Below are 57,671 nucleotides of genomic sequence, written 5' to 3' on the forward strand. Positions count from 1 at the left end.
TAAAGGCGCTGGAACACATCGCGCGGGCGCTCGGCGCCCTCTACCAGGACGTCGCCTCGGCGCATCGCGGCCCCGCCGCCTGCCCATGCGGATGGGTGCCTGCGGGAGACGATCTCGTCCGACTTGCGGAAGCGCTTCGCTCGGGCTCGCACCGCACGGCAGCGGTGGGGAGAGACCTTCGCGCGATGACGCCAGCGGGCCGCGCGTGACGATCCACCGGTTCTGATCGGAAACCGCGTTCCGCGGGATGGCTTTCCGGCAGCAAGCCCTTCCTTGTCTCGCTCCGCGCCGCACCTTACCGTCCTGCGAAACGAATCCGGTCGCCAGGACATCATGCCTCGATATAACTCCGTCATCGACGCCATCGGCAATACGCCGCTGATCCGCCTCGCCAAGGCTTCGGAGCTGACGGGCTGCGAGATCTACGGCAAGGCCGAGTTCATGAACCCGGGCCAGTCGGTGAAGGACCGCGCGGCGCTCTTCATCATCCGCGACGCCGAAGCCAAGGGCCTGCTGCAGCCGGGCGGAACGATCGTCGAGGGCACCGCAGGCAACACCGGCATCGGGCTGGCGATGGTGGCCGATGCGCTCGGCTACAAGACAGTGATCGTGATTCCGGAAACCCAAAGCCAGGAGAAGAAGGACGCGCTGCGCCTCTGGGGCGCCGAGCTGATCGAGGTTCCGGCGGTCCCCTACAAGAACCCGAACAACTACGTGAAGCTGTCCGGGCGACTTGCCGAACAGCTGGCATCGAGCGTTCCCGGCGGCGCGATTTGGGCCAACCAGTTCGACAACACGGCCAACCGCGACGGGCACGTCGTCACCACCGCCGAAGAGATCTGGCACCAGACCGACGGCCAAGTCGACGGCTTCATCTGCGCAGTCGGTACGGGCGGAACGCTGGCCGGTACGGCGATGGGCCTGAAGCGCCGATCCGGCCACATCAAGATCGGTATCGCGGACCCAATGGGCGCGGCGCTGCACAGCTACTACACATCCGGCACCTTCGCTTCCGAGGGAAGCTCCATCACCGAGGGCATCGGCCAGGGCCGCATCACCGCGAACCTCGAGGGCTTCACGCCGGACTTCGCCTACCAGATTCCCGACGAGGAAGCCCTGCCGATCGTCTTCGACCTGATCGGCGACGAAGGTCTCTGCCTCGGGGGATCGTCCGGCGTGAACATCGCCGGCGCCATTCGCATGGCGCGGGAGATGGGGCCTGGCCATACGATCGTGACCATCCTCTGCGACTACGGCAATCGCTACCAGTCCAAGCTCTTCAACCCGGACTTCCTGCGCGAGAAGAGCCTCCCCGTGCCGGCATGGCTGGAGCGCAAGCCTACCATCTCCGTTCCCTACGAGGCGGTCTGATCATGGCCCGCACCGAGGCTGCCTATCTCGACGACGCCTATCTCTCGACGCTGGAGGCCACGGTCGTCGCGCACGAACGCGATCGCGGCATCGTCGTCGACCGCTGCAACTTCTATCCGGCGGGCGGCGGTCAGCCCGGCGATACCGGTTCGATCGAGCTGGCCGACGGGCGACAGGTCCCGGTCGTCGACACGCGATACGGCGAGGATCGCTCGCAGATCGTCCTGCATCTCGGCGACAGCGACAGGCCGTCCGTCGGGGACAGGCTGGTCCTGCATGTCGACTGGGCGCGTCGCTACAAGATGATGCGCATGCACACCGCGCTCCATCTCCTGACCGTCGTCTGCCCTTTCCCCGTCACGGGCGCTGCCGTCGGCGAGGACGAGGGCCGGCTCGACTTCGACATGCCGGAGGCCGACACCGACAAGGACGAGGTGTCGAAGGCGCTCGCCAAGCTCGTGGCCGAGAACCACAAGGTGTTCACGCGCTGGATCACCGACGAGGAGCTCGACGCCAATCCGGGGCTCGTGAAGTCGGCCAACGTCCGGCCGCCGCGCGGAACGGGGCGCGTCCGTGTCGTGGTCATCGGCGAGGACGGCTCGATCGACTCTCAGCCCTGCGGCGGCACCCATGTCGGCGAAACGCAGGAGATTGGCGAGATCTACGTCGCCAAAATCGAGAAGAAGGGGCGCACGAATCGCCGCTTCCGCCTGCGCTTCGGTCATCCGGCCGTCTGACCCCCTACGATCGCCGAGGTCCTGTCATGACCAGCAATCCGTTCCTGATCTCCACCGAACACCTCGCCCGCGAGATCGGCCACCCCGGCCTGTCGATCGTCGACGCCTCCTGGTATCTGCCGGCACAGAAGCGCTTCGCGCATCCGGAGTTTCTCGCCGGGCACGTTCCCGGCGCGGTCTTCTTCGATCAGGACGCGGTGGTCGCGCCGTCGTCCGACCTTCCTCACACCCTTCCCTCGGCGGAGAGTTTCGCGAAGGCTGCCGGGGCGCTCGGCATCCGTCACGCCGATACGATCGTCGTCTATGACGGCCTCGGCCTCTTCAGTGCGCCGCGCGTCTGGTGGATGTTCCGCACATTCGGCGCAAAGGACGTGCGCATCCTCGACGGCGGCTTTCCCGCATGGATCGCGGAGAGCCGCCCGGTCGAGACCGGGGAGCCAGTGATCGAGCCGGCCACCTTCGAAGCGACGTTCGACGCATCGGCGGTGGCGACGTTCGACGAGATGCGCGCGGTCGTCGAGCATGGCTCCAGGCAGATCGCGGATGCCCGGCCCGCCGCCCGCTTCACGGCCGAAGCGCCGGAGCCGAGGCCCGGCGTACGGGGCGGACACATGCCCGGCGCGCGTTCCCTGCCCGCCTCCGACCTGTCCGTTGACGGCCGCCTGAAGTCGCCGGAGGAACTCTCGCGCCTGTTTGCCGAGGCTGGCGTCGACGTCGATGCGCCGATCGTGACCTCGTGCGGATCGGGCGTAACGGCCGCGACGATCAATTTCGCGCTCGCCTCGCTCCACAAGAGCGACGTGAAGCTCTATGACGGCTCCTGGACCGAATGGGGCTCGCGCCCCGACACGCCTGTGGAAGGCGGACCAGCCAGCCCAAGGACTTGAACCGACCTACATGCGCATTCTGAGGACCACTGTCACTCAGCTCGTGATGCACCAGCCTCCCGAGCACCCGACGCCTGCGCCGCGCAACGGCCGGGCTTACGAGGTCCTGAAGGTTCGCCAGATCCCGCTGGCCTACTACCGCTTCCTCTATGCGGCGGTCGGTCGCGGGCATCATTGGACGTCGCGCAATCTCGGCGACGAGGCCTTGGCGCGCGAGATCCATGCACCGAACGTGCGTATGCGCATCCTCTACTGCGACGGCGCGCCGGCGGGCTGGTTCGAGCTCGACGCAGGCCGCGCGCCCCGCGAGACGCGCCTCGTGCATTTCGGCATCATGCCAGAGTTTCGCGGCCAGGGCCTCGCGCGTCACCTTCTCGGCCAGGCGATCGTCGCGGGCTTCGAGGAAATGCCGAGCGCGCTGACCGTGGAGACCAACACGCTCGATCACCCCGCCGCCCTGCCGCTCTACCGGAAGCTCGGCTTCCGACCGGTCTCCACGCGCGAAGTCACGACGGCCGCCCATGACGACGACTGACCCGGCTCCCCCGTCATCGCAACCGGCACCTGCGGCTCGCGGCGGCGGCCTTCTCGGACGCGTCGTTCTGGTGCTCGTCGGTCTCGTTCTCGTAGGTCTCGCGCTTGCCTTCGTCTTCGGACCGCGCGAACCCGTCCGACTGACGACGTCGTTCGATCCGGCCGCGATCGGCAGCGATCCCGCCCGATACCTTGCGGGCGAAGAGGCGAACGTGCCGAACCTTCGCCCGCAGGCGGAGAAGGAGATCGTCTGGGCATACCCGGCCTCACGCGCCAAGACCCCTCTCGCGATCGTCTACACCCACGGCTTCTCGGCTTCGAAGGGCGAGACGCGCCCGCTGGCAGACGCTGTCGCCAAGGAACTGGGCGCCAATCTCTTCTACACGCGCCTTGCGGGACACGGACGCGATGCCGCCGCTATGGAGCAGGCCGAGGTCGGCGACTGGATCGACGACTTCGCCGAGGCCATGGCGATCGGCCGGGCGATCGGCGAGCAGGTGGTGGTGATCGGCACGTCCAACGGCGGAACACTTGCGACGATCGGCGCCAGCCGGCCTGATCTATCGCATGGTCTTGGGTCGCTCGTCGAAATCTCGCCGAACTTCGCCCTTCGCGAATGGCGCTCCTTCATCCTGACGCTTCCCTTCGCGCGCGACCTCCTGCCCTATCTCGGCCCCGCGACCTACGGCTCGGGCGACGGATCGAACGGCGTCTGGACCACGAACTATCCCTCGGCGGCTCTCTTGCCGATGGCTCGGCTCGTGGAGGTGGCGCGTCGGATCGATCCGGCGACGATCAAGACACCAGCGCTGTTCCTGTTCTCGCCGAACGACGCCACGGTTGACCCGCAGGGAACCCGCGAGATCGCCGCGCGCTGGGGTGGGCCGCACGAGGTGATCGAGGTGACCGACAGCACCGATCCGACGCAGCACGTGATCGCGGGCGACATTCGCTCGCCCGCCACCACTGCGCCGCTCGCCCGGCAGATCAGCGACTGGATCCGCCGGACGCTCGGCAGCTGACAATCAGATCAGGAGATCCGACATGATCTGGTTGTCGGTGATGTCCTGATAGCGGATGCCAGCTTCGGCAAAACGCTGCAGCAGCGTGTCGAAGTTGCCGGCATGCCGGGTCTCGATGCCGAGGAGGATCGAGCCGAAGTCGCGGGCCGACTTCTTGAGGTACTCGAAGCGCGCCACGTCGTCCTCGGGCCCGAGGAGGTCGAGAAAGTCGCGCAGGGCGCCGGGGCGCTGGGCAAGGCGCAGGATGAAGTACTTCTTCAGCCCCTCGAAGCGCAGCGCCCGCTCCTTCACGTCAGGCAGGCGCTCGAAGTCGAAGTTGCCGCCCGACACCACGAGGACGACGGTCTTCCCGCGCACTTCGCTTCCGAGCGCGCGCAAGGCATCGATGGCAAGCGCGCCAGCCGGCTCCAGCACGATGCCCTCGACGTTCAGCATCTCGATCATCGTCTGACAGAGCCGCCCTTCCGGGCACAGCAGCACGTGCTCGGGCGTGAAGCGGCTGAGGATCTCGAACGGCAACGCGCCGATCTCGGCGACCGCCGCGCCGTCGACGAATCCGTCGACCTGCTCAAGCCGAACCCTCCGACGCTCGATCAGGCTAGTGCGAAGGCTCGGCGCGCCGAGCGGCTCGACGAGGCGGATGTCGGGGCTCGACGGCCCCTCGAAGACGCGCGTCATGCCCGACGCGAGACCGCCGCCGCCGACCGGCAGGATCAGCATCTCGGGATGTTCATGGCCCAGTTGCTGCATCACCTCGAGCCCGACCGTCGCCTGTCCCTCGACGATATCCGGGTGGTCGAAGGGCGGCACCATGGCGGCCCCCGTCTCCTCGGCGTAGCGGCGGGCGGCGGCATAGCTTTCGTCGAAAATGTCGCCGACGAGTTCGATCTCGATCGCGTCGCCGCCGAACATGCGCGTCTTGGCGATCTTCTGCTGGGGCGTGGTGACGGGCATGAAGACCCGGCCCTTCAGCCCGAAGTGCTTGCAGGCGAAGGCGAAGCCTTGCGCGTGATTGCCGGCGGAGGCGCAGGTGAAGCTCGCGGCGGTCTCGCCCGCTTCGATGCGCTTGCGCATGAAGTTGAAGGCGCCGCGGATCTTGTAGGAGCGAACGGGCGTCAGATCTTCCCGCTTGAGGAAGACGCGCGCGCCGTAGCGGTTCGACAAGTGCTCGTTGAGCTGGAGCGGCGTCTCGGGAAACAGGTCGCGCAGCGCGCCGAGGGCGGCCTCGACGCCGGTACGAAAATCGACGTTGGTCATGGATGATCCAGGATACTTCAGAAAAAGCGCGACACGGGACCGGTGCGCCGAAAGGGTGCGGGGCGATGTCCCCGGCGGTCGGATCGGGACGATGCGCCGGATCGGCGCCGGATCGTCTCCGCCGGACGTGCCCTCGTTGACCGTGCTTATCGGGCGGCGGTCAGCGAAAGGACGCCGGCGCCGATAATGAGGAGAAAGGCTCCGCCGATCGAAGCAACAAATGGCATCGCGCGCTCCCTTTTCCCTTGCGTTTCCTGTGCGCGTTCCATGGGCCAACATCGCCGACTTGTAAAGCCGCAAGCCCCTTCCGCTGACGCGTTGGCCGCATTAGAAGCGACCGGGGCCCGAGGCAGGCGTGGCGAAATGGTATACGCGACGGACTTAAAATCCGTTGTCCGAGTGGCATGCGGGTTCGAGTCCCGCCGCCTGCACCCCGTAACACGATGGGTCATCACGATGTCGGCCGGATCAAATGTTCAGCTTGCACCGTGTCTTCGACGTAATCATCAGACTAAATGAACGTCGGCGGAACACGGACTGTCGAACGATTGTCGGACAGAAGATAAGCCGGCGAACGACTGCTGAAGTGTCGCAGCGACTTATCGAAGATTTGTTTGTCTTCCCCGCGGGGACGTGTTCTTCTCGGGCGGTTAACGGAGGAACGGCAGCAGCTCGAGAAGGGATCGATCTATGCCCGACATCAAGCGCATCCCATTGTCCGCCTCGATACCGTCCGATCCCTGGCTGGATTCGGAGGACGAAACCGCGTCCGACCTTCTTCAGCACCTCCAGAGCGACAATCTGGCGCTCTCTCGGCTGCGCGACGCTCTGGTCGCCGACGGCGAACAGGTCGGATCGGCGAACGCCTTTTCTTGACCTGCCGTCATTGGCCGACAGTCCGGCCCCTCTCGTGTGAGAGAAGCCGGAGACCTTGGCGTCAGGCCGTGAGCTTGGCGGCGATCTGAGCGATGTGACGGCCCTGGAAGCGGGCGCCGTCGAGCTCGATCGCGCTCGGCTGGCGCGAACCGTCGCCGTTGGCGATCGTGGTCGCGCCGTAGGGCGAGCCACCGACGATCTGGTCGGAGGCCATCTGGCCCTGGAAGGAATACGGCAGGCCGACGATCACCAGGCCATGGTGCAGCAGCGTCTTATGCACCGAAAGGATCGTCGCCTCGTTGCCGCCGTGCTGGGTGGCCGAGGACGAAAACACGCCACCGACCTTGCCGATCAGCTTGCCCTGCGCCCAAAGGCCGCCGGTGCGGTCCCAGAAGGAGGCCATCTGCGAGGCCATGTTGCCGTAGCGCGTGGGAACGCCGACGATGATCGCATCGTACTGGGCAAGCTCGTCCGGCTGGGCTTCGGGGAAGTCGTGGTTCGTCTTGAAATGCGCGGCGGCGACCACCTCGGCCGGCGCGGTTTCGGGCACACGCTTGATGTCCACCTCGGCGCCGCCGTCGCGTGCGCCCTCGGCCACGGCTTTCGCCATGGTCTCGATGTGGCCGTAGCTCGAATAATAGAGAACCAGTACCTTCGCCATCGCATCCTCGTCCATTGCCGGAAACTCCGTGCGGCGTCCGGGCCTCGCCGTGTGTCGCACTTAGAGCGTTCGCGTTACAAGAATACGAGGCCTCGGCGACGTGACGCACCGTTTACCGATCGGCCGCGTCGGGCGCCCCCTTTCCTTCCGCCGTGTTCCGCCCCAAACCATCGGCTTTGGCGGAGAGAGCGGATGACGGACGCGCAGAAGGTTCACACGGCGGCGATGCTGGCGATCGGAGACGAGCTCCTGTCCGGCCGCACCAAGGACCGCAACATCGCCCATCTCGCCAGCGTGCTGACGCTGGCCGGGCTCGACCTTCGCGAAGTGCGCATCGTTCCGGACGTCGAGGAGGAGATCGTGGCCGCGCTCGACGCGCTGCGCACGCGCTACGACTTCGTCTTCACTTCCGGCGGCATCGGACCGACGCATGACGACATCACGGCCGACGCGATCGGGCGCGCCTTCGGTCTGCCGGTCGAGCCTCATCCCGAGGCCACGCAACTGCTCGCCGCCTATTACGAAAGCCGGTCCCTGCCCTTCACCGATGCGCGCCGTCGGATGACCCGCACGCCGCGCGGCGCGTCGCTGATCGACAACCCAGTGTCGAAGGCGCCGGGCTTCCGCGTCGGCAACGTCTTCGTCATGGCGGGCGTGCCCGGCATCTTCACCGCGATGCTCGACAAAATCCTGCCGACCCTGCCGACGGGCCCGGTGATGTTGAGCACGGCGATCGCCTGCCCGTTCGGCGAAGGCGACATCGGCGGCCCGCTTTCCGAAATCCAGAAGCGCCACCCGGAGACGGCGATCGGCTCCTATCCGAAGTTCGACGGGCAGCGGTACTCGACCGAACTCGTGGTGCGCTCGCGCAGCGAGGCGGCACGTGATGCCGCAGCGGCGGAAATCCAAGCAATGATCGAAGGCCTTGCCAAGCCCTGACGGGACGACGCCCGAGGTCCGCGGCATCTTTCCTATGAGCCGTCGAGGACGAGGATGCGCGCATCGCCGTCCGTCCGGTACGGACTGCCCTCGCCGTTCCGCCCGTCCTGCACCGGTCCGATCCCGGTGACGGTGCGGACTGCGGTGACCATACCCGTGGCGTCGAGGTCTGCGACGAGACCGTTGCGAGCGGCATCGACGTCGGGCGCGATCAGGTGGGTCACGGCGCCCGTGTAATGGCTGAAGCCGACCCCGGCATCGAATGTCACCGATCCGGGGAACGACACCCCGTCGCCGAAGGTTGGCTGCGCCCAGAACCTGACATGCTGGCGACGGTCGGCACTTTGTCCGACGGGCTTCTCGAAGGCGACCGTCTCGACATGGCCGTCGTAGAGGAGCGGACTGACGGGCGCCTGCGGATACGGCCTGTCGAACAGGACGCTCGCCGCAATGCGCAGGCTCGACACGATCGTGACGGGATCGGCGGGATGCCAGCCGGCATCCGCCATCGCGCGATCGAGGGCCGCACGATCGCCGACGATCCCGACATTGATCGGGTCGCCGGGTCGCCCCTGGAGCGTCACCGTCACCATCGGCCGCAGCAGGCCGGCACTGCGCTCGTCGTAGCGGGTCCAGATGCGGGGCAGAACGAGATAGGCCGCAAGGCCGTAGGTTGTGAGAGCTAGGACGACCGCGAGGAGGCCGTGGGCGAGGATCCGTCGCATGATGCTTCCCGTCCGGCCGTCTTGCGCCGGCCACGACGACAAGCTATCGCGCCCGTCAGCCTTGAGGAGATCCGCCGATGTCGACGCCCGAAAAGTCCTTCCCCGTCTCCTGGGAACAGTTCCACCGCGATGCGCGCGCGCTTGCCTGGCGGCTGGCGGGACAGCGGTCGGAGTGGAAGGCGATCGTCTGCATCACGCGCGGCGGGCTCGTGCCGGCGGCGATCATCGCCCGCGAACTCGGCACCCGCATGATCGAGACGGTCTGCATCGCCTCGTATCACGAGTACGACACGCAAGGGGAACTGCAGGTTCTGAAAGACATCGCCCCCGCCCTGCGCGAGGACGATGGCGACGGCATCCTGATCGTCGACGACCTCACCGATACCGGTAAGACGGCCGCCCTCGTGCGCGCCATGCTGCCGAAGGCTCACTTCGCGACGGTCTACGCCAAGCCGAAGGGCCGCCCGCTGGTCGACACCTTCATCACGGAAGTCAGCCAGGACACGTGGATCTTCTTCCCGTGGGATCTCGGCCTGTCGTTCCAGGCACCGATCGCCAAGGGCTCGGCGGGCTGAGCCCGCCGCTGGGGCGCAACCCCGCCGGGGCAATTCGCAAGTCAGCCTTATCCCCAGCTTCCACACCCGTCCCACGCCCTTTTTCGGGGCGTCTGGCGCCGTCATCCACGCGTCATTAACGTCATCTGCAGAACCGAACCGTCGGGGCGCTCCCACCAACCTGTGGATAAGCATTTCGCTCGGGAACCGATGGTTCCATCGAGGTTTGAATCGCGAGACACGGACGGTCGAAATTCGTTCGAATTTTAACCATCCTCCAAGATGTGGATATCCGACCCCTAGAATTGGTAGTCGATCGAAACGTCGACACCATATATGGTAGGGTCTACCAATTGAGAATCATCTGCCACCGGTACGACCGGGTCGGGCATCGGCTGAGGAGTCGATGAAGGCCGCGTCGTGTCCGTATGTGGCGAGAGGCATCGGAGCTGGACCATGGGCATGAAGATCGACCGCCGCTACACGCGGGCAGACCAGGGCGCCTATGACTCGATCGAGTTCCGCAAGGCGACGAGCGAGATCCGCAATCCGGACGGCTCGGTCGTGTTCCGGCTCGCCGATATCGACGTGCCCGCCCAGTTCAGCCAAGTGGCGTCCGACATCCTTGCCCAGAAGTACTTCCGCAAGGCGGGCGTACCCAAGGCCCTTCGCAAGGTCGAGGAGAACGACGTTCCGTCCTGGCTCTGGCGTTCGGTCGCCGACGAGGAGGCGCTGAACCAGCTGCCCGAGGGCGAGCGCTACGGGTCCGAAATGGACGCCCGGCAGGTGTTCGATCGCCTGTCCGGAACCTGGACCTACTGGGGCTGGAAGGGCGGCTACTTCCAGTCCGAGGAGGATGCGCGCGCCTTCCGCGACGAACTCGCCTACATGCTCGCGACCCAGAAGGTCGCTCCCAACTCGCCGCAGTGGTTCAACACCGGCCTCCATTGGGCCTATGGCATCGACGGCCCGGGCCAAGGCCACTTCTACGTCGACTACCGCACGGGCGAGCTGACGCGCTCGGCCTCGTCCTACGAGCACCCGCAGCCGCACGCCTGCTTCATCCAGTCCGTCGCCGACGACCTCGTCAACGAGGGCGGCATCATGGACCTGTGGGTGCGCGAGGCGCGCCTCTTCAAGTACGGCTCAGGCACCGGCTCGAACTTCTCGGCCCTGCGCGGCGAGGGCGAGAAGCTCGCCGGCGGCGGCAAGTCCTCGGGGCTGATGAGCTTCCTCAAGATCGGCGACCGGGCGGCGGGCGCCATCAAGTCGGGCGGCACGACGCGCCGCGCGGCCAAGATGGTCGTGGTCGACATCGACCATCCGGACATCGAAAACTACGTGATGTGGAAGGTGCGCGAGGAGGAGAAGGTCGCGGCGCTTGTGACCGGCTCCAAGACCGTCTCCAAGCACCTGAAGGCGATCCTGTCGGCCTGCGTCAACTGCGAGGGCGGCACGGGCGAGGAGTGCTTCGACCCGAACGTGAACCCTGCCCTCAAGCGCGCCGTGAAGGACGCCAAGAAGGCGCAGGTTCCCGAGAACTACGTCAAGCGCGTCATCCAGTTCGCGCGGCAGGGCTACACGGACATCGATTTCCCCGTCTACAACACGGACTGGGACTCCGAGGCCTATCTGACCGTCGCCGGGCAGAACTCCAACAACTCCGTTCGCGTCACCGACGACTTCCTCCAGGCGGTCGAGCAGGACGGCGAGCACAAGCTGATCGGCCGGACCACCGGCAAGGTCACCAAGACCCTCAAGGCTCGCGAACTCTGGGACCAGATCGGTTATGCCGCTTGGGCCTCGGCCGATCCCGGCATCCAGTTCCACACCACGATCAACGACTGGCACACCTGCGCGGCGGCCGGCGCGATCAACGCGTCGAACCCCTGCTCGGAATACATGTTCCTGGACGACACGGCCTGTAACCTGGCATCCATGAACCTCCTGCAGTTCCGCGAGACGAACGGCCGGTTCGACATCGACGCCTACGAGCATGCGACGCGTCTCTGGACGATCGTGCTCGAGATCTCGGTGCTGATGGCGCAGTTCCCATCGAAGGAGATCGCGCAGCGCTCCTACGACTACCGCACGCTCGGCCTCGGCTTCGCCAATATCGGCGGCCTTCTGATGACCGCCGGCATTCCCTACTCCTCGGCCGAGGGCCGTGCGATCTGCGGTGCGCTGTCGGCGATCATGACCGGCATCTCCTATGCGACCTCGGCCGAGATGGCGCGTGAGCTTGGTCCCTTCCCGGACTACGAGCGCAACGCCGCCGGCATGCTGCGCGTCATCCGCAACCATTCGCGCGCCGCTCAGGGGCTTGCCAACGGCTACGAGGGCCTCGCCGTCGATCCGGTGCCGCTCGACCATGCCTCGCTGAAGGACAAGCGCCTCTCCGCCCGCGCCAAGCAGGCCTGGGTGCTCGCGCAGGAACTCGGCGAGAAGCACGGCTATCGCAACGCGCAGGTCTCTGTCATCGCGCCCACCGGCACGATCGGCCTCGTCATGGACTGCGACACGACGGGCATCGAGCCGGACTTCGCGCTGGTCAAGTTCAAGAAGCTCGCCGGTGGCGGCTACTTCAAGATCATCAACCGCGCGGTGCCCGAGGCGCTGCGCACGCTCGGCTACTCCGAGGCGCAGATCGCCGAGATCGAGGCCTATGCCGTCGGCCACGGCAACCTCAACCAGGCGCCGGCCATCAATCCCGGCTCGCTCCGCGCCAAGGGCTTCGGTGACGACCAGATCGCAGCCGTCAACGACGGTCTGAAGAGCGCCTTCGACATAAAGTTCGCCTTCAACAAGTGGACGCTCGGCGAAGCCTTCTGCAAAGAGACGCTCGGCATCACCGACGAGCAGCTGAACGACTTCTCGTTCGAACTGCTGCCCTTCCTCGGCTTCAGCCGAAAGGACATCGAGGCGGCGAACATCCACGTCTGCGGTGCGATGACGCTGGAAGGCGCGCCGTTCCTGAAGGCCGAGCATCTACCGGTGTTCGACTGCGCCTCGCCTTGCGGCCGGATCGGCAAGCGTTCGCTCTCGGTGGAATCGCACATCCGCATGATGGCGGCTTCGCAGCCGTTCATCTCGGGTGCGATCTCCAAGACCATCAACATGCCGAACGATGCGACGGTCGAGGATTGCAACAGCGCCTACATGCTGTCGTGGAAGCTCGCCCTCAAGGCGAACGCCCTCTATCGCGACGGCTCCAAGCTTTCGCAGCCCCTCAACGCCTCGCTGATCTCCGACGAGGATGACGAGGACGATCTGGTCGAGGAGACCGCGGCGGCCATCGCCGCGGCTCCGGCCGCGGTACAGGCGACCGAGATCGCCGAGCGTATCGTGGAGCGCGTCATCGAACGCGTCACCCGCGAGCGCGAGAAGCTGCCGAACCGGCGCAAGGGCTACACGCAGAAGGCCATCGTCGGCGGCCACAAGGTGTACCTGCGTACCGGCGAGTTCGACGACGGCCGCCTCGGCGAGATTTTCATCGACATGCACAAGGAAGGCGCCGCCTTCCGCGCGATGATGAACAACTTCGCCATCGCGATCTCGCTCGGCCTGCAGTTCGGCGTGCCGCTCGACGAGTACGTGGAGGCCTTCACCTTCACGCGCTTCGAGCCGGCCGGCATGGTCCAGGGCAACGAGGCGATCAAGAACGCGACGTCGATCCTCGACTACGTGTTCCGGGAACTCGCGGTCTCCTATCTCGGCCGCCACGACCTCGCGCATGTCCAGCCGGAGGATTTCGGCGCCTCGACCATCGGGCGCGGCGTGGAAGGCGACAAGCCGGCCGCTCTGCCGATCTCGAGCGGCATGGTGCGCGGCCAGACGGCGAAGTTCCGCCTCGTCTCCTCCGACACGCAGGGGACGACGGCTCCCGCCGGCCAGTCGAAGCCGGCCGGCGTGACCGCGGTCGCCCGCCCGGTGACGACGGCGAGCGCCGCCCCGCGCGCCGCGGCAACGCTCGGCAGCGGTCAGGCTACCGCTTTCAAGCGCGACTACGAGGCGGCCCCGCTCGACGAGCCCGCTCCGACCGCCGACGCGTCGCCGGCGCAGGGCCTCTTCGACAGCCCGCTCGCCTACGCCGCCTCCCCACGCGACGTCTCGCGCGTCGAGGCGCCCGCCAAGGCGACAAGCGCCGAACGCCGAGCCCAGGCCCTGATGAAGGGCTACACCGGCGATAGCTGCTCGGAGTGCTCGAACTTCACGATGGTTCGAAACGGCACCTGCCTGAAGTGCGACACCTGCGGTTCGACCAGCGGCTGCTCCTGATCCGGCGTCAGGATAGATCTCGGCTATCACGGCGCCCAAAGTGAAGGTGCTGGCATAGGATGGTCATTTGTCGGCATAGTTTGGCATCGATGAAGCCATCCATATGCCTCACCCTCCCGTTGGCTGGCCTTGGGCGTCACCGTATCTCGGACTCCGTCGCGGTAGTTCGTTCCAGCGACGCGGATAGTTCGGTCGGCCCTTGAAGACGGGCTTGAAGACGTATGTGAAATAAACCAAAGTTTGCGCATTCCCGAGACAAATACACAGCAGGAGCAAGGATTTAGCTGTTTCGCTACGTCATAGATCGGCATTCGGCTCTGCTGAAATGAACGAGCTGCCGATCAGGGCTCTGCCCCTCAGAAGTCTCCGGTCGCCCCCGTCGGCGACCGGAAGAACTTGGAAGAACATATCGTGAATGCCCTCGGGCATCGTGTCCAAGGTGCTTCGCAACCGAAGGAAGACGACATGAACATCCAGACCGGTGTGCCACGTCCGTCCACGCAGGCGGAGGACTTCCTTGAGGATCTCGTCGAGGATCTGCAGGTCCCCGTCAGCCGCATCGAGCAGGCGGAACGGAGCTACAAATCACTCGGTGGCTGGCTCCACCGACCGAACTCGACCGTCAGGGACCTCGATCCGAACGTCTACGTCCAAGGGTCCTTTCGGCTGGGCACCACGATCAAGCCGCTGAACGATCAGGAAGAGTACGACATCGACTCGGTTTGCGAGTTCGGGAGGGTCGGGAAAGGGTCGTTGAGCCAGGCCGAACTGAAGCGCCGGCTCGGCGTCGAGGTAGAGGCCTATCGCCGCTCCCAGAACATGACGAAGCCGATGCGCGAGGGCCGCCGATGTTGGGTCCTCGACTACGCGGACGGAGCGCAGTTCCACATGGACATCGTTCCCGCCGTTCCGAACGGCCGAGATACACGGCTGATCCTCGAAGCCCGGCGAATGGATCCGCGTTGGGCGGCGACGGCGATCGGCATCACAGACAACGAGGTCTGGAACTACATGATCGTGTCCGACGACTGGCCACGATCGAACCCCAAGGGCTACGCGGACTGGTTCCGGAGTCGAATGGCCGTAGCCTTCGCTCGACGCAAGCAGCGACTCGCGGAAAGCGCTCGGGCCAGCGTCGAGGACATCCCAGACTATAAGGTCCGCACTCCTCTTCAGGCCGCAGTGATGCTCCTGAAGAGGCATCGCGACATGATGTTCGTCGATCGCTACTCTGACCGTCCCATCTCCGTCATCGTGACGACCCTCGCGGCGCACGCCTATGCCGGCGAGGAGACGATCGCGGGCGCCCTGCTGTCAATCCTCTCGCGTATGGAGGCCTACGTGGGGAGGACCAATGACGGCTGGTTAATACCCAACCCGGCGGACCCGCTGGAGAACTTCGCGGACAAGTGGGGAAAGCACCCCGAGCGTGCGCGAGCCTTCTTCGAGTGGCTCGGGGCGGCACGCAGGGACTTCGGACAGGCGGCCGTCCTGTTGGAGCGCAAGACCATCGCCGACCAGCTCGCCGGCAGCATCGGTCATGGAGCCGCCCATCGAGCGGAGGCGCGCCGATCGCTCGATGCCCCCCGCCCGGGCCTTCTGCGTACCGCGATCGTCCCGCCGGCTGCGGCGTCGGCCACCCCCTCGTTCGGTTCCCAGGCCCGTGTCCCGACCAAGCCTCGCGGGTACGCGTGACCTTCTGGGTCATGCAGCCAGCCCGGGCGAAGGCGGAGCGACGCGGCGTCGCTGCGCTGATGGACCGTTCACCTTGGCTGACCTCGGTCGTATGGGGTATCGACGAGGAGGCGCGGCTGACGGCGAATTTCGTGGTACGTCATGCCGACGAGGACTTTCCGCTCGTCATGACGTACCCGGAGTACTTTCCGGACGTTCCGCCCGTCGTCGTTCCGGTCGATCGCCGACGCCTCTCCGCTCACCAGTACCCGGCCGGCGACCTTTGTCTCGAATGGCGAGCCGACAACTGGTCGTCAGACGTCACCGGCGTCGACATGATCACGAGTGCCTACGACCTGATCGCGGGCGAGCGATCGGGCGAGGATGCGCCCCGCGTCCCGTCCGCGCACGACGTACCACTCGGGCAGGCCGTTAGGAACGAAGTGCTCCGGCTCGTTGTCGATAAGGAAGTCCTCGGCCAGCTGCGCAGCCATCCTGGAATGAGTCGTACGCCCGTCTGGCTCCGGATGCGCTTTGCCGCTGGATGCATCGTTACCTTCATCGAGTTTCCTGAAGACCCGGACGCTCTTGATCCCTCCGGACGGAACCACCTCGATGGAACCTGGTCCAGGCGATGCGATGCCGTCCGGATAGCCACGGACTTCACCCTCCGCCCAGACTGCACGATCGAGATCTTGGCGAGCTTCGTGAGATCCCTCGGCCACGACGAACTCGCAGACAAGGTCTCATCCGACGCCGGCGGCGTCTATCTCATCGTCGTCTCGGACACCGACGTCACCCTTCTCCTAATTGATGGCGCCGGGGGCGCTAGAACCATCACCCGCGACGTCACGATTGTCATCCCTGAAGAAGGGGACCGTCGGAACCATGCGACGAACGAGGTGCTGGAATCTCGTGCGGTAGGCATAGTCGGGTGCGGCTCCGTCGGTTCGAAGATCGCCGTATCGCTCGCGCGTGCCGGCGTGGGTCGTTTCGTCCTCGTCGATCCGGACATCATGCTTCCGATCAATCTGCAGCGGCACGATCTGGACGGCCGCTTCATCGGAACGCACAAGGTAGATGGCCTCCGGCAACGGCTTCAGGATGTCTCGGGCAAGGCGACGGTAGTCGCTCGTCGGGTCACGCTCGGCGGACAGGAGAGCGCGGAGACGCTCGCTTCCGTACTCGACGATCTCGCCGGCTGCGACCTTGTCATCGAGGCCACGGCGGACCCTCAAGTCTTCAACTACTGCGCCTCGCTAGCGAGGACCCGCTCCGTCGCGATGCTCTGGGTAGAAGTCCTGGCAGGCGGTATCGGCGGATTGTTCGCTCGTTCGCGTCCCGAGGTCGACCCGCCGCCACAGGAGGCGCGGCGCCAGATCCTAGCCTGGACCGAGGCGCGAGGAGTGCCAGCCCCGACCACTTCGGATATTCCGTACGCGGCGGGAGAAGGCGCAGTGTTGGTCGCGGACGACGGTGACGTCTCGACCATCGCAGCCCACGCGACTCGCTTGGCGATCGATACGCTAGTCCGGCCGGAAACGAGCTTGTTTCCCTACTCGGCCTACTTCGTCGGTTTGACCCGTTCGTGGATCTTCGATGCGCCGTTCGACACATGGCCCGTGGAGTACCGGATGGAGGGTACATGGGGAGCCGCAACGGATCCTGAGCGGGCGGCCCATGCGTCCGATCTTATTCGCGATCTCGTGACGAGCAAGTCCGATGCTGCTCCTCCTACCGAGTGAGATCGCACAAAGGTTCAGGCGACACCTCGTCGAAGCCGGAGCGGACGAGATCGGTGGGATCCTCATGGGCGAACAGTTGTCGCTGGGAAAGTTTCGAATCGTCGATTTCAGTGTTGACGCAGGTAGACGCGAGAGAGATCGATTCCTACGAGATATGGACCATCATGCGCATACCCTCAGGAGGTTCTTCGAGAGGACCGGAGGCGACTACGAGCGCTTCAACTATCTGGGCGAATGGCATTCGCATCCACGGTTCTCCGTCGCGCCGAGCTCGACGGACCTGTGCAGCATGCAGGCCATGGTCGATGGCGACGAGGGCATAGCGTTCGCCGCTCTGCTGATCCTGAAGCTGCGTCGCCGAGATAGATTGCAGGCATCCGCAACGCTTTTTACGACGGGGCAGCACCCGGGAACCATTCCGTTCCTTCAGGAAGCCGACTGCGATCGTCCTACCTGAGGTTTCAAGCGTCCACCGTCATGATCGAGGATCGCCTCAAGCAATCATGTCGGTCGGTGATGCCTTTAAACACCAACATGGTTAGACACCTCGACGCACTCCCCAATCGTTCATGCCCGAACAGGACATGGCAACAATCTTCCGGTCGTCGATTGAAGTAGCATGGCTCACCCGATCGTAAGGGTCGGAACGAAGCGTCCGACCTGCCGATTCTGATCCCAGATCCTCATAGGGAGATCGGCCTTCGGCATTCGGACGCGACCGACCTCGACCGCAGCGGAGTTCGGCAGCGCAGGGAACACGTTCACCAGCGCCTGTTCGCCGTGGATAGCCTTGATCCGATCCAAGATACGTCGAACACGTCGCCTGAACTCGGAGAGGTCCTGGGGACGGCGCATGATGTCGTTGTGGGGTTCCTCCGCGGTCAGCGACCATATCGCGACATCGTCGCCGAGCACGTCACGGATCCTGTCGTCCGTAACCGTGGCACTCAAGACGAGCTTGAGCGCCACGGGCCATGCTTTCGTCTCCAGCGCCGGTTCATGTTCGACGAAGCGGATGGCAGGTTGATCGGCTTGCCATCTCCAGGTCGCTGGTTCCCGATGCCGCTGATGCACGGTCGCTGGAACGATATCACCGAGAAGGCGCCCCAACTCGATCAGGAGAGGTTGCGGAGCCAGAGCGAAGACGTTGAGGTTGCGGATCTCCTGCGTCTCGACGCGCCCCTTCACCTTCGCGTCGAACTGGCGCCGCAGGTTCTCGGCCTGGATGGTCCAGTAGGCTTCCTCATCGTCGCGATACGTCGAGCCCGTGAGCGACAGATCGATGGTCTGTCGCGAAGCCGGGTGATGGTCCGGCGGCATCGCCTGGAAGATCGCTCGTGTGGATACCAGAGACTCCATGTAGCCGATGTCGGCGCCGAAGCGGATCACGTGGGAGGCCCGATCGCGGTCGATACCGGCTACGATCGCTACGCGATCCTCGTGTTCGAGCTTCATCTCGAGCAGCGTCGGTTCGGGATGCCTGTCGACCTCCTCGACGTCGATCAGCTTGTGATGGGTCGCGCAGAGGAGCATGAGGTTGTCCAGGCTCTTCGCGAGGAGAGGCGATCTGGTCGCGTCGCCACGTGGACCATCCGGTGCATCGGCGACGATATGCGCGACGAAGCCGTACGTGCCGTCCTCGTTCCCCGAGATCAGGTCGCCGATGAGTTCCGCGTTGCACCCAAGGTACTCGCAACGCCCTGCCGCACGCGCCCACAGTGCAGCCTGCGTCTTCGCTGGTACCCTCGTCTTCGCCATATCGAATCCTCTTGAACGGAATCGCTCGGGCGTGGCCAGAGCGGTCAGCCGTAGGTTGGGTCTCGTCCAGACAAATGCACCGTGCTCTTTGCCTTGCCGTCATACGGTGGGGCCGATGGCTGTTTCATATCCCGATATCAAGCAGTTCCGTAACGAGGATTCACTCGCTCGAAGTTCCGCTATTGAAGAGCCTGCTTCCGACAACCGCACTGGTTCCGTGGCATCTTGCGTGCCTGTCGTGCTGCACCGAATGCATACCTGAGGAGGGTGGCGTGTGACAGGACGTCGGCAAGAGCCATAGCGGCGTCCAAGACAGGAGCGAACAAGTGAACTGGACTGCAGACGAGAACCAAGACCTGGCGCCGCTCCCTCAAGGCATGCGCTCGACGGGCGTGCGTCGCTCGCGGCGCCCGCAGCAGCCGTGGCAATTCGACGAGTTCCGCATTCTGTCCATCGACGGGGGCGGCATCCGCGGCATCCTCCCAGCGACGATCCTCGAACTCTGCGAACGGAATTTCCTCGGGGGTGGTTCGGCAGGACGCTGCTTCGACATGATCACCGGGACGTCAACCGGTGGCATCATCGCCTTGGGACTCGGACGGGGCAAGACCGCTGCGGAGATCTTGCAGCTATACACGGATCACGGAGGCGAAATCTTTCCGCAGGTTCCAGATGCGAAGGGTCTCGCTTCGATCTGGCGGCGGTCCGTGAAGATCGGGCGGGACGTGCGTCGAGTCCGGTACAGCCCACGGGCTCTGACGGAGCATCTGGAGAAAACGTTCGGCGGCGACGTCTACGGAGAAAGCGAGCGGCGGCTCGTCATCCCAACCTTCGACGCCCACACGAAGATCAACGTTCTCAAGACGCCTCACCACCCCGACTTCCGGATCGACTGGCAGAATCGAATGGTCGACGTCGCGTTGGCTACGTCCGCAGCGCCGACGTATCTTCCTCCTCATAGGATCGGAACGCAGGTCTATGCGGACGGAGGCGTCTGGGCGAACAATCCGGTGATGCTGGGACTCGTGGATGCCCTGACGTGCTACGACCTCGACAGACACAAGGTCCGCATCCTCTCCCTCGGTTGCGGCTCCGGAGAGCTTAGGTTCACGGAGAAGCAGATGGTGCGCGGCGGCCAGTGGGACTGGCGTAACCTCGTGAGCACGGCGATGGATCTGAGTAGCCAGAGTGCCGACGGTCAGGCCAGGCTGCTCGTCGGAGCAGATCGCTTCTGTCGGCTGGATCTTCCGGACCAGGTCCATCCCATACCGCTGGACGACTTCGAGACAGCAATGAAACTGCTACCGCAGGAAGGGGAGCGACTCTTTCAGCAGAACCAGCAGCAGCTCGCCAGCTTCTTCGAAGGGCCTAGACCTACGTATGAGGCCCACTACGGTCCTCGCGTGGCGGCTCCTTGACGGCCCGAACTAGCCAATCCGTGGGCATCATCGTATCTATGACCCTCTCGCGGCAGTCCGTTTAAGCAACGCGGATATTTTGGTCGGCTCTCGAATACGGAATTGAAGATATAATACAGTAGACACTCGCTTGGGATCTGCTGTTTTCATTCGGACCAGTTTCACCGATCAGGCCCGTCACGGCTTCTTGGAATCATGGACCCTCTTTTTCGAGGTAACGCAGAGCGCCCTGAGCCAAAGGAAATAGAACGCGGTAAAGCTGATGCTCGTCGATTACGGCGCCCAGGTGAGCGACATTGTTTCTTTGCTTGATAAGAGATCTGCAAACAGCTTCGTCGACAGTAAATTTTCCATCGGAGTTCGATATCTCTCCCAATCCTATGTGCTGGAGGATCCTCAGGAGTTTTTCAGGCCTTCCCTCTCGCGTCGTCGTCGGAGCATTCAGAACGTTTTCGATCCGGCTTTTCGCTTCCTTGCTAAGTGACATCGCCGAGATTTGTGATTTCTCTTCCTTGGACAGCAGCGGAGTAAACAGCCGCAAAAACTCCACGCGCTTCTCCAACTCTTCTAGGATCACAAACCAAAACAGGAACTTGGATTTTGCTTGGGGGGAACGCATACCTTCGACGAAGATCGAGGTAAGAGGCGTCCAACGTAGGTTCTCGAATATCCTTCTGTCTACCGGAACAGTATCTATGGAGGACAACTGCACGCTCGCTTCGATGTGCAAGGTCCCCGCCAGCTTCGGCGAGACATCTCGCAAGCCCTCGACGTCCAGCTTCAGGACGAGGTTCCCATACCACGCATCCTGCTGGCTTCGAGCCAAGGCCGAGGAGAAGGCTTCCGCAACCTTGCCTAGGAACTCTTCCACTTGGTCAAACGATCTACTCACCGCGAATTCGACCGTCAGCAGAAACACGTCCTGGTGTACGTAGGTGATGGATATCGACTTCAGGTCGACGCCGAGAACGTGGACGTCCGCTTCGTGGAACGGATTCTGCGCGATATGCTGCCGACCGAACCAGAACTCCCCCTTTCGATGGGACAGGAAACCAGGGTTCGACACGTGATGCGAGCTAACGAGCCGGATCGGTGCCTCAAACTTGGTGCCCCCCGTCTCCAATTCTTCGGCGAGGTTCATTAGCTATCCTTTCACTACACCGTCGTTTGACTTTACCTATCGCCGGACGACGAGGACGTCTCGCACCTTTGTCAAAGGTCGATACGTCGGCCGCCGAAGCCATTTTGGACGGCAACGAGCGCTGAGACGCTCGAAAGCTTCGAAGGTGGGGTCGTAGTCGCAATCGGCGAGGTTCTCCACGATCGCACGGTGAGGAATCGTGTGTTCCTGACAAGGACTCAGTTTCAGGTATCATCATGCGAGTCACTGTCGAGAGCATGTGCAAAAGGCCGGAGCGCGGATCCATCGAGCGGTCCCGGCTGGCCCGGCCACTCGACGGGCGAATCTTCTCCAGGGGCGAGGCGACGAGCGCTTCGACTTCCTCACCGCGCATAGCGCCCTCGAGAGCGGGGTACGACCGGCGGAAAAGGCGTTCGGTGCACGGGGAGGCAGGCGCGGTCGCGCATAGTCTGCCAACCAAGCCTCAGCGGAAGTCCCTTGTCTTTACGCGGATCCGGCACGCTCGCCCCGAAGCGCTCGGCGAAGATCCTCTGGCGACAGTCCAGCCCGTCACAGCGGAAGCGTCGCGCCACAAGTTGAAGTTGGACGGCTCGGCCACCTAGAGGCAGGTCCGCCACGCGGCGATGATACCGGCTGTGCACGCGTTGCTAGGGACGATTGCAGGACGGGCACGCCGCCGATGTTCCTCGCATCGATGCGCTGATGATCAGGACACCGTCCAAGAACTCCTGATGATCGATCGCGAGCCCGGCGGGAGCGACGGCTGAGAGCGGAAGGCGGCATGGCATCTGGACGACCTCCATCGGAAACCGCCAATCCCACCGCCAAACTGCACCGAAGATGAGTCAGACCCAGTTTTGCAGGCCGTTTGACATCGTTCGCCTTCGCCCTCGGGCGAGTACCAGCCAGACCGATCTGGTCGACTTGAGCCTGCCGGTCTGAGGTCCGCGTTCACTCAGGCCGGCGAGCGACCTCCAGTCGAAGGCCGCCAACGGTTCTCAAAACGCTCCAGCCTTCCGGGACGCCACACGATCGCCGACCCAGGACCGGCGTTCCGCATGCTGCCCGTCAGCAAGCTCACGTCGCCCTCGTCGGCGACGAAGAAGACGATGTATCGCGGGGTTCGCAGTTCGGGCTGATCTGATTTCATCTTAGCGAAGGAGTTGCCATGCGTCGCCGTGAACTGACGGATCGCGAGTGGTAGGTGATCAAGCCGCAGTCGCCGTGGAACAAGCTTGAAACGCAGTGCACGGTAGGATCCGAGTCCTGAGCCGCCATGAGCGCCTAAGCCAATTCGCGGGAGCCGGCGATGACGTTCAGAAAAGCCGAATACTTGTCATCATAGGACATTCTCGACCGTTTCGGACGGAAGCGGGCACCATCCCATCCTTGGCATCATGTACCCGCACGTTGCAGAAACTCTCCGACCTTTCCCGGTCCGGCGTACCAACTGCGGTATTGAGCAACGAGGCGTTCCGCGATGTCCGGTGCGAGAGTGCTCGCCCGAAGATGGTCCGCAAGTCTATCAGGCGTTACAACCGGTCGTATTCCGATGTCGTCCGGAACCCATAGCTCCGTTCCTGGAGTGGTCTGTGGATTAAGCCCGGCCTTGCTTATGAGATCGATGTAGACCCGCTTTTCGATGCCAGGTGCTGCGGGTGCCAACGCCTTGTCGATCTCACGGTCCGACAATCCCGCTCCCTTCATCCCATCCACAGCGGCGCGCAGCAGGCGATCGTGCTGAGCGACATGCCCTCCGCTCAGCGTACCAGTTGGAATCGCGCTCACCTCCGCCGCGAGGACGGCGTTGGCGGTCACGAGTCTTGCAGTTTCCTCCTTGGCCTGTTGAACGGTCTGCACGTCGGCTTCGATCGCCTTCGCCTTCAGATCGATCTCATGCTTGATGACCTCGAGTTCGCCTTTGCTCCACTTGAAGCTTTTGATCGATTCGAAATTCTGTCCGAGGATCGTGACAAGTACCAGTGCGACGACTGCGAGCCACTCCGTCTCGGTAAGTTCGAAAACCTCCGCTGCGAGTACGACGGCGACGCCGATGGCTATCGGCAGCCACCACGGGCCGACCAGTTTGGAATCCGCGCTGCCAGTCATTCCGATCTCCTCGTCCAGTTCGCAGGCGTATCACGGCTGATCGTTCAATCAGACAGGCTTCGGATCCGATGGAGGACATTGCAACATTTGGCGAAGGTGAACCGCCGTCTGGTCGATGCTCGGATATACGGTCGTGGCGTCGATCCCGATGCTTGCGAGTTGGTAGAGGACTTCTGCCTTCCCGTTGACCGTGATCCGTTGGATTTCGATGCCGTCGATGCCCTGTTCCGGGAGTTGGGCATCATGCCCAAATATGAGGAAGGCACCATCCTGAGAGCGGATCCGAATGTTTGTTCTCTTGGCCTTGACGCAGACGACCGCCCCTACGTCCTTGGGGTCCATCCAAGGTTCGAAGTACCCTTTTTCTGATCGGACGTGGTGCAGCAGCTTGCCGATCGCTGGCTGCTCGTTGAAGGTGGTCTTGTCTAGATCGAGGTCGATGGTGTCCTGCTGATCGAACGTTAGGTTCCACAGATTCGCGATGCAGCTCACCGTATCGGAATCGAAGTACTTTATCCTGTCCCTCTGGACCCGGAAGACGACGACCTCTCCTGGCTCATCGGAAGGACCGCCGGAGCCGTGGCAGGCGAAGAAGAGGGCGACTAGCGGATTGCCCGTGATGTCGAGCAGACGCGTCGGCAGACCGTAGTGCTGCATCCTGACCAGCTTGTCGAAGCAGTAGCGGTCACCGATGAACTCGTCGTCGTGAGCGATCTGCAGTTCCTTGCAAAGTGCGTGTTCGTTCGGGAGATGCTTCCAGCTCCCATTGGGCCACTTCCGCATCAGGGATGGCTGAAGTTCGTAGCTCAGGCTCTCGTGTCCGCGATAGAAGGGCGTCGTCTCCGTGCTTCCCGAAAGCCGATACATCACACGCAGGAAGTCATCGACGCTCCCGACAGTGTCGACCACATTTCTCTCGATGGGTGGAGGGGCAACGTCGGGAATAGGTTGGGCCGCCCGCATCACGGCCGCGACGTTCTCCTGAGTCTCGGGCCGGGCATCGGACAACCTGCGGAGCACATCTTCCGCGTTGCCTGAACGAACCGCCCAGTGCGTGCGGTGCAGTTGCCATTGATTGGCACCGAACACCCTCCTGGCGGTCGCCTCATCGCCGAAGGCGATCCGGCCGAAGTCCCGGATCGGCTGGAAGGTCGCCGAGATGCGCTTCTGATCGACGGTCGTTCCGACGACCCTTCCAAAACGGACGAACATCTCTGCGTTGCCCGATCTGGAGACTTCGGAGCAGAGGAATGTCGGTAAACCCTCCAGGTAGGCGATGGCGTCCGAGCGCATACCCTCGAGCCGTTTCGCTGTGTCGATCGGCGTGTACTCGAACAGTCGCCCCCTCCCTAGGATGATCTCGTCCGATAGCTCTACCTCCGGATCTCCGTATGAGATGTAGTTAAAGTTCCCAGCCGTCCTGCACTCCTCCGCCTAAGCCTACATGGGTTCGCATGCACCTTGGAAGGGAGTCGGAGCGTTCGGCGCAGGACCGGCATCGGAACGACGCGGAATGCTCTCGACCTCGCACTCTGCTCGGACCACCTAGTGTGGGCCGATCACTCTGGACTCGATCCCAACCCACAGTCGCATCGTCATTACGCACGACAAGTTCCAGGCAGTGGGCGATGACCCGACGAAATAGGTTGGCCGAGTTGGAGTACCCTGGCCCGGATGGCAGAGGCGAACAGTAAGAGAGAGGGACCTTAACCCCCCTTGCAGGCTTTCCACTCTATCGTCACCAGGGTCCTGCTGATCCAATCGACAGGACTAACAATGACAGCCCCCCTCCACGGGAATACTGATGACTTGGTTCGAAAAGACAGTAGAATACAAATATGTAATACGCAGCCATCTCCACGAAGGAATAATTCCTTTCGCTGGTCCGACCGAGAAGCTTATTGGTGATGCGATTACAAAAGGGAACGGAGAATTCCGCATTTTGGAATTCAAACGGTCAGCCGACACCAGGTCTTCTGAGTGGCTCAAATATCCAGCGACACATACGGATGCATCGGCGAAAGATAGGATCAAATCTGCCGGGAGGGCGTTCGAAAAGGAATTTGGAAAGAGTAACTTCGGTCACTATATGATATATGGAGAGGAAATAATTCCGATAGAACAGAAAAAATTCGAGACAGGCAATAGTCATTATCCTCATTTTCGTTTGATTAATGCAAAATACTGGGACTTCGATAGCTCGCCTACCAGCAGGTCGGTGAGCCTCCGCTCTTTCAAGGATGTCTTAAAACTGCAAGAATATCTTCAATTCCTGGCCAGAAACCGCGTAGAATGGACAGCGTCGTCCGGCTCAGAAGAAATGGTCGAAGCCAGACGGGGTGGGTTTGTTACTTATCTTACCCTTTCCGAATTCCAAAGAAGCCTGGAACTGGCTCTGATACGAGCCCATGTCATCGAGGATATCAAGACTATTGCGTCGACTCCGAAGCCGTAGGTGACGGAAGTGGCAAGACGCGATGGAGCCGCGGATGTTGCTCTAAGGAACCTTTGATTTGACCGATCCTCAAAACCAGTTTGCTTTGAATAAGCTATTCTAGTGATACCACCGAATTTTGCAAAACGGGTCGGACAAGAACGAGACCGGCGACCTCAACCCAACGTCAGTTCGGCGGCGACGTGGCCTCCGTGCAGGTGATGCTGTCGAGGGCGAGTTCGACGCGAAGGAATGCTATTCGATGCTGGCGGAAGGTCAGGTCAACATTTCAAGTTTTCTGACGATCCTACAGCCCGCGCATGTCACGCCGCTTGTCCGCGTCACTAGTCCAAGAATACCTGCGATGTTTCCGTCTGAAGACTTCCGATCGGGTTGTTGAATCATTATCTGAGCCATTCAGCGGTCAAGATCACGGGCTGCCGAGGACGGAGCGGTCTATGAGAATCCCGATTGGTGACGAAGATCGACGAATGCAAAGCAGTTGGTTCTCCAATACCAACCGCATCCGTTTCGACTTCTCGCCAACCAAGGAGATCGAGGATTGGTGGAAGGAGCACATGTTCGATCCACATGGGCTCACGCCGGAAGCCCTGGCCGAGCGTTTCACCGCGTCATGGGCGGACCATCGGCAGATCGAGTTCAAGACGATCGATCCGGACCGTCCGGAGATCTCATTCTCGGTCCATGATAGCAGCGGGGATGCCACGGTTTGGCTCGTCGATCGTTGCATCGATCTCGACGGCAAATTCGTCGAAGCACTGCGTATGGCAGTTGCGGACGACTGGCAGTTCGAGGGCATCGGGCGGCGTTTGATGAAGAATGCGGTCGATACCGGACTTTTCCTCGGTTGCGATCGGATCCGTCTGGATGCAGACGACGTCGGGCGGTACTCCTGGGTAAGGATGGGGTTCGTCCCCGACCGGGGCTCTTGGCGGTCCATCAGAGAGGCTTGCATCCGGTCGCTGATGCAGTTTTCGCAAACGCTGGGCCCCGCACGGACCCAGGAGATCGTCATGATGCTGATGTCCAACGATCCTAAGACGATGCGGCTGATCGCCGACCTAAAGGACCCAGTTGAGGAGCCCCGTCTCCGGCGCCGTGGAGGACTAGAGCCACAAGTAGTCCCTCTTGGGAAGGCAATGCTCCTGGGGGACTGTCCGATCTGGGCGGGAGAGTTCGATCTCCGAGATGCGACGAGCCTGTCTCTCATGGAGGATTGCGTCGATGCGACGCGTTGAAGACAGTAGCCCCCCGCGCAGCGACGCCTGGGGACCGTATGCCTGGGATCCGTTCCGCGAGCCCCCAGACCCGAATGGCAACTGGCGTCGGGCGGTTGAGGAAGCGATACGTATCACGGCACGCCGAAGTGGCGGGTATGCACAACTCCGATCCGACCAAGACGACTCCAAGCACCGCTAATCAGTTGTCCGCGGATCTCGGCCGCCACCGAGGCGATGTCATGGACTTCGACATCCATCCGGGCAGCGCCAGCAAGTCGACGGAGACACTCCCCGTGAGTTGCGAGTATCTAGCGTCAGGTGAAGGGCAGAAGAAATCTATGCAACTTTGGTCCCGTAGGAATGCTTACTGGAACCGCTCGTGAGTTCCGACTCGTGCCTCGAGTGCTCGGCCTCCCTCTGGCGGCTCAAACACCTTCATCTTGGCACGATGACGCCGTAGGGGGCGTCAACCCCATCGTGCGAAGACGATCACCCTCAATGGGGCGTTTTTCTTATCGTGCATGACAGCGCTAATGGTTCTGGGCGGGCCTGTGAACGGCGTCGTGTTCCGGGCCTATGTCGACCCAGTGCTCGCTCCCACACTCTCGCCCGGCGACATCGTTGTGATGTACAGCGTCCCGGCGCACAAAGTTGAAGGCGTACAAGCAGCCATCGAGGCGGCCGTGGCGTCCTTACGCTTCCTGCCGCCCTAGTCGCCAGACTCCAACTCGATTGAGATAGCCTTCTCTAAGCTTAAGGCTCTGATGCGCGCCAAGGCAGAGCGCACCGTCGAAGCACTGTGGCAAGCCGTCGGCGGTCGTCGCGTGCTTCCTGCCCAGCGAAAGCGCCAACTACTTCAAAGCCGCAGGCTATGACGCGGACTGATCGGAAAACGCTCTAGTCACCGTCGTCTATATAGCAATCCCATAGAGCTCGGTGGGCTGCGACGATCGATGGGGCGTCACGACACGCTTCGAGATCCCTGAGCCGTTCGGGTTGTCATCTCGGATCAACTTCCGGGAGTAACCATTCGTGGTCTGCAATTGCGGTCGGCCCCCGTTGGGTGGCGGCAAACGCCGCGTCTAACCGCCACTCTCACACCTGGGGCTCACGGGCGCCTACGCGTTCGGGGTGTCCCGGCCATCAGGCTCACGCGCTACGCCCTTGAACGGCTGTCCGTTGTCCTTGACCGACATCAGTTGTCCAGTGCGCTCATCGCGCTTCTGCCAGTGTCCATCAGGCCGTTGGAACTGCGTCCGAGCCGTCACCGCACCGCGTCGGTGTCCATTACCGGTATTCGTTGCCATGCGAAGCTTCCTTTTTCCTGTATCGAGTTACGCCGATGGTCCTAATTCGCACCGTGGCGCTGTCTTTCTGCACCAAACCGATTCGGATCGTTGCGGGCGACAGTGCGACAGGTGCTTTGGACCACCACCTCGAGCAACCAGCGCTCGATACACAAAATATGGCCATTTTTTCCACGCCCGTCAACTGGATCCTTCGTCCGTCCGGGTGCGCCGCGCATCATGCGGGTGCATGGCTCCCCGTCTGTCGGCGCCGAGCAAGAGCTCGCCGAACGGTTAAGCTCCGAGTGGTGGCGATGCGCACAAGTCCTCTGCCCCTGCCTGACCATCGCCGCGTTCGCCCGCTAAACCTACGAAGAGCGGTCGTTGCGACGGGCACGGCGGATGCTGCATTGGTGGTCCGGATGGTGACGGAATCGTAACCTTCATCAACGATGCTGGAACCCAGGCAACTCGACAGTTCTACAGTGGTCTCATCTCCGATCAACAATCAGGCGAGTGTTGGGGTGCTGGATAACCATGTCTAATTATACTAGGTATAGTCCGGGAGAACTGGAAACTGTCGTGCTGGCCTTCGAGCTGGTATCCAACAATGCCGTGGGCATACCAAGCTCGCTCGTCACATACGTTGAGAGTGTTCTCGACCAAGCCATCCGGCTGGTTAATCGATCCGAGTCGGTCGGGCCGGAAACGAAACCGGAGGCCATCAGCCTCGCTCTGGAAATCCTTGGCGACAGCGAACTCTTCCAAAGCCTTCACGGTACGAGTGGCCACACACGCATCACACCAGAACTGGCCAGTCGCTTCCTGAGACGAATGGAGCATGCGGATGCACGTGCAGGATGATCTGCTGCTGATCCGCGAGCAACTCTATCGTCTCACCGAAACCGCCTATTTCGAAAATGCGCTGAACGACCATGCCCGCGACGTGATCGCTCTGATCGACCATGTGGCACCGCGTGTCGATGGAATGCCCGATCTCATCGCCTACGAGTTACGTCGTCAGATTTGGACGGACCACCAGCATTTAAACGGCTCCACATCCAACGAGATCCCCTACGAGATCGTCCATGTCCTGACCCGAGCACTCCGCAGCTGGATCGACGATAGGGATGTGCTCGTCACGACCGCGCTCCTTGACGAGCCGGCGTTCTATTTCACGCGTGGTCTGCGTTGGCCCGGGATTGCCAAGCTCTTGCCGGAATTCGAGCAGCCCCGCCGTCCCTACACGCTAGTTCAAATATCGCTTCCGCGTCTCTATCGGACGTATCCCCTGCGGTGTGCGCCCCTTTTCCATGAGCTTGCCCACTATCTGGACGATACCGTCAACGTTTCGGACGAGTTCATCCTCCAAGCGAGGTTCACCGACGTGGGGCCCGGACGGGATCTCCAACGTCGCTACATGCGTGAGCATTTTGCCGATCTGTTTTCGGCTTGCTACTTGGGTGAGACGATCGTCCACGACATCATGCGTTTGAACAATGTGAACGGCGCCACGCGAACGCATCCCGACCCGTCGTATCGAATCGAGGTTGTTCAAGCGTTCCTCGCGGGCCGAACGCACCGCGTCGTGGACCAGTTCAATGCGATCCTGCAGGAAAGAGGACTCCCGTCCCTGCATACGCGATTCGCCCTTCCCGACGTTGCAGCAGCTTTCGACGACATCCGACCCTGCTCCATCGCTTCCGACCAGGAACTCTACGGCATATTTCCTGCAGCCCAGGCCTACCTTGCCGAAATTCTAGAGGACAGGCGACCCTCCTGGTCGGATTGGAGTCGACAGAGCGCGAACCGTACGATCAACGACCTGGTCGAGAAGAGCATCCGCAACATGGATCTCAAGGAGAAGTGGCGGAATGCGGCTATGGAGCAAGTCGGACATACTGCGCAGTCTGAACTCAAATGAACCCGATACGCTCGGCCTCGATCCAATGCTCGACGAAGCCTCGCAGGTCGGTGAGGTCTCCGTAGATCTAAGGCTTGGGTGTGACTTCCTCGTCTCGATCCTGACCCGTAAGCCGTTCATCGCCCTCGCCGGCCCCGACGCCGAACGGCGGGCGGTCGAGACCTATTTCCAATTCACGCGGCGCGACCTGGGCGACCGTTTCATGTTGTATCCAGGCCAGACAGCCCTCTCCACCACGCTTGAGTACGTCTCGCTGCCGACATCCGTCTATGCGGACTTATTCACTCGATCGAGCTTCAACAGGCTCGGCATACACCTGAGCACGGCCTTGCAGCCGGGCTTTCGCGGCGCCGCCTCGCTCGAACTGGTCAATCACGGAAACAATCCTGTCGAGTTGGTAGTCGGCAGTCGCATTGTGCAAGCCCGCTTCTTTGAACTTGCCGACAGGACCCCCTACGGACAAGGGCGCAAGTACTACGGCGACGTCAGACCCACGGTGTCGAAGGCAGCACGTGACGGCGATCTCCTTCAACTGGACGAGGTCAGGAAATCACGCTTTGAACATTGACTGCATAACGTAAAGTTCCGTTTGGTCGATCATACGACACTCGGTCCGCCACTACGCCGTTGAGCTCTGGCGGCACCATTACGGTTTGGTCGACGGCACCTATCTCAAGTGGCACGACGCACTGCGGATTTTTTAGCCACTTCGTGGCCACAAACTGTTGACCTTTGCGATTCCTTGTATTATCTCCGATGCAGATCGGAGATAATCGGCATGGCGGACAAGGCGCAGAAGACGATGACCTTGAATCTGAGCGTTCAGGAGATGGAGGCACTCGAACGCCTCGCTCAAGAGCGCGGCATGACCAAGACGGGCCTCGTCCGACAAGCGTTGCGTCTCTATGCCTCTGTCACTGATCGCCTCGGCAAGGGTGAAAAGGTGTTCGCTGAGAATCCTGAGAGCAAGGAAAAGGCCGAGTTCCTCGTTTTGTGATGCGTTCGCTTGTTGGTCAAATTCCCCTGTGCGATCGGACGACGCGCACCCTCGTGCGTGCAGATCTCTACGACGCCATAAGCGATGGTAATCTCGATGATATCGAGAATGCCTGGAAGCCGATGTTGTCCGATGCCTTGAACGGCTTGCGTGCCACCGGCCCGCTGACGGGCCTGAGGGCTGGCGAGGTCAATGCGCAGGATGCTCATTGGGAATGGCGAAGAAAGCTGATTGGCAGGCGAGCGAGTCCATCCTGGCGTTCGTTCGCGATCGAGTTCGATGGCATGACGCAGGGCGTGATGTCGACCCGGCTGGATGCGTTCGGAAGAGCGGGTGCGAACCGGGGATTGGACATCGTCTACGTGGACCTTCTCGCAAGTGCACCATGGAACCGCTACCGTCTCGTCGAGGCACCGAAATTCGGTGGCATCGGTCGGGCCCTTCTGGCGGCTGCGGTCAGCTTGAGTCTCGAAGAGGAACTGGCGGGACGTACCGGCCTCCATTCCCTGCCACAGAGCGAGTCATGGTATCGCGACAAGTGCGCGATGAGCGACCTCGGACGTGAGGTCGATGGACCCTACGAGGGTCTCAGTTATTTCGAGATGACGTCGGAGCAGGCGCGGGCGTTCCTGTCCTGACCATCGCCTCGGCGGTTCACAGGCAGCAGGAGGACGGAGCAAATGCGACTTCACGTTTCTGACGAATGGTTCACCCGGCACGCGGAGGCCGATGTCGGCTTTGATTCGGAAGCCGGCCTGCAGCCCGAGGGGCATTTTCGGTCCGGTTCCGAACCAACGGCTCACTCCGCACGCGTGTTCTCGCTCTTCGTGAGGCAGATGCGACGAAGCCGGGGCATGACGGTTGCCGAACTCGCAGCACGGGTGCACGTCGACGAGCTGGAGCTACGTCTCATCGAACGGGATCCCGGACACAGACCAGCGAGCGGCGCAATACGTCACCTAGCCAAGGCGGTTGGCGTTCCCCCGGCCGTGCTGGCGAGATTGCCGGCCATGGAACGGACCGCCGACGGCTTCGAGAAGGCGGCATTCGCCTTCGTGGAACGATCCGAAGATGCGTCGGAGTTGACGTCCGAAGAGCAAAAGGCATTCGACAACTATCTGGCATACCTCAGGGAGCAGCCGGATGAGGAAGAACCTGCGGTCGATGGAACGGACCATTCGTCCCCGGATGTCTGAGGTATGATCGGGCGCTCCGCGTCGTCGGATGGAAATCCAACATTACGCAGAAGGCGAACCCGGTCCGTGTCATTTGGCACGAAAAGATCATAATGTCAGACGCAATTCGGCACTGCTGGCTTTAGACGTTGGGTGCGAGGATCGACGGGGCATCAGTTGCCCCACTATGAGTATGGCAGGACACAATGAGCACGATAAGCGAGGAAGTTCAGTCATTCCGCACTATCGCCGCAGCTCGGTTCAGTGGCGACGGGCTACAGCGTGTTAGGCACAAGATCGATGATCTCGAGCGAGGTTGCAAACGTCTCGGGCGTGAACCGACGTTTACCGAAGCTGCCGAATGGGGCGAGAAGTTGCTTTGGTTTACGCTCGATGGTTTGCGATCAATGGTCGCAAAGCATCTTGGCGCGCCGCCGCCTAGTTACCCAGACGGCCACTATTTCTCCGACGCTGAAGTCAGAAAACGCGAGCGCGAGCGCGACGAGGACACAGCGCGCTTTGCTGACCGCGAGGAGCGCAGGCGGGTTGCGTCCGGCCGGCGGCGTGCAGAGAGAAAAGCTGCACGCGACGCTCTGCCGAAAGCAGCGCGGTCGGCGTCGAAAAGAAATCCAGCTGAGGCGGAGGGAATCGAGCGCGCTCCGCGCCAATTGACCTTGTTTGAGTGATCGTTTCAGCATGTGCCCTGGTTCAAGCTGATGCACGGTAGACTGGTCGGTAACGCCCGAATGCAGACTTGCGGAAAGCAGTAGGAGTCGGTTACCGAATCATTCCGTGGACACGACGGAGCATTTGCCGTCTTGGAGGGCGCGGAGGATCCAAGTGCCGTCCGTCGACTTAGAGGAAATCTTCCGCGTGTCGTCGACGCCGCATCGCGACACGGGGTCCACGCCTCCTGTTCAACAGAACATTGGCTGGGCTGCCATTGAGGCGGAGCTTCCCTTACCCTTGTCGGCAGCTACGCACTGAACTCGCCCATCGACGCTGATCTAAATTCATGAACCGCGTTTCTGAGGGCTAGGCTCCGACATCAAAGTTCAGATTGGGACGTGCCCGTGGCGTTTGTTTCAGCTGCCCCAGGCAACGCCACCTTGGCTGCCTGATCCACATGATGCCGACTGAGGGCTTCGGCTTTCATGCCGTCGCGGGACTTTAGCGCAGCGACTAAAGCACGAAGTTCTTCGAGCGAAGCAATGCGCCGTTCGCCGCTGCTCAACGAGAGGATCCTCAGCTGAGAGACGCGAATATGGATGGAGCGCAACATCCGCTCCACCTCGTCGTTGCCGGCCCCGGCCATGAGATGATCGTAAAACCGGGTCTTTTCGGCAATCATTGAGCGCGGGTCGCCATCTCGATAGGCGGTGGAAAGTCGATCGAAGAGTGGTTCGAGTTCCGCAATCTGAGCATCGGTCGCATTGCGGCAAAAGAGCTTGCAGGCAAGCCCCTCCAATGACGCCCGAACGTCGAAGACGTCTCGGGCGCTCTTGTCCGTCAGCACTGAAATGATCATCCCGCGGTTGGGCTGGTCGGTGACGAGGCCTTCGTTCTCCAACTCGCGCAAAGCCTCGCGAAGCGACGCCCGCGACACGCCGATCCGTTCACACAAGATCCGCTCCACGAGCCGATCGCCAGGCTGCAGCTCGCCGGAGGCGATCGCGGCCCGGAGTGTGTCGGCCACCTGTTTGCGCAGTCGTGGGCCGACGGTGACCTTTAGATCGCTCACGCTCGATATCGCTCCTGCGGTCTCTCGCAGATCCTTCTAGAGGATCCGCCGAAGGAGGAAAGCCGTCCCTCCCCGGCGTACGCGTCCGGACGTACCTTCGCGAGCGTCAATGGCCAGATGCCCAGAGTGGTCGTGGCGCGTAGGCCGCATCGATCGATGCAACGTCCGCGTCCTCCAGCACAAGCGAAAGAGCTTTGACAGCCGCGTCCACCTGATCGACGCTGGTGGCGCCAAAGATCGGAGCAGTGACCCCCGGCCGAGACAGCGTCCAAGCCAAAGAGACCTGCGAAGGTGACTTCCCGTGCCGTTCCGCAACTCGCGTCACAGCCTCCTGCACCGCATGATCGGACGATCGGTAGTAGTATTTCGTCGTGTAGTCGTCATTACGCGTCCTGGCCGTGTCATTGGCCGGATCGCGGCGGTCAGCGGACAAGAAGCCCCTGGCCATTGGACTGAAGGGGATCAGCCCGACGCCTTCCGAGAGGCACAGCGGCACGAGCTCGCGCTCGCACTCGCGATGGGCTGGATTGTACTCGCACTGCATTGACAGGAAGGCCGCCCCAGCGCCCTGCGCAGCCTTCGCCCGGCAGATCGCGAGAGTCCAGGCTGGCATCGTCGTCACGCCGACATAGAGCGCCTTACCGGAGCGGACGATATCTCCCATCGTGCTGACAAGTTCGTCGAGATCAGCCTTCGGGTCCCAGATGTGCGTCTGGAAGAGGTCGACATGATCGGTGCCCAGACGAGTTAAAGAATCGTCGATCGCCCGCAGAAGGTGCTTCCGCGAATAGCCGCGCCCATTCGGATGGGCCGCCATCGGGTTACCCGCCTTCGTCGCGAGCACGAAACTGTCGCGTGAGTGACGGCGCACCAGCGTCGCGGCGAGGATGCGTTCGCTTTCCCCTGCGGAGTAGAAGTCGCACGTATCGAAGAAGTTGATCCCATGCTCGATGGCTCGCGAGACGATTGGCAGGGTGGCAGCCTCGTCCAGCACCCAGGGACGCCAAGCTTTTGAGCCGAACCCCATTGCGCCGAGGCCGAGACGCGAGACCTTCAGGCCGCTGTGGCCAAGTCGAGCATATTCCATGGTCAAGACGTTCCTTCGTTCGTAGTCTTTGAGGCGTCCGCTGCGCCCACCCCGCCAATGATTGCGAGGGCAAATCGCGCCGAGCGTTCGACGTAGGCACGCATCAGGCTTTCGGCTTGATCGGCGTCGCGCCTAGCAAGGGCGTCAAGGATGCCGTTGAGCAGAGTCATGGTCTCTACGCGACGCTCTCGACTCGCCACACGTGCCGTGATCGTGCGCAAGTAGGTGATACGCGTCCGCAGGACGGACGCCATCTGCCGCATCATCTCATTTCCGGCACCGCGGGTGATGGCCTCCGCGATCCGGTCCAGTTTCTCAGCGTGGACACGGGCAAGCTCGGGCTGGCTCGTCGCTTCCGCCTGCGCGACGAGGTCACGCAGGACGTCGATGTCAGCATCGCTCGCACGCTCGACGAAGAGACGCGCCATTGCAGACTCGAGGACGGCGCGAGCTTCGTAGATCTCGGCCGCGGCGGCAGGAGATAGCTGGGTCACGAAGACGCCGCGTCCGGGAACACGCGTGACGAGACCTTCGGCTTCGAGAAGTTGCAACGCCTCGCGAATGCTCGTGCGGCTGACCCCCGTCCGGTCAGCCAACGCTCGCTCGACCAATTTTTCTCCAGGCCGAAAAACGTCGGCAAGGATGGCCTCGCGCAGGACGTCGGCGGTCTGCATCCGCAGCGTCGGCACCTCAGCCAGCGTCCAGTTCGCTACTTGCTCCACGCTGTAGCCTCCCTCCCAACCTTCTTCGGCATCTGGGTTACGCCCGTCTTTCGGTGCCGACAATCATGCGCAAAAAGCACTTTGACGCCGTATTGTCTGTCGGTATACCATCGGACGAATTGAGGTTCCAGCCCGGAGCGACCGATGCGGACACCCGACGATCTCATTCACTTCGAGCGTAGCGGTACGGGCTCGACCCTCGTTCTGATCCACGGGGTCGGTGCCAGCTTGCGCAGTTGGGACGAGGTCTGCGCCCTTTTGGAAGCCGACCATGATGTCCTGCGCCTCGACCTCCGCGGCCACGGCCAGTCCGCCCCAATCGACGGTCCCTACTCCATCGAGGCTTTCGCCCGTGACGTGGTCGCCGTGATGGACGCGGCGAGTGTTGCGAAGGCCGACCTCGTGGGCTTCTCGCTCGGCGGTCTGATCGCCCAGAAGCTCGCTCTCGAATATCCCGAGCGGTTCGGACGGGTCGTTCTTCTGTCGGCCGTCGCAGGCCGCACCCCCGTGGAGCGCGAAAGGGTTTTGGAGCGGCTGGACATGATCCGCACCGGCGGCATGCGGGCCGTGACGGGCGCGGCACGCGAGCGCTGGTTCACCCCAGAGTTCGCGGCTCGGCATCCCGAGATCGTGGAGCGCCGGATCGAGGAGATGCACGCAGCGCACGTCCCATCGTACCTGGAAGCCTACCGTGTTTTCGGGACCACCGAACTCGTCGACGAACTTGCGGGGATCAGGCACCCAACACTCATCATGACAGGGGAACTGGATCCGGGGTCGAACACCCGCATGGCCGAGACGATGCACCGGCTGATCCCGGACGCGCAGCTACGCATCCTGCCCGGCCTTAGGCACAGCGTGCTCACCGAGGCTTCCGAGCTTGTGGCGGAGCACGTCAGGAACTTCCTCGCAACCGACAGAACGCCGACCTGAGGAGAGGCTTCATGGACAAGCAGTTGTTCGATCTGGGACTGGAACGGCGCAAGGCGACGTTGGGGCCGGAGTACGTCCAGAACGCCCTCAGCCGGGCGACGCCGTTCTCGCAGAACTTCCAGTCCTTCATCACCGAATACTGCTGGGGCGCCGGCTGGGGCGACGACCGCCTCGACGCCCGCACGCGCAGCATGCTCAACATCGTGATGATCGCCGCGCTCAACCGCATGCACGAATGGGAGCTGCATCTGCGCGGCGCCGTGCGCAACGGGGTGACGAGGGACGAACTCGACGCGCTCATCACACACCTGACCATTTACTGCGGCGTGCCGGTCGGCGTCGAGTGCCACCGGATCGCCAACCGGGTCTTCGCCGAGCACGACACCGCGATGACCGTCACGGACGGAGCGGCGTCTTGAGCGCGCCGGCGATCCGCAAGGTCGTCGACTACGTCGAGGACACTTTCGCGGAAGGCGGGCGCGAAGCGGGCGCCCCTCTCCGCATGGCCGCCTGCGCGGCCGTGATCTCCAACCCGTGGGCAGGACGGTTCGTCGAGGACCTTCAACCCGGGATCCTGGCCCATGCCCGGGTCTTGGGCGACGTCCTCGTCCCCCGCCTCGTTGCCCTGATGGGCGGTGCCGACGGAATCGAGGCCTATGGGAAGGCTGCGGTAGTCGGCGAGCGCGGGGAGGTCGAGCATGCTGCCGGGCTGATCCATACGCTCCATTTCGGCAACGCCTTCCGTTCGGGTGCGGGAGGCGACGCCTATCTGCCCTTCACCAACAAGAGGGCGGGGCTCGGGACGGCGGTGACCGTTCCCATGACGCACAAGAGCGAGAGCCGGAAAGGCGCACGCTCGCACTTCCTCACCGTCGAGTTCCACGTTCCCGACGCCCCGGCAGCCGACGAGATCGTCGTCGCGATCGGTGCGGCAAGCGGCGGCCGGCCGCACCAGCGCATCGGCGACCGCTTCCTCGACATGAAGGCGATGGGCGTCGACCAGGCCGGCAGGCCACTGAAGGAGACCGCCTGAGGACAGCCCCCCGGGGGCAAGACGGCAGCACGTAACGATGCACGAGCCAAGGAGACCATCATGGCATACCGGAATTGGATGTCCGCCGTCGGCGGAATGCTACTTGCCACCTGCCTGACGCTCGACGCGAGCGCCCAGGACCCCACCCCGGTCAGCGGCGGCACCCTGAACGTCGGCTACATCAGCGACGTGCGTACCCTCGATCCCCTTCAGTCTTCGCAATGGACGGAGCGGCAGGTGCTGTTCCTCGTGTTCGACACGCTCGTGGACGTGGGACCCGACTTCGCATTGAAGCCCGGCCTGGCCGAGCGCTGGACCTTCGAGAACGACGGCCGCCGCGTCGTGCTCCACCTTCGCCAAGGCATCGCCTTCCACGACGGCACGCCCTTCAACGCCGAGGCGGTGAAATGGAACCTCGACACGAGGCTCGACCCGGCCGGCAACTCCTCGCAGCGTCAGCTCCTGCGGGAGATAGTGACGGGCGTCGAGGTCTTGGACGAGTTCACCGTGGCGGTGGACATGAAGGAACCCTATCCGCCCCTTCTGGCGCTCTTCGCGGATCGTGCGGGACTGATGGCGTCGCCCACGGCCGCAAAGACCTACGGCGCCGACATCGGCTCGCATCCCGTGGGCACCGGGCCCTTCGTCTTCCAGGAATGGGTGCGCGGATCGCGTATCGCCCTCAAGCGCAACCCCACCTTCTGGCAGTCGGGACAACCCTACCTCGACGCCGTGAACTTCAACGACATCCCGACCAACCTCGTCGGCATCCAGCGGATGATGATCGGCGAGCTCGACTACATCGGCCAGCTCGACCCGCTCGATACGCAGCTTGCCCAGGCCAGCCCCGAGATCGTCCTGGAGAAGTCGAACGGTGGCCCGTGGTACTCCCTCCAGTGGCGCTGGGACTCCGAGCCGTTCAGCAATCCCGAACTGCGCCGGGCCGTCGCGCACGCCCTCAACCGGGATCGTCTGAACCAGATCCTCTGGACCGGAGCCGGGACGATCTCGAACGGCTTCGTGCCTGCCTCCCTTTGGTGGGCGCCGAGCAAACTCGAGGAGTATGCGTTCGACCCCGAACTGGCACGCAAGATCCTGACCGACGCTGGACTCCAAGGCACCAAGCTCACGTTGGCGGCCCCCAGTGGCGACACGCTTCGCCGCTTCGCCGAACTCGCGCAAGAGGACCTGAACGCGGTCGGACTCGACGTGCAGCTCGCCCCTGTTCCGCAGGGTGAGTACTACGCGCGCACCGTATCCGGCGACATTCGCTTCACGCCGATGCGCTGGTCGCAGCGCGCCGACCCGGACGGCCTGATCCACTACCTGTTCTCGTCCGAAGGCACGGCCAACTCGACGGGTTACAAGAACCCGCAGGTGGACGCGTGGATCAACGAGGCACGGGTGTCGTCCGACCAAGCCCGCCGGAAGGAGCTCTACGACCAGATCCAGCTCCAGATCTCGAAGGATCTCCCTTACATGCCTGTTGGGTTCAGCAGCGAATTCAACGCCATGCGGACCTCGGTGAAGGGCTTCGTCGCCATGCCCGATCAGATCACTCGCTTCCGCACTTTCTGGAAGAGCCAACCCTGATCCGCTTGCGCGGGAAATCGTGCCCGCGCACCTCCCTCCATCGAGGGATACGGCCCGGACCGCGGTCCGGGCACACCGAACCTCTGCCCGCAAGGAGCCGGATCCGCCATGTCCCTTCAAGCCTATCAGATGTATATTGACGGCACCTTCACGGAGGCGAGCGACGGACGCCGTTTCGTGTCGGTCAATCCTGCGACCGAGGTCGAGTGGGCGAGCTTCCCGGAAGCGAGCGCGGAGGACGTCGACCGGGCGGTGCGCTGCGCCCACGAGGCTTACCTGAATGGTCCCTGGTCTCGCATGAGTGCGCGTGACAGGGGCAAGGTGCTTCGGCGGGTCGCGCAGGAGCTGGAGAGCGCCGGGCAGGAACTTGCAGTCGCGGAAACAACCGACACAGGAAAGCTCCTGCGGGAGACGCGATGGCAGGCGCGCAACCTGGCGGAAGTCTACGACTACTACGCCGGTCTCGCCGACAAGATCGAAGGGCAGATCCCACCCTCCGGTCCCGGCGCCCCGCTGCAGTTGATCCTGCGCGAGCCGCTCGGCGTCGTCGCCGCCATCGTGCCGTGGAACTCGCAGCTACAGCTTGCCGCCTTCAAGATCGCGCCGGCTCTAGCCGCCGGCAACACAATCGTGCTCAAGCCCTCGGAGGAAGCCTCGGCCGCCGTCGTCGCCTTTGCCGCCGTGATGGAGCGAGCAGGCTTGCCGAAGGGCGTCTTTAACGTCGTGACCGGCTCTGCCAACCCTTGTGCGCAGACCTTGGTCTCCCACCCACTTGTCCGCCGCGTCAGCTTCACGGGCGGAGTAGATACGGCACGCAAGGTCATCGCCGCTTCCGCGCAGAACATCGCAATGCTGTCGCTCGAGCTCGGCGGCAAGTCGCCGGTCGTGGTCTACGACGACGCGGACCTCGACAGCGTGGTTAGCGGCGTGACGTCGGCGATCTTCGCCGCGAGCGGGCAGAGCTGCGCGGCGGGTTCGCGACTGCTCCTTCAGGACGGCGTCTACGACGCGGTGATGGAACGCCTCGTCGACCGCGCCAGAACGATCCAAATCGGCGATCCGATGGGCGAGGACGTCCACATGGGTCCGCTGGCCACCAAGCGCCAGCGCGACCGCATCGAGGCGCTGCTCGCAGAGTCGACCGCCGCCGGCGCCCGGATCGTGACGGGCGGCGGACGGGCCGGCCGCTCGGTCGGCTGGTACTTCGAGCCGACCATCGTCGAGTGCAATAGCCAGGACTATCCGGTGGTCCGAGACGAGTTGTTCGGCCCGGTGCTCAGCGTGCTGCGCTTCTCCACCGAGGCGGACGCGATCGCGCTGGCCCGAGATTCAAGATACGCCTTCGCCGGCGGCGTCTTCTCCCGCGATTTCGGCAAGGCCTACCGTACGGCGCAAGCCATTCCAGCCGGTCGGTTCTGGATCAACACTTATCGCGTGACCTCGTTCATGATGCCCTTCGGCGGCTCGGGGGACAGCGGCTACGGCCGCGAGGGCGGCATCGAGGCAATCCACGACTACACCCGCACCAAGGCCATCTTCGCCGATCTGTCGGGCGAGAAGGTCGCCGATCCCTTCGTCATGCGCTGAGGCCTCCGGATGTTCGCTCTCATCGGCTGGCGGCTCGCCGTCATGATCCCCAACGCGGTGCTGCTGACGTTTCTGCTCTTCGCGACCGTCACGTCCTTTCTGGGCACGCCTGCGGCGATCATGCTGGGTGAGGAGGCATCGCCGGAGGCGGTTGCGGAGCTGAACGCAAGCATGGGGTTCGACGCGCCCCTGCTTGAGCGCTACTGGAACTGGGTCTCATCGGCATTCTCGGGCGACTTCGGCCGCTCGTATTCGACCCAGCAGCCTGTCGGCCGAATGATCGCGGATGCGCTCCCGCTCACGCTCGAGCTCGCCGTCTGGGCGATCTTCATCGCGTTTGCCGGGGCGGTCCTTATCAACTCGGCGACCATCCTTCGTTCTGTCGTCGACCGGGTCACCACGGCCGTCAGCATCGTCGGCATCACGGTGCCGAACTTCTTCCTCGGGCTGATCCTGATTTACGTGTTCTCGATCTATCTCAGGCTGCTGCCGACCACGGGATGGTCGCCCTGGTCCGCCGGCGTCGGCCTCCATCTCCAGCACATGATCCTGCCGGCGCTGACGCTGACGGCCTTCTACTTCAGCTCCTTCAGCTTGGTCTACAAAGGCGAGTACCAGGCAACGGAAGGAAGCTTGTTCGTCCGCGCCGCCCGCTCCAAAGGCCTCTCGGAAGCCCGCATCTCGTATCGGCATATCCTGCCCAACAGCATCCTGCCGCTGATCACGTATGCAGGTCTCTCGCTCGGCCAGCTTGTTGGCGGTGCCGTTGTCACGGAGACGGTTTTCTCCATGCCGGGCATGGGACGGCTGCTTGTCAATGCGATCAACACCCGGGATTTCCCGGTCATGCTGGCTGTCGGCATGGTCATCATTGTCGGCGTCATGCTCATGAACCTCGTCGCCGATCTCACCTACAGCCTAATCAATCCCCTTGTGCGGACGGCGCGGTAGACCGATGAAAAAAATTCCTATCCGTCTCGCCTTCGGCCTCGTCCTGCTTGCCGTCATCACGCTTGCGGCAGTCTTCGCACCGCTGATAGCACCGTTTGCGCCGACGGTGACTACCACCAGCGTGCTCGCCCCGCCCTCGGCGACCAACCTCTTCGGGACGGACATGCTCGGTCGGGACGTGTTCTCGCGTGTCCTGTATGGCACCCGCGTTTCGCTACAGGTCGGCGCCTCGGCTGCGATTGTCGCCATCCTCATCGGTGCGCCAATCGGCCTCGCGGCTGGCTACTTTCGCGGTTGGATCGACTTCGTTCTCGTGCAGGTGATCGACATCTTCGTCGCCTTGCCCAACTTGGTCCTGGCGCTCATCATCACCGCGATGCTCGGACCATCGGTCCTGAATCTGTCGATCACGCTCGGCGTGGTCACTGCGCCCACGGTGGCACGTCTTGTGCGCGGTCAAGTCTTCGTGGTTCGCGAGACCCAGTTCGTCGAGGCGGCCCGCGCCACCGGGGCCAGCGCGTTCTGGATCATCCGCAAGCACATCATGCCGAATACGATGCGGATCGTCTGGTCGCAGTTCGCGATCAACGTGTCGCTCGCCATCTTCACGTCGGCAAGCCTCAGCTTCCTCGGGATGGGGGTTCCGCCCCCGGCTCCGGACTGGGGCGGGATGGTCCGTGACGGATCAAGCTTCCTTCCGCTCCGGCCCCTCCTCAGTCTTGGACCGGGTGCTGCTGTCGCCCTCACCGTCTTCACCTTCTACCTCGTGGGTTCGAGCATCAACGCAGCCGCCGCGAGGCGCAGTCGATGAACGGAGTTGCCATTCCGATGTCCTTTTCCACTCCCTACCCGCTCCCACCCTTCCTCGACGAGCGTATCGTGGAGTTCGCAGGTGCCGACGGCGCCGACATGGTCCGCTCCCTCCTGCGACCAGCGGACACTCTGATGACCGTGGAGCAGCTCCGGTGCTTCAAGGCGTCCCGGCTGAGCTTTGCCGACCTTCTATGCCAGCGGATGGTCAAGGAACGCTGGCAGATCCGTCGCCTGCATGAGGAATGCGATGACGAAGGCGCGGCCCGGATCATCTACCGGATCGAGGCAGAGGGGCACGCCTTCACTTACATCGCCCGCGCCTATCCCTGGGACGGTGTCGAGAAGGTCGGACGTCGCTCAGACGGCGCAAGCCGCGACATGTTCGGCGCCCTGTTCGTCCGGGTCGCCAGTCCCGAGCGCATCGCCGCCGAGTTCGAGACGTTCGACGCCAAGACGGAGGGTCTGGCGATGCGTACCGACGCCGACGTCATCGGTTGGACCCCAGCCAATCGTAGCAGCCGCCATTTTGACGCCGCAGTGGACGCATTGGCGCGTGGTGAGCAGCCGACCGGCGAGTGCTTGAATTATCTGATGCGAAACGGCGGATTCCAGAGCAGCGGACGCAACGGCTCGGTTTCCTTCCTCGGTATTCCGTCGGACCATCCCCTTTCCCATCCCTTCTTCGCCGACCTTTTTGCGGTCTACCTCGTGCGCCTGACCTCGATCGACCTGGCGAATGCGGTTGCACGCCGGAGGAACCCAGACGCCGCCCAGCTCGACGGGTCGGTGGCACGCCAGATCGGGATCGGGAACTCTTCGGGCCAGGGCATGTGTGTGGCGTTGCAACGGTGGCCCCATTGGGTCGCAAGTTGGGTGAGCGTTCGAGAGACCGCGCTGGCCTTTGCCAAGAGCCGCCCAGTCACTGACGAAGGCCGTCGGACCCTTTCCGCGGGCATCGTGCGATCGATCCGTGTCTACGAGCGGGCCGATCCCCAAGTGGAGGACTATGTCGCCGGCAACGACGAGATGATCGCTGACCTGAGAGCGATCGCTGAGATGGCGCAGGCACCGGACCTAAGGATCTGGAACGACCTCGCCGTGCGGGTCGCAGCCAGCATGGGCGGCGAGAGCGTCGAGCAGCTCAACAGCCTGCTGCTCGACCTCGTGCCCGAGTTCTGCGACGAGGTCGCTCCCTATCTCCGCCTGGGCGCGGCACGCAAGCGCTCGCTCGAGCCCGCGATGACGATCGCCGAGTTGCGGGAGATCCTGCGGCGCAACTACGGCTGGGCCCTTCGGATGGACCGCACCCTCGCCTCGACGCACCAGCATTTCTGGTACCACTCGGCCGACAACGGCGAGCAAAGGCGCGGCGAGCGGATCATCGACCAGCACGAAACGTTCGAGTCCTTCATCGATCACGTGGGACTGATCCATCGGCTGGCCGCCGTCGTGATGACCCGTCGCGACGACGAGCGCGTGGGCGACCTCGTTCTTGATCATCCGGAACTGCATTTCGCCATTTCCAGGGTCCAGTACCTGGACGGCGTTCCGTATGCCGAGATCAGGGGTGGCCTCGCGGACCGCAATTTCCGACCGTCCGACCTCATCCGCTTCTTTCTGGCCTCACTCGGCATTCGCGGGTCCGTCCCCCTCAGCATCCGCTACGTGAGAGGCACCTTCTACCAGGATCACCCCCTGCCGGCCGAGTTCGCGGACGAGAGACCCGCCGCGAGAGGCGATCGGCGACTGGCGGAGGTCGTGTCGTGACCCGGACGCATACGGTAGCCTTTTCCGAACTCACCCGGGTCCTACCGTGGTCGTTGCGCGCACTCGGCTATCCGCTGGGTACAGCCGACCGCGGCTCCCACGTGATCGCAACCGCCGCTGCCCTGGATCCAACGACGCTCGACGATGTTGCCCAGCTCGGTCATCGCCCCGCCGAAGGCTTCCGCCTCACGCGTGAGGCGGCAGGAGGGCTGGTGATCGAAGCGGACGGTGTGTCGCTGCTTGAGATCGGCCCCGTCGTCATGGACCACTTCGCGGCCTATGCGGAAGACGCAGGCACGCTCCATTGCCGGATCGTCGGAGCGGACGACATAGGGCTGCTCCCCGCAATCCTGCTGATTGGTGCCGACTACGGCCTTGGCTCGCTTGCGCTTGTGCGCAAGGACGGGGAAATGGCTTGGAGCGGAGCTGAGCCGGAGGATGGGAGCGTAGTGCTTCATGGTGCCAGTGGCCAGGGAGCCCCCGATCGTCCACGATCACAGAACCCGACCATCGAAACCTGGTTGCGCAAGGCCAACCCGGCACCGGGGGAAATTCTACTCCTCGTCACGTCTGGCAACCTTGGTCTCGACCGCAGTGGCTCGATCGAAACAGTAGACGCACGTGTTGTCCTGCAAGCTCACGCCAAGGGCATTCCCGTCTCCGCGAACACGTTGCAAGCCTTCTACGATCTTGAAACCAGAACCTGGATGCCTTCTTCCGAACGTTCTCGTGGACAGGCGGGCTTCACGGTTCCCAAGGAACAAGCGAAATGATCGCCGTGCCGACGTCGCCCGTTCTGGACATCCGAAACCTAAGCGTTGCCTTTGGCAGCTTCGGCGTCGTGAAGGACGTCAACCTCCATATCGACCCGGGCGAAACGCTTGCGGTCGTCGGAGAGTCGGGCTCAGGGAAGAGCGTGACGGCCATGGCGGTCATGGGCCTCCTGCCCGCTCGCGAGACGCGCTTGGCCGGTTCAATCCGGCTTGACGGGACGGAGGTCATTGGCGCTCCGGAGAAACAACTGCGGGAGATGCGCGGCAAGGTGGCCAGCATGATCTTTCAGGAACCGATGATGAGCCTTAATCCGGTTCTACAGGTCGGCTCGCAGGTCAAGGAGATGCTGCGTCAGCACATGTCCCTGAGCGACAGGGATGCTACCGTTGAGGGCATCCGCCTGTTCGACCGGGTACGCATTCCTGATGCTAAGCGTCGCTTTTTCGACTATCCGCACATGTTCTCGGGGGGAATGCGCCAGCGCATCATGATCGCCATCGCGCTGGCCTGTTCGCCCAAGCTCCTCATCGCGGACGAACCGACCACGGCGCTCGACGTCACGATCCAGGCCCAGATCTTAGACCTTCTTAACGAGGTCCAACGTGACAGTGGCACGGCCATCCTCTTCATCACCCACGACATGGGCGTGGTCGCCAACATGGCCGACCGCGTCATGGTCATGCGCCACGGGCGGACGGTGGAGATGGAAACCGTCCATGAGGTTTTTGAAAGGCCCCGAGAAGACTATACAAAATCCCTGATCGACGCCGTTCCACGCCTAGGGCAGCAAACCGGTACGCAGCTGAGGGCACCGTTTGCAGGGCCACGGCAATCGCCCGTCCTCAGCATCCGAAATCTTGTTACCCGCTTCGACGTGCGGGGCGGTGCATTCAACCGCAAGGTCGGAAAGGTTCATGCCGTCGAAGGGCTGAGCTTCGACATCCTTCGTGGCGAAACGCTTTCGCTGATCGGGGAATCGGGTTGCGGCAAGTCGACTACCGGCCGCAGCATCCTCTTCCTGAATAAACCGGACTCCGGCGAGATCACACTGGAGGGGAAGACGGTGGACGCTTCGGACCGGACAGCCCTCTCCCATCTCCGGCGCAATGTCCAGATGGTGTTCCAGGACCCGTTCAGCTCGCTGGATCCCAAGCAGACAGTCGGCGCGATCTTGGCCGAGCCGCTTCTCTGTCACGGTCTGGCGACGCGAGCGGAGGCACGTGAGAAGGCCGAACATTTGCTGGAACGGGTCGGCCTGGAACCCAAAATGGTGTCGCGGCTTCCACACGAATTCTCAGGCGGCCAGCGCCAACGCATCTCGATCGCACGCGCCCTCATGCTTGATCCCAAGGTTATCATCGCCGACGAGGCAGTGTCGGCGCTCGACGTGTCGGTGAAGGCCCACGTCGTCGACCTACTTGTCGGCCTCCAGGAAGAAATGGGCCTATCCTACCTCTTCGTCAGCCATGACATGGCGATCGTCGAGCGTGTCAGTCATAGGATCGCCGTCATGTATCTCGGCGAGATCGTCGAGATTGGTCCACGTGACAAAGTGATCGCCGACCCCCAGCATCCCTACACGCGCAAGCTGATGGCGGCTGTTCCGAGTTCTGAGCCCAGTCAGAACCGGCATCGTCGGATCGGCGTAGCGGTATCTGAACTTCCGTCCCCCATACGGCCCCTAGGCTATGAACCGCCTAGCCGGACGCAGCGGCAGGTCGGCACGGATCACTTCGTCGTTGCCTAGACGAGCTTCAGTCCAGTGTGCGAACCAGGGAACCTAAATAAACTGTTGCAAATCATCGGATCACAACGAGAATGGACCCCACTGTTCGAGCTAGCAAAATTCGTTACGTCCCGGAGAGTCGCATCGGCTTAGTATGCGTCCCGAATGGCGGTCACCGAGAATAAGGGCGACGCGGCTACCGTGTTGACGCCGATGACCGGTCTCAATCTTCCCGCGTCCTTTCGGCGAGCGGTGCGACGGACGCCGTCCTTGTCGGACGCAGCATGGATCCCGTCTTACTCGGTGACCGTCCTCCCAACCAGGTCAGACACCTGAACGTCCTCGCTTGTATCACACCGGGCAGCTGGAACTCGCTGACTTGCCTCACCAAGCATTTGCACGGCGGTCTCGATCCCGTCCCCAGCAATATCCCCAAGAACAACCGGCGCTCGAGCCTTGGCGAAGACACGCGCCGTCGCGAGGCTTACTGCTCACTTGCACCTTTCACTAAAGCAACCTGGCAGGGAAAGTCATAGGTCGGGTTTATAACCGATCGCACCTCTTGATGGGTTTAGGGCGAAGATGCAGTGGCAGTTCCGTCCGCAGCAGTGGTCGGAAACAGGATGTTCGTATACTCGTAGGTCATGACCGGCCAGTTTACAGGTCCCTGTCCCATTAACCCCATCGCGACGCATTCGAGGTTTCCAGGCACGATGACTTCCGAGGAAGAGCTGTCGGCAAACTTCCTGTCTATGAACGATCAGGTGGCCTACGCCCTTCGAGAACGGAGGCGGCAGGGGGTAACCAAGATCCGCCGTAGTTCGGGCGCGGATCGATCGTTGCTATGTCGAGCTTGACGTGACCCCCGTTTTTCATCCAGCGGGAGCGAGAGTCCTGTCGTGATCTGAGCCATCGTCGATGGCGGTTGCAAGAGGCCGAAGCGCGGAGCCGTTGTTGAGCGCAGCGTTTCGGCCGGTGGTTTCGGTAATGGTGCGGGCAAAGTCCCGAGGCGTCATCCAGCCGAGCCTGGAGTGCGGTCGTTCTTCGTTGTAGTCCCGCCGCCAAGCTTCCAGCACGGCGCGAGCGTGCGGCAGGGATCGGAACAACGTCTCGTTCAGAAGCTCGTCGCGCAGCCGTCCGTTGAAGCTCTCGATGAAGCCGTTCTGCTGCGGCTTGCCGGGCGCAATGTAATGCCAGCCGACGCAGGTCTCGTCCGCCCATGTCAGGATCGCGTTGGAGGTGAACTCGGGACCGTAGCACATTGGGAAGCGGATGCTGGGGCCGCCTGAGGATGCGCGGAGCCCGATAGGGCGCAGGGCATTCTCAGGCGGCCATGGCCGGCCAACAGGTCTCTAAAGTGAGGTTGTCGAGACAACACTTTGGAGCGTGACCGACCATGGCCAAACGCCTTTCTACTCCGACCGGCAGCGTGCTGGTAGCGATCGACATGTCGAAGCATCGTCAGGAGATCCTGATCGAGCGACCGGAGGGCGGCCGCCGACGCCGCATGACCGTGATGGCAGCCAAGCCCGACTACGACCGCCTGGTGGACGATCTCGTCGCCATCGGGCGTCCGATCGTCGTCGGCTTCGAGGCGACGGGCAACTACCACCGCACGCTGGCCCATCGGCTCCTGACCGCAGGGTTCGAGCTGCGGTTGATCTCCTCAGTCGCCTTGGCCAGAACGCGCGAAGCGCTTCACAACGGCTGGGACAAAAATGATCCGAAGGATGCGCAGGTCATCCTGCACATGCTGCGGATCGGCGCGACACAGGTCTATGTCGACCCGCTGGCAGCCGGCATCAATGACCTTCAGGAACTGTCGAAGACCCACGAGACGATCTCGAAGGCCAAGACGCAAACCTGGCATCGCATCCTGACCCACTATCTGCCGCTCTACTTTCCTGAGATCGCTCGCTTTGCCGGCAACAGCCGATCGGACTGGTTCCTGGCTTTGATCGAGCGCTTTCCCACGCCCGGCAGCATCACCGCCATGGGTCGTGAGGCCTTCGCGGCAGAGGCTTGGCCTCTGGTCGGCCGGAAGGTCTCCAAGGCAGCCCTCATCAACGACATCTACGAGACGGCGTGCTCGTCGATCGCCTTGCCCGTCCCTGCGGACGCCGCGGCGATCGCCATGTTCCGCATGATCATCGCGCAGGCTCGAAGCCTCATCCAGCAGCGCAACCGGATCGAGGAGACCGCCCAAGCGACATTGGCGCAGAACCGGGACTATCAGCTCCTGATCAAGATCCCCGGGATCGGCCCCATCAACGCCCTGACGATCCTGGCGGAAGCCGGCGACCTGCGTCGCTTTCGCCATCACCGCCAGTTCCTAAAGTTCTGCGGTCTGGATCTCGCCACGTGCCAGTCAGGCACCTTTCGGGGGCGGACCAAGCTGTCGAAGTACGGCAATGCCCGTTTGCGTCGAACCTTCTGGATGGCCGCCCAAGTGGCGGCGCGCCAATGCGACAACAGCTTCCGCGACAAGCTCGGCCGATACGTCGCAGGTCATGCGGGCGATGCCGACAGGCGCCGGAAGGCCATGACCGCGCTCACCGCCAAGATGGCGCGGGTCGTTCATGCCGTCATCAAGACGGAGACAGAATACCGACCGTTCCTCGAGCGGTCGGATGCCAGGTGGAAGGACCCCTCTCTGCAAGTGCCGTGAGGGCGCAGCATGCGACCCTGTAGATAATGTTCGGGCCTTCCACCTGGGTGCGTATCCCGTCTTAAGGATGGTGAGGACCACGGTTGCCTCGGCGCCGATGGATCCTGTGTTTGCTATGGCAGGGAACGATCCCGTTGACGGTGGGAGCCATCTGGCTCAAGTTCAATGCCGACGCTGGCTGCTGCCGGCGATGGAGATCTGTTGGCTTAAGCTTCCCAAAGCGTCGCGACATAGGACGTTGTCGCTGACGATGGTCGTTGGGCGCCCGCGATGACGCACGATGGCGTCGAGTTCACGAGCGACCCGCAGACCCGACAGCGACGTGTCGGCGGCCAGCACCAGACATTCGCGGGTGCAGTCGTCGACCACCGCCAGGATCCGGAAGCGGCGCCCGTCCGTGAGTTGGTCGGACAGGAAGTCCAGGCTCCAGCGCTGGTTGGCGGCTACGGGTGCCTCGATCGGACGACGGGTTCCCATGGCTCGCTTGCGCCCGCCGCGACGACGGACGGTCAGCTTCTCCTCCCGATAAAGCCGCTGGATGCGCTTGCGGTTGACCGCATGGCCCTCCCGTTTCAGCAGGACATGCAGCCGCCTGTAGCCAAAGCGTCGGCGTTCGCCCGCCAACTCCTTCAACCGTTGCCGAAGCATACCATCGTCAGGCCGCGTTCCCGCGTAGCGCACGCTCGCCCGGTCCGCGCCAATGACCCGGCACGCCCGCCGCTCGCTCATCTGGAAGGTCGCGGCGAGATACGCTACGGCCTCCCGTCGGGCGGCGGGCGTCACCACTTTTTTCCCAGGAGATCCTTCAGCGCGGCGTTGTCGAGCATCGCATCCGCCAGCATCCGCTTCAGGCGACCGTTCTCGTCCTCCAGCCCCTTCAGGCGTCGCGCCTCCGACACATCGAGGCCGCCGAACTTGGCCTTCCATTTGTAGAACGTCGCCGAGCTGACGCCGTGCCTCCGGCAGACCTCGGCCGTCGCAACGCCCGCCTCCTGCTCCCGCAGCATCGCAATGATCTGCTCTTCCGTGAACCGTGACTTCTTCATCCGTCCGTCCCTCGTCGTTGGGCGGACTCTAGCCATCCGTGGCTGGAATTCAGGGGGTCACGTCACTGTTGCCGCGCTTGGACATGCCGAGCAGCGTCGACCTGCCGCCAGTGGAATGCTGGCGTGGAACGAGGCCGAGCCAAGCCGCCAGATCGCGGCCCCTCTTGAACCCCGTACCATCGGCCACGGCCGCGACCAGCGCCGTGGCGACGAGCGGTCCAACACCTGGTATGGCGAGCAGACGCCGGCAGCCCTCGTCCGCATTGGCGATCGCTTCGATCTCCTTGGTCACGGTGGCGATGTCGGTCTCGAGGCCGCACCACTCGTTCCAGAGCTGTTGCAGGATGGTGCGCATCCGCGGGAACAACGTCGAGCGTTCGTCGGTGAACAGCTTTGGCATCTCGCGTGCCATGCAGCGCCGTCCCGTGCGGAACACGATGCCTCTCTCCAGAAGAAAGGCCCGGATCTGGTTGATCACCGCGGTCCGGCGGCTCACCAGCCGCTCGCGCACACGGTGCAGCGCCTGCAGATCGAGCTGCTCGACCGACTTTGCCGGCACGAAGCGCATCGTCGGTCGCTGGACAGCTTCCGCGATCGCCTCGGCGTCGAGGTAGTCGTTCTTGTTGGACTTCAGGAACGGCTTGACGAACTGGGGCGCCATCAGCCGCACGTCGTGATCGAAGGTCGCCAGCTCACGCGCCAGGTGATGAGCGCCGCAACACGCTTCCATTCCGACCAGGCAGCGAGGCAGCGCCTCCATCTGCCGCATCAGCTGCGTGCGGCTGACCTTCTTCTTCCACAGGATCGCACCCGTGGCGTTTAACGCCACGAGGTGGAACGATGTCTTGCCGATATCGATGCCGATTACCGCTACCTCTGTCATGACGGTCCTCCTCGGTGAAGGCGATCAGGATGCGCCTGACCAAGCCGCTCCGTAAGGGGGCGGACCATCCCACAAGTGGTGAGACCCGTTCGGCGCCGCGAGGTGGTCCGGCACTTCCAGGCGGCGTTCGCCGTGTCGGAGCGTCGGGCCTGCCAAGCCAGCGGCTTTGGACGGGCCTCCCATCGCTACAAGTCGCGCCGCGATCCAGCGCCGGCGCTGCGCATGCGGTTGAAGGATCTAGCCGCGAGCCGAGTGCGCTATGGGTATCGGCGCTTACACATCCTGCTTCAGCGGGAGGGCTGGGTCGTCAACCACAAGCGCGTGTATCGGCTCTACAGCGAAGAAGGGCTGTCGATCCGCACGCGCAGCCCGAAGCGCAGGCGGTCATCGCGGTACCGGGTGGGCCGGGCGACGGCGGAGCATGCCAACGAGGTCTGGTCGATGGACTTCGTATCGGACCGGCTGTTCGACGATCGGCCGTTCCGGATCCTGACGGTTCTCGATTGCCATACGAGAGAAGCTATCGCGACCTGTGCGAGGACGAACTTCCGGGCGTATCAGGTCGCCGAGGAACTCGACCGGCTCGTTGCCCTTCGCGGCAAGCCGACCAGCATTCGGGTGGACAACGGCCCGGAGTTCGCCGGTCGGATGCTTGACCAGTGGGCCTACCTGAACAAGGTCGAGTTGGACTTCTCGAGGCCTGGAAAGCCTACGGATAATGCCTTCATCGAAGCCTTCAACGCCCGCCTGCGCAGCGAATGCCTGAACGCTTCCTGGTTCCTGTCCATGGCCGACGCCAGGGTCCGGATCGAAGCCTGGCGGGAGGACTACAACCACCACCGTCCGCATACGAGCCTGGGAAACTTGACCCCGGCCGAGTTCGCGGATCAACTCAGAAGAGCCCGAGAACTCTCATGACACCTGGGCCAAAGTCCGGGTCAGGACCAAAAGGCTCGTAAGCCTACTTCAGGGAGGACCACTTTTCAGGGGGCAGACCATGCTCGTCCGTTAGCCTATGCAGATTGCGCATATCTGGCCCTTCCACGGAGCCAGAATGAGGCAGCCCCCTCGAATCAATTGGTTCAGCCCTAAGCTCAGATGATCTGAACGATCGTTGGAGGCTCATCGCCAGCAGTTCGTGGCGCGGGCTGCATCAAGTTAGCGTCCTACCACGAATATTCTCGGCTGTTATAGGGACGCTTTGCAAGCGAAGTTGCACCATAGAGCGGACTGCGCGAATCCGCATGTGGCGCCCCCTGCCCCTCGATAGCGGATTGAATACGCAAACATTGAATAGAACAACCTGCTCGCCTGGGCAGACGCCTAACGTGCGCAATAGATATCATCAGACGGCACGGAGTTTTCCGGCCGTTGAACCTTTCTGAGATCGCATTACGCTGACCGTATCATTTTCGGGATGCAAATATCGCCATTGCGCAATGATCATTTGCGTTTTTCCGCTATTACTCTTTATCCACGATTTAAGAAATATATCGCATCATAAATTTGATCGCGCCCCAAATCGTCAGCCGCACTTATTTTCGGAAACGTCATATGCTAAGTTTTCTGACGTCCCATACGACAACGCCGATCCGGGCGTCCGCGTGTTCCCACCTTGCGGCGTCGATTGGGGCCGACAAATCCATCCTGTCAGCAAACGATCTGCTACTCGTCGCCATAGGCCAAGAGACGGCCGACGCCAGCGATCTAAAGCAATTGGACATCACTCCGACGACCACGGATGGCGGCTCCGCGTTCCGTTCTATCTGGACGCAGGCCCAGGCGGGCAACCCCACAGCCGGTGAGTTCCCAATTCGAACAAGGACGGGACAGGAGCTTTGGCTTCTGGGTTCGCTGACACCTGTTTTCGATCGGCGGAAGCGTCTGCGTCACATGCAACTGACGGGATTCGACATTACGGCACAGAGAACAATTCGGGATGAGGACCGGTCCAAACTGGCGGCGGCGTCTCGGGCTCAGGCTATCATCGAATTCGCCGTAGATGGGACGATCCTCACAGCGAACGACAATTTCCTCGGCGCATTAGGTTACCTCCTCGAGGAGATAGAAGGCCGTCACCATCAGATATTCGTTCCGACTGAGGAACATGGCTTGGCGTCCTACCAGGATTTCTGGAGCCGCTTGCGGTCTGGCACCTTTGTCGCTGATGAGTTCCGTCGCATCGGCAAGGGAGGTCGCGAAGTCTTTATCCAGGCCTCTTACAATCCAATTTTCGACAATGCCGGCCGAGTGATGAAGGTCGTTAAGTTTGCAACCGACGTAACCGATCGCGTCATGGCAGTTCGGCGCCTCGAAAGGGCCCTCGAGTGCCTCGCGGAAGGTGATCTCGGCCATCGGATCGATGGCGAATTTACACCTGGGCTCGAACCGCTGCGGAGCAGCTTCAATACTTCGATGACCCAATTGGACGCAACGATGACGTCCGTTGTGCATTCGGTCGGGTCCATGCGTTCGGGGCTGGGTGAGATCGCGTCGGCAGCTCAGGACCTTGCGTATCGGACCGAGCAGCAGGCGGCATCGCTGGAACAGACCGTGGCGGCGCTGTCCGAGATCGCCGAGGGTGCCAAGCATACGGCTCGCAACGCGGACGATGTGAGACACGCTGCGAGCATCGCGGACGATGAAGGCCAGCGAGGCACCGAAACCGTCGGTAAGGCAATCAGCGGCATGAAGGACGTCGAAGAGTCGTCCCAAAAGATTGAGCGCATCATTGGAGTGATCGACGAAATCGCCTTTCAGACGAACCTCCTTGCGCTCAACGCCGGGGTCGAGGCGGCCAGAGCGGGAGAAGCCGGACGCGGGTTCGCGGTTGTGGCGCAGGAAGTTCGAGGCCTAGCACAGCGCTCGGCGGAAGCTGCGAAGGAGATAAAACAGCTCATTGCGTCTTCGGTAAAACACGTGAGTGACGGCGCCGAACTCGTTTCAGCAACCGGTCGCTCTTTTGAAAAGATGGCGCACCACATTGTCGGCGTCTCGACGTTGATTTCGGACGTGGCACAGCGTGCTCGGGAGCAGTCGATCGGGCTCGGCGAGGTGGCGACGGCTGCGGACGCCATGGACAGAGTTACTCAGCAGAATGCCGCCATGGTCGAGGAGACGACTGCTGCCGTTCAGAACCTCCTAGACGAGACCGAGAAGCTTTCTGTCATGGTCAGCCGCTTTCAGACAGGTGCGGCATCACCACCGGGAAGACAGCGATTGTCGAAGCCGGTTCTAGCCTTGGTAGGGAACCGCCATCCTCAGCGTAGGGTTGCGCCAACATCCAGTCGGAATTGATCGAGCGGCAGGCCAGAGAGATTCCACACGGGCCCGCGTGCAGTTTCTTCTCTCGTGGGCGCTAATATGCCGAAAGCTTGCAGTATGCCATCGCCTCACCGCTCACATACTGACCGAGTGTCGGCAGATCAGATGTATCGCCTGCTTGTGCAGGGCGTAAAAGATTACGCCATCTTCATGGTCGACCCAAGCGGCTCAGTGATGAATTGGAACGAAGGTGCCGAACGAGCGAAGGGCTATCGCGCCGACGAGATCCTTGGCCGCAACTTCTCGTGCTTCTATTCGCCTAACGAGCAACTGGATGGGGCGCCCCTTCGCAACCTCGAACTCGCGTTGGAAGCAGGTGTTTTCTCCGAAGAGGGTCTTCGGTACCGCAAGGATGGCTCGGCCTTTTGGGCCCTTGTTACTGTCACACCGGTCTACGACGAAACGGGTGTTCTGCTCGGCTTCGGCAAGGTGACACGCGACATGACGGAGCGGCGTCGAGCCGATCAAGCTCTCGCCTATCAGGCTCGATCAGACGCGTTGACCGGCATCAGCAACCGCGTTGGACTGCTCGAGGCTATCGACGAAGAGTTGAGGCGGCTGCCTCCCAATGGTTTCGCCAGTCTTCTCTACATCGATCTCGATCGGTTTAAGCCGGTCAACGACACATTCGGCCATTCAGCGGGAGACCGCGTTCTCGTCGAGGTTGCGGCTCGCCTGAAAGCCGTAGCTCCAAGCGCTCAATGTATTGGGCGGCTCGGCGGAGACGAGTTCGCAATCATGACGACCGCGACCACCGGCACCCTGGATGCGGTGGACCTCGCCCGAACGATAATAGCCGCTCTCGGCAGCCCGTTCGATATCGGCGCGAAGCCTGCCATGATCGGTGCCAGCGTCGGCATCGCAGTCGCCCCCTTGCATGGGACGGATAGCTCGACGCTAATCCGTCATGCGGATTTGGCGCTGTACCAAGCTAAGAGGAGCGGCCGGAACCGCGCCTGCATGTTCAACCCCGTGATGGATGAGAGGGCCCTCACCCGCGGCGCCCTCGAAATTCAGCTCCGCCATGCCGTTACCGCCGAGGCATTCATTCTCGTCTACCAGCCAATTGTCGATGGAAAAACGAGTAAACTCATCGGCTACGAGGCTCTGCTGCGCTGGACGGACCAAACAGGCAGAACAATCTCACCTTCGACCTTCGTTCCGCTTGCCGAGGAATTGGGTCTTATGGCTAGATTGGGCGAATGGGTAATGCTTACGGCGTGCAAAGAGGCGGCTCAATGGGATCCCGCCCTGACGGTGGCCGTCAACCTGTCGCCGACACAACTACGTAGCGTCGACATAGTGGGCAAGGTCTCGGAGATCTTAACGCAAACAGGGCTGCGTCCAGACCGTCTAGAGATCGAAATTACGGAAACAGCCATTCTTGAAGATTTGGATCTCGCACGGCATGTCATCCACCAACTTAGGGAGATGGGCGTCCGGATCACCCTCGATGACTTCGGAACAGGGTTTTCCTCACTTTCCCTCGTGAAAGATCTGCCCCTCACGGGACTGAAGATCGATCGCAGCTTCGTACGTGGCATTGACGGCTCGGCTCGCTCGATCGGCATCGTGCGCGCCATCATGACATTGTGCGAGAGCTTCCAACTATCGGTGACTGCTGAAGGCGTCGAGACGCAGGAGCAGAGGGAGTTCCTGTTGCGCTCCGGCTGTACGGACATGCAAGGCTTCCTGTTCGGCAGGCCGCAGGCTCACCCAGAACAGGTCGAGTCCCAAGCGAACGAGCATGTTCGGTTTTTTGGATGAATACCTGTTTTCGATCCGGGGCGGAGATCCGTGAAACCTTCGGCTCTCTGATGCCTCCGATCTTGCATGGTGTAGCAGTCGAACAATTTCCCGGAAATCAACGAAGGCATCGAAGGGGGCTACATGGATCATGGTCCGTCGTGCACGATCGGGGAATGGCGATCCCAAGCCAGCTTTCGGCACAGCGTGTCCAGTCCTGAGCAACTAGAATTGCTGAACGAGGTCGGGGCGATCGCAATCGACTTCCTGCCATTTGCTCGGCCATTAACGTCTGATCTCGTGTTGCAGGGTGCTCAAAGTCAAACCTTCTGCTGCTGGGCAACGAGCTCTCGGTCAGGCTTCGTAAGCGTACCGAAGCATGAGGCCGACGTCATCACGATCCGCTTCATCGAGAGCGGCCGGATGATCCGGCGCAACGGACAATTCGAACATGTCGGTCTTCCCGGTCATGCGATGTTCGTGGCGTTCAAGGACATGCGCAACGAAGAGGCTTCCGAGGGCTTCTCGTCCTTT

At 62.5% G+C, this 57,671-nt stretch carries 48 protein-coding genes, 1 tRNA gene and 5 pseudogenes (2 of these 54 cut by a window edge); 40 read left to right on the forward strand and 14 right to left on the reverse strand.

Annotated features, from left to right (window positions below; genetic code table 11):
- The 6 genes from ACLNGM_RS16895 to ACLNGM_RS16920 all read left to right on the forward strand — a co-directional run.
- Window positions 1-209, forward strand: partial view of a hypothetical protein gene (locus ACLNGM_RS16895; protein WP_090957990.1) — the 3' portion only. The gene continues 94 nt to the left of window position 1, outside the view; only the last 209 of its 303 coding nucleotides appear in the window; its start codon lies off the left edge, out of view; it ends in the stop codon at window positions 207-209.
- A gap of 124 nt (window positions 210-333) precedes the next feature.
- The gene (locus tag ACLNGM_RS16900) at window positions 334-1,371 is read left to right on the forward strand and encodes a cysteine synthase A (RefSeq protein ID WP_416355801.1); all 1,038 of its coding nucleotides are present in this window, start codon (window positions 334-336) and stop codon (window positions 1,369-1,371) included.
- The gene (locus ACLNGM_RS16905) at window positions 1,371-2,108 is read left to right on the forward strand and encodes an alanyl-tRNA editing protein (RefSeq protein ID WP_416358475.1); all 738 of its coding nucleotides are present in this window, start codon (window positions 1,371-1,373) and stop codon (window positions 2,106-2,108) included. The genes ACLNGM_RS16900 and ACLNGM_RS16905 overlap by 1 nt, the downstream gene beginning before the upstream one ends.
- 26 nt (window positions 2,109-2,134) lie before the next feature.
- Window positions 2,135-2,995 carry a 3-mercaptopyruvate sulfurtransferase gene (sseA, locus tag ACLNGM_RS16910; protein WP_416355802.1) on the forward strand — a complete coding sequence of 287 codons (861 nt, stop codon included), beginning with the start codon at window positions 2,135-2,137 and terminating at the stop codon, window positions 2,993-2,995.
- A gap of 10 nt (window positions 2,996-3,005) precedes the next feature.
- Entirely contained in the window at window positions 3,006-3,530 is a 525-nt protein-coding gene (locus tag ACLNGM_RS16915; protein WP_055887592.1) for a GNAT family N-acetyltransferase, read from the forward strand.
- Window positions 3,517-4,551: an alpha/beta hydrolase gene (locus ACLNGM_RS16920; RefSeq protein ID WP_416355803.1), complete on the forward strand. Its 1,035-nt coding sequence runs from the start codon at window positions 3,517-3,519 to the stop codon at window positions 4,549-4,551. Before ACLNGM_RS16915 ends, ACLNGM_RS16920 begins: the two co-directional genes overlap by 14 nt.
- 3 nt (window positions 4,552-4,554) lie before the next feature.
- On the opposite strand, the gene ilvA is transcribed toward ACLNGM_RS16920, so the two are convergent.
- Entirely contained in the window at window positions 4,555-5,808 is a 1,254-nt protein-coding gene (gene ilvA, locus ACLNGM_RS16925) for a threonine ammonia-lyase IlvA (RefSeq protein WP_416355804.1), read from the reverse strand.
- 349 nt (window positions 5,809-6,157) lie between these two features.
- Here ilvA and ACLNGM_RS16930 point away from each other — a divergent pair.
- Both ACLNGM_RS16930 and ACLNGM_RS16935 read left to right on the forward strand, forming a co-directional pair.
- Window positions 6,158-6,239: transfer RNA gene (locus ACLNGM_RS16930), tRNA-Leu, on the forward strand.
- 259 nt (window positions 6,240-6,498) lie between these two features.
- Window positions 6,499-6,684, forward strand: coding sequence for a hypothetical protein (locus ACLNGM_RS16935; RefSeq protein WP_090958001.1), 186 nt, complete (start codon window positions 6,499-6,501; stop codon window positions 6,682-6,684).
- Window positions 6,685-6,745: 61 nt separating this feature from the next.
- On the opposite strand, the gene wrbA is transcribed toward ACLNGM_RS16935, so the two are convergent.
- The gene (gene wrbA, locus ACLNGM_RS16940) at window positions 6,746-7,345 is read right to left on the reverse strand and encodes an NAD(P)H:quinone oxidoreductase (RefSeq protein WP_090959017.1); all 600 of its coding nucleotides are present in this window, start codon (window positions 7,343-7,345) and stop codon (window positions 6,746-6,748) included.
- Window positions 7,346-7,537: 192 nt separating this feature from the next.
- On the opposite strand from wrbA, the gene ACLNGM_RS16945 reads away from it, so the two are divergent.
- Window positions 7,538-8,284 carry a competence/damage-inducible protein A gene (locus ACLNGM_RS16945; RefSeq protein ID WP_416355805.1) on the forward strand — a complete coding sequence of 249 codons (747 nt, stop codon included), beginning with the start codon at window positions 7,538-7,540 and terminating at the stop codon, window positions 8,282-8,284.
- A 32-nt stretch (window positions 8,285-8,316) separates the two neighbouring features.
- On the opposite strand, the gene ACLNGM_RS16950 is transcribed toward ACLNGM_RS16945, so the two are convergent.
- Window positions 8,317-9,009 (reverse strand): LssY C-terminal domain-containing protein, encoded by a 693-nt coding sequence (locus ACLNGM_RS16950; protein WP_416355806.1) that lies wholly within the window; start codon window positions 9,007-9,009, stop codon window positions 8,317-8,319.
- Between the two features lie 77 nt (window positions 9,010-9,086).
- Here ACLNGM_RS16950 and gpt point away from each other — a divergent pair, with 77 nt between their 5' ends.
- From gpt to ACLNGM_RS16975, 5 genes are all read left to right on the forward strand, one after another.
- The gene (gene gpt / locus ACLNGM_RS16955) at window positions 9,087-9,584 is read left to right on the forward strand and encodes a xanthine phosphoribosyltransferase (protein ID WP_416355807.1); all 498 of its coding nucleotides are present in this window, start codon (window positions 9,087-9,089) and stop codon (window positions 9,582-9,584) included.
- 441 nt (window positions 9,585-10,025) lie between these two features.
- The gene (locus ACLNGM_RS16960; RefSeq protein ID WP_416358476.1) at window positions 10,026-13,841 is read left to right on the forward strand and encodes a vitamin B12-dependent ribonucleotide reductase; all 3,816 of its coding nucleotides are present in this window, start codon (window positions 10,026-10,028) and stop codon (window positions 13,839-13,841) included.
- Window positions 13,842-14,306: 465 nt separating this feature from the next.
- Window positions 14,307-15,536: an SMODS domain-containing nucleotidyltransferase gene (locus ACLNGM_RS16965; RefSeq protein ID WP_416355808.1), complete on the forward strand. Its 1,230-nt coding sequence runs from the start codon at window positions 14,307-14,309 to the stop codon at window positions 15,534-15,536.
- Window positions 15,533-17,260 (forward strand): ThiF family adenylyltransferase, encoded by a 1,728-nt coding sequence (locus tag ACLNGM_RS16970; protein ID WP_416355809.1) that lies wholly within the window; start codon window positions 15,533-15,535, stop codon window positions 17,258-17,260. The genes ACLNGM_RS16965 and ACLNGM_RS16970 overlap by 4 nt, the downstream gene beginning before the upstream one ends.
- Window positions 17,238-17,717, forward strand: a complete 480-nt coding sequence (locus tag ACLNGM_RS16975) for a Mov34/MPN/PAD-1 family protein (RefSeq protein WP_416355810.1) — start codon at window positions 17,238-17,240, stop codon at window positions 17,715-17,717. Before ACLNGM_RS16970 ends, ACLNGM_RS16975 begins: the two co-directional genes overlap by 23 nt.
- A gap of 167 nt (window positions 17,718-17,884) precedes the next feature.
- Here ACLNGM_RS16975 and ACLNGM_RS16980 read toward each other — a convergent pair whose 3' ends face one another.
- On the reverse strand, window positions 17,885-19,018 hold the full coding sequence (locus tag ACLNGM_RS16980) for an SAVED domain-containing protein (protein ID WP_416355811.1): 1,134 nt from the start codon (window positions 19,016-19,018) through the stop codon (window positions 17,885-17,887).
- Window positions 19,019-19,344: 326 nt separating this feature from the next.
- Between ACLNGM_RS16980 and ACLNGM_RS16985 the strand changes: the two genes are divergently transcribed.
- A complete protein-coding gene (locus ACLNGM_RS16985) occupies window positions 19,345-20,436 on the forward strand; it encodes a CBASS cGAMP-activated phospholipase (RefSeq protein WP_416355812.1) in 1,092 nt (363 codons plus the stop codon).
- Window positions 20,437-20,629: 193 nt separating this feature from the next.
- Here ACLNGM_RS16985 and ACLNGM_RS16990 read toward each other — a convergent pair whose 3' ends face one another.
- The 4 genes from ACLNGM_RS16990 to ACLNGM_RS17005 all read right to left on the reverse strand — a co-directional run bounded on the left by ACLNGM_RS16990 (window position 20,630) and on the right by ACLNGM_RS17005 (window position 24,979).
- The gene (locus ACLNGM_RS16990; RefSeq protein WP_416355813.1) at window positions 20,630-21,577 is read right to left on the reverse strand and encodes a hypothetical protein; all 948 of its coding nucleotides are present in this window, start codon (window positions 21,575-21,577) and stop codon (window positions 20,630-20,632) included.
- Between the two features lie 362 nt (window positions 21,578-21,939).
- The gene (locus ACLNGM_RS16995) at window positions 21,940-22,218 is read right to left on the reverse strand and encodes a transposase family protein (protein ID WP_416355814.1); all 279 of its coding nucleotides are present in this window, start codon (window positions 22,216-22,218) and stop codon (window positions 21,940-21,942) included.
- 754 nt (window positions 22,219-22,972) lie between these two features.
- Window positions 22,973-23,686: a hypothetical protein gene (locus ACLNGM_RS17000; RefSeq protein ID WP_416355815.1), complete on the reverse strand. Its 714-nt coding sequence runs from the start codon at window positions 23,684-23,686 to the stop codon at window positions 22,973-22,975.
- Window positions 23,687-23,734: 48 nt separating this feature from the next.
- Window positions 23,735-24,979, reverse strand: a complete 1,245-nt coding sequence (locus tag ACLNGM_RS17005) for an FRG domain-containing protein (protein ID WP_416355816.1) — start codon at window positions 24,977-24,979, stop codon at window positions 23,735-23,737.
- A gap of 511 nt (window positions 24,980-25,490) precedes the next feature.
- Here ACLNGM_RS17005 and ACLNGM_RS17010 point away from each other — a divergent pair.
- The 10 genes and pseudogenes from ACLNGM_RS17010 (at window position 25,491) to ACLNGM_RS17055 (ending at window position 33,429) form a co-directional block, all read left to right on the forward strand.
- Window positions 25,491-26,141 carry a hypothetical protein gene (locus tag ACLNGM_RS17010; protein WP_416355817.1) on the forward strand — a complete coding sequence of 217 codons (651 nt, stop codon included), beginning with the start codon at window positions 25,491-25,493 and terminating at the stop codon, window positions 26,139-26,141.
- Window positions 26,142-26,578: 437 nt separating this feature from the next.
- Window positions 26,579-27,379, forward strand: a complete 801-nt coding sequence (locus tag ACLNGM_RS17015; protein ID WP_416355818.1) for a GNAT family N-acetyltransferase — start codon at window positions 26,579-26,581, stop codon at window positions 27,377-27,379.
- Between the two features lie 434 nt (window positions 27,380-27,813).
- Window positions 27,814-28,246: pseudogene (locus ACLNGM_RS17020) on the forward strand (transposase); the annotation flags it as partial.
- 983 nt (window positions 28,247-29,229) lie between these two features.
- Window positions 29,230-29,511 (forward strand): hypothetical protein, encoded by a 282-nt coding sequence (locus ACLNGM_RS17025; RefSeq protein ID WP_416355819.1) that lies wholly within the window; start codon window positions 29,230-29,232, stop codon window positions 29,509-29,511.
- Entirely contained in the window at window positions 29,495-30,571 is a 1,077-nt protein-coding gene (locus ACLNGM_RS17030; RefSeq protein WP_416355820.1) for a hypothetical protein, read from the forward strand. Before ACLNGM_RS17025 ends, ACLNGM_RS17030 begins: the two co-directional genes overlap by 17 nt.
- Complete coding sequence (gene dcd / locus ACLNGM_RS17035) at window positions 30,522-31,139, forward strand: dCTP deaminase (RefSeq protein WP_416355821.1); 618 nt, start codon at window positions 30,522-30,524, stop codon at window positions 31,137-31,139. Before ACLNGM_RS17030 ends, dcd begins: the two co-directional genes overlap by 50 nt.
- 210 nt (window positions 31,140-31,349) lie before the next feature.
- Window positions 31,350-31,568, forward strand: a complete 219-nt coding sequence (locus tag ACLNGM_RS17040) for a CopG family transcriptional regulator (RefSeq protein ID WP_416355822.1) — start codon at window positions 31,350-31,352, stop codon at window positions 31,566-31,568.
- A 53-nt stretch (window positions 31,569-31,621) separates the two neighbouring features.
- On the forward strand, window positions 31,622-32,206 hold the full coding sequence (locus ACLNGM_RS17045) for a hypothetical protein (protein ID WP_416355823.1): 585 nt from the start codon (window positions 31,622-31,624) through the stop codon (window positions 32,204-32,206).
- Window positions 32,207-32,248: 42 nt separating this feature from the next.
- On the forward strand, window positions 32,249-32,764 hold the full coding sequence (locus tag ACLNGM_RS17050; RefSeq protein ID WP_416355824.1) for a helix-turn-helix domain-containing protein: 516 nt from the start codon (window positions 32,249-32,251) through the stop codon (window positions 32,762-32,764).
- 185 nt (window positions 32,765-32,949) lie between these two features.
- Window positions 32,950-33,429: a hypothetical protein gene (locus tag ACLNGM_RS17055; protein WP_416355825.1), complete on the forward strand. Its 480-nt coding sequence runs from the start codon at window positions 32,950-32,952 to the stop codon at window positions 33,427-33,429.
- A gap of 362 nt (window positions 33,430-33,791) precedes the next feature.
- Here ACLNGM_RS17055 and ACLNGM_RS17060 read toward each other — a convergent pair whose 3' ends face one another.
- From ACLNGM_RS17060 to ACLNGM_RS17070, 3 genes are all read right to left on the reverse strand, one after another.
- The gene (locus ACLNGM_RS17060; protein WP_416355826.1) at window positions 33,792-34,484 is read right to left on the reverse strand and encodes a GntR family transcriptional regulator; all 693 of its coding nucleotides are present in this window, start codon (window positions 34,482-34,484) and stop codon (window positions 33,792-33,794) included.
- Between the two features lie 106 nt (window positions 34,485-34,590).
- Window positions 34,591-35,571, reverse strand: a complete 981-nt coding sequence (locus ACLNGM_RS17065) for an aldo/keto reductase (protein WP_416358477.1) — start codon at window positions 35,569-35,571, stop codon at window positions 34,591-34,593.
- A 2-nt stretch (window positions 35,572-35,573) separates the two neighbouring features.
- Complete coding sequence (locus tag ACLNGM_RS17070) at window positions 35,574-36,293, reverse strand: GntR family transcriptional regulator (protein WP_416355827.1); 720 nt, start codon at window positions 36,291-36,293, stop codon at window positions 35,574-35,576.
- A gap of 144 nt (window positions 36,294-36,437) precedes the next feature.
- Here ACLNGM_RS17070 and ACLNGM_RS17075 point away from each other — a divergent pair, with 144 nt between their 5' ends.
- From ACLNGM_RS17075 to ACLNGM_RS17120, 10 genes are all read left to right on the forward strand, one after another.
- Window positions 36,438-37,226 carry an alpha/beta fold hydrolase gene (locus tag ACLNGM_RS17075; RefSeq protein ID WP_416355828.1) on the forward strand — a complete coding sequence of 263 codons (789 nt, stop codon included), beginning with the start codon at window positions 36,438-36,440 and terminating at the stop codon, window positions 37,224-37,226.
- 11 nt (window positions 37,227-37,237) lie between these two features.
- A complete protein-coding gene (locus tag ACLNGM_RS17080) occupies window positions 37,238-37,645 on the forward strand; it encodes a carboxymuconolactone decarboxylase family protein (RefSeq protein WP_416355829.1) in 408 nt (135 codons plus the stop codon).
- Window positions 37,642-38,259, forward strand: a complete 618-nt coding sequence (locus ACLNGM_RS17085) for an amino acid synthesis family protein (RefSeq protein ID WP_416355830.1) — start codon at window positions 37,642-37,644, stop codon at window positions 38,257-38,259. The genes ACLNGM_RS17080 and ACLNGM_RS17085 overlap by 4 nt, the downstream gene beginning before the upstream one ends.
- Window positions 38,260-38,319: 60 nt before the next feature.
- The gene (locus tag ACLNGM_RS17090) at window positions 38,320-39,852 is read left to right on the forward strand and encodes an ABC transporter substrate-binding protein (RefSeq protein ID WP_416355831.1); all 1,533 of its coding nucleotides are present in this window, start codon (window positions 38,320-38,322) and stop codon (window positions 39,850-39,852) included.
- A 108-nt stretch (window positions 39,853-39,960) separates the two neighbouring features.
- The gene (locus tag ACLNGM_RS17095; RefSeq protein WP_416355832.1) at window positions 39,961-41,439 is read left to right on the forward strand and encodes an aldehyde dehydrogenase; all 1,479 of its coding nucleotides are present in this window, start codon (window positions 39,961-39,963) and stop codon (window positions 41,437-41,439) included.
- A 9-nt stretch (window positions 41,440-41,448) separates the two neighbouring features.
- Window positions 41,449-42,390: an ABC transporter permease gene (locus ACLNGM_RS17100; RefSeq protein WP_416355833.1), complete on the forward strand. Its 942-nt coding sequence runs from the start codon at window positions 41,449-41,451 to the stop codon at window positions 42,388-42,390.
- A gap of 4 nt (window positions 42,391-42,394) precedes the next feature.
- Window positions 42,395-43,201 carry an ABC transporter permease gene (locus tag ACLNGM_RS17105; RefSeq protein ID WP_416355834.1) on the forward strand — a complete coding sequence of 269 codons (807 nt, stop codon included), beginning with the start codon at window positions 42,395-42,397 and terminating at the stop codon, window positions 43,199-43,201.
- Window positions 43,202-43,404: 203 nt separating this feature from the next.
- Window positions 43,405-44,970, forward strand: coding sequence for a hypothetical protein (locus ACLNGM_RS17110; RefSeq protein ID WP_416355835.1), 1,566 nt, complete (start codon window positions 43,405-43,407; stop codon window positions 44,968-44,970).
- Window positions 44,967-45,743 carry a hypothetical protein gene (locus tag ACLNGM_RS17115; protein ID WP_416355836.1) on the forward strand — a complete coding sequence of 259 codons (777 nt, stop codon included), beginning with the start codon at window positions 44,967-44,969 and terminating at the stop codon, window positions 45,741-45,743. Before ACLNGM_RS17110 ends, ACLNGM_RS17115 begins: the two co-directional genes overlap by 4 nt.
- A complete protein-coding gene (locus tag ACLNGM_RS17120) occupies window positions 45,740-47,491 on the forward strand; it encodes an ABC transporter ATP-binding protein (RefSeq protein ID WP_416355837.1) in 1,752 nt (583 codons plus the stop codon). Before ACLNGM_RS17115 ends, ACLNGM_RS17120 begins: the two co-directional genes overlap by 4 nt.
- Window positions 47,492-48,342: 851 nt before the next feature.
- Here ACLNGM_RS17120 and ACLNGM_RS17125 read toward each other — a convergent pair.
- Window positions 48,343-48,723, reverse strand: a pseudogene (locus tag ACLNGM_RS17125) (integrase core domain-containing protein); the annotation flags it as partial.
- A 143-nt stretch (window positions 48,724-48,866) separates the two neighbouring features.
- Here ACLNGM_RS17125 and ACLNGM_RS17130 point away from each other — a divergent pair.
- Window positions 48,867-50,130 (forward strand): annotated as a pseudogene (locus tag ACLNGM_RS17130) (IS110 family transposase); the annotation flags it as partial.
- Between the two features lie 245 nt (window positions 50,131-50,375).
- Here the strand turns inward: ACLNGM_RS17130 and ACLNGM_RS17135 are convergent.
- Window positions 50,376-51,184 (reverse strand): annotated as a pseudogene (locus tag ACLNGM_RS17135) (IS3 family transposase); the annotation flags it as partial.
- A gap of 49 nt (window positions 51,185-51,233) precedes the next feature.
- Window positions 51,234-52,067, reverse strand: a complete 834-nt coding sequence (locus ACLNGM_RS17140) for an IS110 family transposase (protein WP_416355838.1) — start codon at window positions 52,065-52,067, stop codon at window positions 51,234-51,236.
- A 72-nt stretch (window positions 52,068-52,139) separates the two neighbouring features.
- Between ACLNGM_RS17140 and ACLNGM_RS17145 the strand changes: the two are divergent.
- The 4 genes and pseudogenes from ACLNGM_RS17145 to ACLNGM_RS17160 all read left to right on the forward strand — a co-directional run.
- Window positions 52,140-52,985 (forward strand): annotated as a pseudogene (locus ACLNGM_RS17145) (IS3 family transposase); the annotation flags it as partial.
- A 636-nt stretch (window positions 52,986-53,621) separates the two neighbouring features.
- Entirely contained in the window at window positions 53,622-55,364 is a 1,743-nt protein-coding gene (locus ACLNGM_RS17150) for a methyl-accepting chemotaxis protein (RefSeq protein WP_416355839.1), read from the forward strand.
- 132 nt (window positions 55,365-55,496) lie between these two features.
- Window positions 55,497-57,158: a putative bifunctional diguanylate cyclase/phosphodiesterase gene (locus ACLNGM_RS17155; protein WP_416355840.1), complete on the forward strand. Its 1,662-nt coding sequence runs from the start codon at window positions 55,497-55,499 to the stop codon at window positions 57,156-57,158.
- 123 nt (window positions 57,159-57,281) lie between these two features.
- Window positions 57,282-57,671, forward strand: partial view of a helix-turn-helix domain-containing protein gene (locus ACLNGM_RS17160; protein WP_416355841.1) — the 5' end (the start) only. Its footprint extends 609 nt past the window's final position; 390 of the gene's 999 nt are visible here — the first part of the coding sequence; the start codon lies at window positions 57,282-57,284; its stop codon lies off the right edge, out of view.

This window comes from Aureimonas phyllosphaerae, assembly GCF_047943035.1.
Taxonomy (GTDB): domain Bacteria; phylum Pseudomonadota; class Alphaproteobacteria; order Rhizobiales; family Rhizobiaceae; genus Aureimonas; species Aureimonas phyllosphaerae.

Excerpts from the sequence above, each read along its gene's own strand:
- ACLNGM_RS16900 (WP_416355801.1), top strand. The coding sequence starts at position 334 with ATGCCTCGATATAACTCCGTCATCGACGCCATCGGCAATACGCCGCTG.
- sseA (WP_416355802.1), top strand. The coding sequence starts at position 2,135 with ATGACCAGCAATCCGTTCCTGATCTCCACCGAACACCTCGCCCGCGAG.
- ACLNGM_RS16915 (WP_055887592.1), top strand. The coding sequence starts at position 3,006 with ATGCGCATTCTGAGGACCACTGTCACTCAGCTCGTGATGCACCAGCCT.
- ACLNGM_RS16920 (WP_416355803.1), top strand. The coding sequence starts at position 3,517 with ATGACGACGACTGACCCGGCTCCCCCGTCATCGCAACCGGCACCTGCG.
- ilvA (WP_416355804.1), bottom strand. The coding sequence starts at position 5,808 with ATGACCAACGTCGATTTTCGTACCGGCGTCGAGGCCGCCCTCGGCGCG.
- ACLNGM_RS16935 (WP_090958001.1), top strand. The coding sequence starts at position 6,499 with ATGCCCGACATCAAGCGCATCCCATTGTCCGCCTCGATACCGTCCGAT.
- wrbA (WP_090959017.1), bottom strand. The coding sequence starts at position 7,345 with ATGGCGAAGGTACTGGTTCTCTATTATTCGAGCTACGGCCACATCGAG.
- ACLNGM_RS16945 (WP_416355805.1), top strand. The coding sequence starts at position 7,538 with ATGACGGACGCGCAGAAGGTTCACACGGCGGCGATGCTGGCGATCGGA.
- ACLNGM_RS16950 (WP_416355806.1), bottom strand. The coding sequence starts at position 9,009 with ATGCGACGGATCCTCGCCCACGGCCTCCTCGCGGTCGTCCTAGCTCTC.
- gpt (WP_416355807.1), top strand. The coding sequence starts at position 9,087 with ATGTCGACGCCCGAAAAGTCCTTCCCCGTCTCCTGGGAACAGTTCCAC.
- ACLNGM_RS16960 (WP_416358476.1), top strand. The coding sequence starts at position 10,026 with ATGAAGATCGACCGCCGCTACACGCGGGCAGACCAGGGCGCCTATGAC.
- ACLNGM_RS16965 (WP_416355808.1), top strand. The coding sequence starts at position 14,307 with ATGAACATCCAGACCGGTGTGCCACGTCCGTCCACGCAGGCGGAGGAC.
- ACLNGM_RS16975 (WP_416355810.1), top strand. The coding sequence starts at position 17,238 with ATGCTGCTCCTCCTACCGAGTGAGATCGCACAAAGGTTCAGGCGACAC.
- ACLNGM_RS16980 (WP_416355811.1), bottom strand. The coding sequence starts at position 19,018 with ATGGCGAAGACGAGGGTACCAGCGAAGACGCAGGCTGCACTGTGGGCG.
- ACLNGM_RS16990 (WP_416355813.1), bottom strand. The coding sequence starts at position 21,577 with ATGAACCTCGCCGAAGAATTGGAGACGGGGGGCACCAAGTTTGAGGCA.
- ACLNGM_RS17000 (WP_416355815.1), bottom strand. The coding sequence starts at position 23,686 with ATGACTGGCAGCGCGGATTCCAAACTGGTCGGCCCGTGGTGGCTGCCG.
- ACLNGM_RS17005 (WP_416355816.1), bottom strand. The coding sequence starts at position 24,979 with ATGCGCTCGGACGCCATCGCCTACCTGGAGGGTTTACCGACATTCCTC.
- ACLNGM_RS17010 (WP_416355817.1), top strand. The coding sequence starts at position 25,491 with ATGACTTGGTTCGAAAAGACAGTAGAATACAAATATGTAATACGCAGC.
- ACLNGM_RS17015 (WP_416355818.1), top strand. The coding sequence starts at position 26,579 with ATGAGAATCCCGATTGGTGACGAAGATCGACGAATGCAAAGCAGTTGG.
- ACLNGM_RS17030 (WP_416355820.1), top strand. The coding sequence starts at position 29,495 with ATGCACGTGCAGGATGATCTGCTGCTGATCCGCGAGCAACTCTATCGT.
- dcd (WP_416355821.1), top strand. The coding sequence starts at position 30,522 with ATGCGGCTATGGAGCAAGTCGGACATACTGCGCAGTCTGAACTCAAAT.
- ACLNGM_RS17040 (WP_416355822.1), top strand. The coding sequence starts at position 31,350 with ATGGCGGACAAGGCGCAGAAGACGATGACCTTGAATCTGAGCGTTCAG.
- ACLNGM_RS17050 (WP_416355824.1), top strand. The coding sequence starts at position 32,249 with ATGCGACTTCACGTTTCTGACGAATGGTTCACCCGGCACGCGGAGGCC.
- ACLNGM_RS17055 (WP_416355825.1), top strand. The coding sequence starts at position 32,950 with ATGAGCACGATAAGCGAGGAAGTTCAGTCATTCCGCACTATCGCCGCA.
- ACLNGM_RS17065 (WP_416358477.1), bottom strand. The coding sequence starts at position 35,571 with ATGGAATATGCTCGACTTGGCCACAGCGGCCTGAAGGTCTCGCGTCTC.
- ACLNGM_RS17075 (WP_416355828.1), top strand. The coding sequence starts at position 36,438 with ATGCGGACACCCGACGATCTCATTCACTTCGAGCGTAGCGGTACGGGC.
- ACLNGM_RS17080 (WP_416355829.1), top strand. The coding sequence starts at position 37,238 with ATGGACAAGCAGTTGTTCGATCTGGGACTGGAACGGCGCAAGGCGACG.
- ACLNGM_RS17090 (WP_416355831.1), top strand. The coding sequence starts at position 38,320 with ATGGCATACCGGAATTGGATGTCCGCCGTCGGCGGAATGCTACTTGCC.
- ACLNGM_RS17095 (WP_416355832.1), top strand. The coding sequence starts at position 39,961 with ATGTCCCTTCAAGCCTATCAGATGTATATTGACGGCACCTTCACGGAG.
- ACLNGM_RS17100 (WP_416355833.1), top strand. The coding sequence starts at position 41,449 with ATGTTCGCTCTCATCGGCTGGCGGCTCGCCGTCATGATCCCCAACGCG.
- ACLNGM_RS17105 (WP_416355834.1), top strand. The coding sequence starts at position 42,395 with ATGAAAAAAATTCCTATCCGTCTCGCCTTCGGCCTCGTCCTGCTTGCC.
- ACLNGM_RS17110 (WP_416355835.1), top strand. The coding sequence starts at position 43,405 with ATGGTCAAGGAACGCTGGCAGATCCGTCGCCTGCATGAGGAATGCGAT.
- ACLNGM_RS17120 (WP_416355837.1), top strand. The coding sequence starts at position 45,740 with ATGATCGCCGTGCCGACGTCGCCCGTTCTGGACATCCGAAACCTAAGC.
- ACLNGM_RS17140 (WP_416355838.1), bottom strand. The coding sequence starts at position 52,067 with ATGACAGAGGTAGCGGTAATCGGCATCGATATCGGCAAGACATCGTTC.
- ACLNGM_RS17150 (WP_416355839.1), top strand. The coding sequence starts at position 53,622 with ATGCTAAGTTTTCTGACGTCCCATACGACAACGCCGATCCGGGCGTCC.
- ACLNGM_RS17155 (WP_416355840.1), top strand. The coding sequence starts at position 55,497 with ATGTATCGCCTGCTTGTGCAGGGCGTAAAAGATTACGCCATCTTCATG.